We start from the raw sequence: 56024 nt of genomic DNA, 5'->3' as shown, positions 1-56024 counted from the left end.
CCATCATCTTTACGTCCAGTTTTGTCGGCACCAGCGTGGGTCTGCCCGGCATGGCAACCTATGGCACCTCGAAAGCCGCTCTCATGGGTTTGGTTAAAGGCATCACGGCAGACTATGCTAATCAAGGAATTAGAGCCAACGCCCTGTTGCCCGGCGGTACGGAAACAGCAATGGCCGGTGACTCTAGCCAGAAGGAATGGGCTGCCGGGCTGCACGCCATGAAACGCATCGCCCAACCCGAAGAAATCGCCTCTGCTGCGCTCTTTCTAGCCAGTTCAATGTCGAGTTTTGTTACCGGGGCGGCGCTGTTTTCTGATGGTGGTAATTCGGCAGTAAAATGAAAAATGGGTGTGCAGCCATGTCGCAGCTCTAGCGAGTAAGAAATGGTTTCGCCAACAGTCACTTGTGCAATTCATCAAGCACTTGAATCTATCGAAAAAGCGATGTCCAACTTTCAATAAGCGGTGTTCCGGAATGAAAAAGGCTTCTCAGGCTACCTCGGTGAGGAGGCCTGGGAGAACAACGAAACCGGCCACGTTTCCAATGTGTACTACTGGGAGTCCATGGAGGCGTTGCAGGCGCTCATGGAGCACCCATCGCACATCCAGGCCAAGCAGCGCCAGTCTCGCTGGCTCAATGGCTATCAGGTTGTCATTGCCCAAGTGATCGGCACCTACGGCGACGGTGGAATCACTCATCCCTTGCCCATCATTTGAGCAGCACCCCGCCGGCAAGGCGCTTGGGCCGCACTGTGCTCATCAGAAAGGAAACATGATGTCTTCAGCAGCAGATGAAATCATTGGTTTATACGAACGCCATGCTCCGGCCTGGGATCGCGCTCGATCCGCCGACCTTGTGATCGAACGCGCGTGGATGGAGCGTTTTGTTGCGCGGCTGCCTTCGGGGGGGGCGATATTGGATCTCGGGTGCGGATCGGGGCAACCGATCGCCCGCTATCTCCTGGCGCGTGGGTTTACGGTTGTTGGCGTCGATGCGTCGCCAACCCTGATTGCGCAGTGTCGGAGCCGCTTTCCGGAGGCGGAATGGGTGCTGGCTGATATGCGCACGCTGTCGATGGGTCGTCAGTTTGACGGGGTGATTGCTTGGGACAGCTTCTTTCATCTTTCGCACGCGGACCAAAGGGCCATGTTTGCCATCTTCCGTGAGCATGCTTCACCTGATGCGCCCTTGCTATTCACGACGGGCCCGGGGCACGGTGAAGCAATTGGCATGTTCGAGGGTGAGGCGCTATATCATGCAAGCCTTGCGCCTGAAGAGTACGGCACTCTCCTTGCTGCACAGGGTTTCAAGGTGTTGGATCATATGGCCGAGGATCCAGACTGTGGGCGTCACACTGTGTGGCTTGCGCAGTACGTGCAACCTGAAGCGATGCCGCAGGAGACGGCCTTTGCGCGGCCTGTAAGCCGCAGTGCCAGGCCTACAGGGGAAACGCGTGATTGATCTCCAAGTCACGGATGTTCGAGCATTTCTGCCATCGCAGGATTTCGAACTTTCCAAGCAGTTTTACACCGAACTGGGCTGCAAGCTGGAGTGGTCCGACGACAATCTGGCGTTGTTCAATCTTGCCGGATACCGGTTTTACCTGCAGCGCTACTACACCAAGGAATGGGCAGAGAACAGCATGCTGCATATCTCGGTGCAGGATGCCGCCGACTGCCATGCGGCGATTGCGGATCTACTCAAATCCGGGCGATTCCCCGGGGCACGTGTGGCGCAGCCCAAGCTGGAACCCTACGGTGCACTGGTGACGTATGTCTGGGATCCGGTAGGTGTTCTGCTTCATCTCGCACAATGGAATCCGGCATGAGCTGGGCGTGGGGTAGGGCGGCGAATTGCTCGTGTGCAATGCCAATTTGATGTGAAATCGATCAAACGGCTGTCTTCGAGTTTGCCACGGCTTGATGTATCGGGCAGTCTGCCCGGACATCGTCACATCTGGAGTCAAACCGTCATGTTGAAGCAGGTATGGATTGCGCTGGCGATCGCCGGTATGCCCTTGGTGGCGGGGGCGCAGCAGAACGCCGAGATTGCCGCGCTGGGGCAGTGCCTGGGGGACAACACCACGGGTAAGGAGCGCAAGGATCTGTCCAAATGGATGTTCCTGTCCATGGCCGCGCATCCCGAGATCAAGCCGTTGGCCAAGGCGAGTACGGCCGAGTTCGAGCAGGCGTCGCGTTCGACGGCGGCGATCTTCACCCGCCTGATTGCCGAATCCTGCGCGACCGAGGTGCGTGCGGCAATGAAGACGGGCGGTTCGGTGGCCTTGCAGCTGGGGTTTCAGGTGTTGGGACAACTTGCCATGCAGGAGTTGATGACCAACACGGCGGTACAGGGCGCGATCAGCGGATTCGAACAATATGTGGATCGCGGCAAGGTCAATACGGCCATTGGCAATCCGTAACATCGGCAACGGGACTGGTTCGCCAGGCGGGTATCGGTCACGGAACGGGAGGATGCGCGATGCATGAGCAGGTGCTGGCTTTCTGGTTTGAGGAGATCGAGCCCAGGCAGTGGTGGGTGGCCGATCCGGCCTTCGATGCGCAGGTGCGCGAACGTTTTCTGCCGACGCTGGAGGCCGCCTCGCGGGGTGAGCTTTACGCCTGGCGGACGACGCCTGCGGGGCGGGTGGCCGAGGTGATCGTACTCGACCAGTTCTCGCGCAATCTCTATCGCGGTACGCCACAAGCGTTTGCGCAAGACCCGATGGCCCTGGCGCTGGCGCAGGAGGCGGTTGCGCTGGGGGTGCTCGACGAGCTGTCGCCGATGCAGCGTACCTTCTTGCTGATGCCCTACATGCACAGCGAGTCGGCGCTGATCCACGTCCAGGCCGAGCGTCTGTTCAAGGCCTGGGCACCGCCAGACAACTACCGCTACGAGCTGCAGCACAAGGCCATCGTCGACCGTTTCGGCCGCTATCCGCACCGTAACGCGATTCTTGGGCGGGCCTCGAGTGCAGAAGAAATCGCCTTTCTGAAGTTGCCTGGGTCCAGCTTCTAGTCCTGATACCTTGGGACTGGCCGCGCCTGGCCGTGGCGGGCTGACCCCGCCGCGTGCTGGCGGAGCTCAGCGTCTGAAGCGGTTCAGTGCGTCCCGCAGGGTGCTGGCGACGTCGCGCAACTGGGTGACGTCCTGTGCGTTGCGGGATGCGATGGCGGTGGTTTCCTCGGCCATCTGGGCAATGCGCTCCACCGCACGGGCGATTTCCTGGCTGGCGGCGCTTTGTTCCTGGGTGCTGGCGGCGATGTCGCGCACGACATCCACGGCGCGCGTGCTGCGTTCGTCGATGACCTCCAGTGCGGTGCTGGCCTGGCGGGCCAGTTCCACACCGTTGCCGACACGGTCGCGGACGCTTTCCATGCGGTTGGCGGCGCCTTGTGTGTCATTGACGATGGCCGACACGGTGCCGGCAATTTCGCGGGTCGAGGTGGCGGTGCGTTCGGCCAGTTTGCGGACTTCGTCAGCGACGACCGCAAAGCCACGGCCTTGCTCGCCGGCGCGGGCGGCTTCGATAGCGGCGTTCAGCGCAAGCAGGTTGGTCTGCTCGGCAATTTCGCGGATGACCTGCACGACCGACGAAATCTGTTTGGACTGTTCGCCAAGGGCAAGCACCGTGTCTGCGCTATGGCGGATGTCGGTGGCGATGGATTCCATCTCCTGCGTGGTGCGGCCCACCGCCTGATGGCCGTCGTGGCTGCCGGCCAGGGCCTCTTCGCCCATGCGAGTGGCTTCGCGGGAGTTGTCGGCGACATGGGTGATGCTGACCGACAGTTCTTCGATCGAGGCGGCCATGCTGGATGCGGCCTGCGACTGGTTGCTGGCGCTGTCGAGCAGGCCGGTGGAGCCCCGGTCCAGCCGCTGTGCCGAGCCGCCGACCTCGTCGACTGCACGACCGATCTCATCGACCAGGATGCGCATCTGGTCGACCGCCGTGTTCAGCGCGTGGCCCAGCCGCGTCAGTTCGTTGTGGCTGTGGGCGCTGGCATTGCGCACCTGAACACGCAGGTCGCCGTTGCCGAGGGCGACCACGGCATCGACCACGCCCCCCAGCGGTGCCAGGCGATTGCGCACCAGCCAGCCGATGACCAGCGCGATCAGCACCAGACCGACCAGGCTGATGGTGGCCAGCGTCCAGCGCAAGCGCTGGCTTTCAGCCAGAAACTCATCCGTCCAGCTGCTGGCGCTGATCTGGAAGTTCCAGCTGTGCGACCATGCCGATACGCTCAGCCGTTCGCGCATGGTGTCGCCATCGGGCCAGGGATAGCGGCGCACGCCATCGGTGGCTGCCATGTTCCGGATTGCGGATTCGCGCGCGTCGCCCTGCAGGATGTCGCCCATGATCTTGCCGGCGAAACGCGGGTGCACGATGAACTCGCCAATGGTGTCGGGGTTGCCGGTGGGGCGGGCGATGACGATGTAGCCGGTTTCGCCGACCACCACGCTGCCGTAGAGTTTGCGGATGCGTTCGATCTCGCTGTCCAGGTTGATCTGCACCGACAGGGCGCCGGCGGGCTGCCCGCTCATGTCGAGAATGGGTTTGACGGTGTTCAGGCTGTATCGGCCGTCATGCACCTCCAGCCCCTGGAAGAGCTCGCCGCGCAGGATGGCCTTTGTCGCGGGGGCGTCGTCCGGCAGGGGTTTGCCCAGCATCAGTCCGCCCTCACCGATGAGCAGGGTGGCGGCGCGGTAGACCTTGCCCTGGTGGACGACCAGCACGGTGGGGTCCTCTCCGGTCAGGTTGACGAATTGCTGCATCAGCATCACGTTGCCGTTGAGGGCGACGCCATTGACACTGATCTCCGGCAGATCGATATCACCGGTCGGGACGAGTTGCCCGGTCATGACCGGCGTGCCGCCGACATACTGCTCCAGAAAGTGCAGCTGCCGCTGGCCGCGCGACTTGGCGCCTTCGTATTCGCTGTCGAGCGCACCGATGATGACCTTGGCCTGATTGCCGAGGTCGATTTCGGCGCGAGTCAGCGCGGATTGTTCCGCCATCTGGCTGCTTAGGCCGATCATCAGGGCGAATACGATCAGCAAGGTTGCGATCGCCGGCAGCAGGATCTGCTTGCCGATGGAGAAGTCTTGAAAACGCATGGGCTGGGGTTCCTGAACGGTTGGCGGTCGCCCTGATGGGAGACTTCTTGTATGGATCGCTAACGGTGTTGCAGTGCGATACTTTAGAAGTAAATCAACTGCCCGAAAAGAATTTTCGATGTCCAGCGTGGTGGCCGGCCCGACGGTGCGGTGGCCGGGGGGATGCAGGTGGAGCGAGGGTGTGGGGCGGGCGCGCGAACGGCACCTGCCGATGGGGCGTGGCAGTGGGGCGGCCGCCCGCGACCGCGTAGGCGCAGGGCGGCCGGGGAGGCGGGGTCAGGCCGTGGTCCCGGCGGGCCTGGCGGGGGCGCTGGAGGATGCGGCTTGCTCGCTCAAGGCTCTGGAGGCTTTGGGGTCGCGGAAGATCAGGGGACGCGCGGCCAGTGCGCCGGGCTGGTTGGCCCGTGCGACGGCATCCTGCACAAGATGGTGAGCGGGTGATTTGTCGCACACCGGATCGGGGGCGCTGGGGTCGCCGGCCAGCATCCAGGCCTGGCAGCGACAGCCGCCCAGATCCTTTTCGCGGTCGGGACAGGTCTTGCAGCTGTCGTGCATCCAGTCGGTGCCACGGTAGCGGTTGAAGCCCTCGGATTCGTACCAGATCGCCTGCACGCTGTGATCGCGGACATTCGGAAAGTCCAGGCCGGGCAGCATGCGTGCCGTGTGGCAGGGCAGCGCGGTGCCGTCGGGGGTGACGGTCAGGAAGACATTGCCCCAGCCATTCATGCATTTCTTGGGGCGGATCTCGTAATAGTCGGGAACGACGAAGAAGATGCGCAGCCGGTCGCCCAGCTTCTGGCGGTATTCTTTGGTGATGCGTTCGGCACGCTCGAGTTGTGCGCGTGAGGGCATCAACTGGTCGCGGTTGAGCAGTGCCCAGGCGTAGTACTGGCTGTTGGCCAGTTCGAGGTATTCGGCGCCCAGGGCAAGCGCCATCTCGATGATCTTGTCGATGTGGTCGATGTTCAGGCGGTGGATGACGCAGTTCATCACCATCGGCCAGCCCATTTCCTTGATGCTGCCGGCCACCTGCTGTTTGAGATCGAAGGTGCGGGTATGCGACAGAAAGTCGTTGAGCTCGCGCGTGGTGTCCTGAAAGGAGAGCTGGATGTGATCGAGTCCGGCGGCCTTCAGCGCCTCGGCGCGTGCCGGGCTGAGGCCGACGCCGGAGGTGAGCAGGTTGGTGTAGTAGCCCAGCTTGTGCGCTTCGGCGACGAGGATCTCCAGGTCGTCGCGCATCAGCGGCTCGCCGCCGGAAAAGCCGCACTGCACGCTGCCCAGGGCGCGGGCCTGATGCAGCACGCGCAGCCAGCCGTCGGTGTCGAGTTCGTCTGCGGGGGTGGTGCGGGCGAAGTCGGTCGGGTTGTAGCAGAAGGCGCAGTGCAGCGGGCAGCGGTAGGTGACTTCGGCAAGCAGCCACAGGGGCGGGCCAGGCCGGTTCGCCGGATCTGCTTGTGCCGTTGGCGGTGACGATGTGGCAGTCATGAGAGGGTGATCCAGCGTTGCGTGCCGGCCATGTCGAGAAAGGCGCGTACGTCGTGGTCCAGCCCGCGGGTGTCGAACAGGGCTTCCAGTTCGGCGACGATGGCGGGAATGTCGCGGCTGCCGTCGCAGCGTCGCAGGATTTCGCCGGCACTGGGGTTGAGCCGGATCATGCCTTCCGGATACAGCAGCACCCAGGCATCCTGCGCGGTCTCGAACTGCAGGCGGAAGTGGCCGTTCAGGCGGGGGCAGGCTGTTGGCGGGGCAGAGGTGGCCGGGGTCATGCCTTGGGCCCCTTGATTTCGATTTCGCAGGTCTGCAGCATGATTGCGTCGGCCAGCGCCCACAGCACATCGAGCTTGAACTGCAGGATGTCCAGCGCACGCATCTGCAGGGCGCGGCTTTGGCCAAAGTAGTCCAGGGTAAAGCGCAGGCCGTGGGCAACGTCGCGCCGTGCCTGGGTGAGACGGTTGCGGAAGTACTGCAGGCCCTCGCTGCGAATCCAGGGGTAGTGGTCTGGCCAGGTGTCCAGGCGCTGCTGGTGGATGTGGGGGGCGAACAGTTCGGTGAGGCTGGAGGCCACGGCGTCCTGCCACGGGCGGTTGCGCGCGAAGGTCACGTAGGCGTCCACCGCAAAGCGGGCGGCCGGTGCCACCAGGCGCTCGGAGACGATGTCCTCGCGGCTCAGGCCGACGGCTTCGCCCAGCCGGATCCACGCTTCGATGCCACCCTCGTCGCGTTCGCCTTCCGTGCTGCGGCCGTCGTGGTCGAGGATGCGCTGGATCCACTCGCGGCGGATCTCGCGGTCGGGGCAGTTGGCCAGGATGTTGGCGTCCTTGACCGGGATCGCGACCTGGTACAGGTAACGGTTGGCGACCCAGCGTTGCAGCTGGCCCTGAGTCAGGCGACCCTCGGCCATCATCGTGTGGATGGGGTGGTGGATGTGGTAGCTGGTGCCCTTTTCGCGCAGCCGGGCTTCGAAATCCTCGCGGCTGAGTGGCGGCTCGGCGGCATGGTCCAGGGCGAGGTGCTGGGTGGGGAGGTCGTCCGGTTTCATGGGGTGTCCTTGGCCGTGAGGTTCAAACCACGATGCTCATGCCGTCGTAGGCGACTTCGATGCCGTGGCGGGCGAGTTCTGCGTGCTGCGGGCTGGCTTCGTCGAGGATGGGGTTGGTGTTGTTGATGTGGATCAGGATCTTGCGGGTGGTGGCTGGCAGTTTGTCCAGCCATTCGATCATGCCGTCAGGGCCGCTTTGCGGCAGATGGCCCATGGCCCGCGAGGTTTTCTGCGAGGCGCCAAGGCGGATCATTTCGTCATCGGTCCACAGCGTGCCGTCCACCAGCACCACGTCCGCAGCCTGCATTGCGGCCCACACCGAGGCTTCCATCCGGCCCAGCCCGGGGGCGTAGAACACGCGCCGGGTGCTGGCCGCATCGATCAGCGTGACGCCGATGTTGTCGCCGGGTTCGGGGCGGTCGCGGTGTGGTGAATAGGGTGGGGCATTGCTGAGCAGCGGTAAGGCCTCGAAGCGCAAGCCGGGTACGGTGTCGATGGAAAAGCGGTCGCCCAGTGGCAGCGTGTGCCAGTCCACGCCGCAGTAATGCTCGAGCAGCGGCAGGATGGGGTTGCCACGGGTCAGGTCTTCGCGGACCTGCGGGGTGCACCACAGCGGATGGCGGCGAGTATGTTCGCGCAGCATGTAGAGCCCGGTGGTGTGGTCGATCTGGGCGTCGATCAGCACGATGGCGGCAATGCCGGTATCGCGCAGGCCACGGCCGGGTTGCAGCGCGGGAAACTCGCGGATCTGCTGCAGGATGTCGGGTGATGCGTTGAACAGGGCCCAATGGGTGTCGTCGGCGCTGGCGGCAATCGAAGACTGGGTGCGGGGGCGGGCCTGGATGCGCCCTGTGCGCACGCCGTCGCAGTTGGGGCAGTTGCAGTTCCACTGCGGAAAACCGCCGCCGGCGGCGGCGCCGAGGACATGGATCTTCATGATCGATTGGGCTCGCTGGGAAGGCTGGACGGTGCGGGTTGCATGCCGCCGGTCCGGACCGGGGAGGGGCCGGACCGGCGGCCTGGGCGTCAGCGTGCGGCGACGTACATGGTGATTTCGAAACCGAAGCGGAAATCAACAGCGGTCGGGGTTTCCCATTTCATGGCAAGTCTCCTGTATCGATTCTGATGGATGCCTGTCGGGGCAAAGCGGGCCGCCGCTCAGGTGTGTTCAGGATGCCGTTCCGGGGCGAGGGTGACGTCCACCGAATCTGTAAAGCAGGATCATGAAAATCATGAGATGTGCGGCGTCGTGTCCCGCGTACCATCTGGCGCATGATTGACGACGCGCCCCTTTCCCCTGTCTGGCAGACGGACGCGCTGCCCGTGGGGGATGGGCATGTCCTGCATGTCGAGCAGTCTGGCCACCCGCAGGGCCTGCCGGTGTTGTGCCTGCACGGCGGACCGGCCAGCGGCTTGTCGCCAGCGCATCGACGCTTCTTTGATCCGGCACGCTACCGCATCATCCAGTTCGACCAACGGGGTTGCGGACGCAGCACGCCACGTGGCGCGACCGCGCACAACACCACTGCCGATCTGCTGGCCGATGTCGAGTGTTTGCGCGCACATCTGTGTATCGAGCGCTGGCTGGTGTTCGGTGGGTCGTGGGGGGCGACGCTGGGGTTGGCCTACGCCGCGGCGCAGCCACAAGCCTGCCTGGGCTTGATGCTGCGCGGCGTGTTTCTGGCCAGCCGTGCCGAAGTTGCGGCTTTTTTCGATGGCTTTGAGCTGGCGGATGCCACGGCGGATGGGCGCACGCCGGGCGCTGCCGGCGTGTTCGAGCGCATGCTGGGCGGTGACCGACCGATGCAGGCCCGATTGTCGGCTGCCTGGCAGGCATGGGAGTCCAGCAAGGATGGCATCGCGCTGGCAGCACAAGGGGCCGAAGAGGATGTCGCGGATGCTGCAGTGGCGGCCCGCATCGACAAATACCGTGTGCAGGCGCATTACCTGGCGAATGACGGCTTCCTGCCGCCCGGCTGGTGGCGGCGCGCGGCGGCGGCCCTGGGGGATCTGCCAGTGGCCATCGTCCATGGGACTGACGACCGAATCTGCCCGCTGGAAAACAGTCGTCGGCTTCAGTACGTCTGTGCCAACAGCGTGCTGGTGGCGGTGGCCGGTGGGCGGCACAATCCGTTTGCGCCGGACATGCTGGCGGCGATCCGTTGGCTGACGGATCGCTACGCCGCACAGGGACGCTTCAAGGATTGACGGCCGGCCCCGGGTGGCTGTGCTCAGGCAGCGGCACGTCTTTGCTGCAGGTTGCGCGCCGCTACACCGATGCCGACCAGGCCGGCCGAGGCCACGCCCAGTGTCAGGGCCGCCGCGGAACCGTAGAACAGGCCTGAATTCATGCCCGCATCGAGCATGGCGCCAAACACCGGGGCGGCGATGCAGAAGCCCAGGTCGAGACCGGAATACACCGTACCGTACACCCGTCCGGTGGCGCCCGGTGGCGCAGCACGCTTGATCAGCATGTCGCGCGAGGGGCCGGCAACACCGGTACCGAAACCGGCGAGCGCGGCAAGGGCAAGTGCTGCGGTGCCTGGCAGCCAGCCGGTACCGACCACGATCAGCAGGGCGGCCGCGGCCAGCATGCTGATGCTGATGATGATCTCCAGGCGCTGCACCCTGCCGGCCAGGAAGCCGCCCGCCACCATGCCGGCGGCACCCGACAGCATGTAGCCGGTGACCACCATCGAGGTGACCGCCAGCGGCAGGTTGTAAAGTGCGTGCATGGCCGGGCTGGCGAAGCTCTGGATCATGCTCAGCGCGCAGGTGGTCCAGAAAAAGAACGAGAAACACAGCCACACCGACGGCAGGCGCATGAAGGCCAAGGGGTGTTCGACTGCAGTGGCGCCGTGGCGGGTGGCTGCAGCCTTGCGGTGACGGTGACCGTCGTCGAGCGCATCGCGATTCCACACCATGATGGCCAGCACGATGGCAGCCAGCATCCCGCCGCACAGGCAGGCCAGTCGCCATGAGCCGGTTGCGGTGGCCACGCCCGCCATCACCAACGGGGCGGCGGCCCAGCCCAGGTTGCCCGAAATGCCATGTACCGAGAACCCATGGCCCAGGCGTGCCGGTGATACGCGCTTGTTGAGGATGGTGAAGTCCACCGGATGAAACGGGGCGTTGCCCAGTCCGGCCAGGGCTGCGGCGACCATCAGTCCGGCGTAGCCCGAGGCCGTACTGGCCACCAGTCCGGCTGCGGCAAAGCTCGACAGCGCGAAGAACAGCACCGGGCGCGCGCCAACGCGATCCACGATGAAGCCCGACAGCGCCTGACCCACCCCTGAGATGACGAAGAACACCGAGACCAGCAGGCCGAGTTCGGAATAGCCGAAGCCGAAGTCCGCGATCAGGAAGGGAAACAGCGGCGGCAGCAGCATGTGGAAGAAGTGCGAGGCGCCGTGGGCGAGACCGATCAGGCCGATCGTGCGCGCGTCCTGGCGTAAGGTGGCGTTGGGGCTGTCTTGGGTATCCATGTCAAGGATCATAGGCAGCCCGGTGGCGACCGATATACGATAGTGGGACAAAAACTGTCGTGATCATGCCAAGGTCTCCTCATGCCCCAACCCTTGCTGACCCTGCCCGATGAAGATGCGCGCCGTCCTCAACGCCGTGCGGCCCGGCCACCGGACGTGGTCGCCGCGATCACGCCGCATCTGTATGTGCCCAGCCGCGAACGGCCGGTGCGCTCCAAGCTCCGTCATCTGCGCGCAGACACCCGGGTGCTGCCGCACAGTCATCCGTGGGCCCAGGTGGCGATCTCCACCACCGGCGTCATCCGCATGACGGTCGAGCGCGGGACCTACATCGTGCCCCCCTCGCGTGCGCTATGGATTCCGCCGGGCATGGAGCATGCCGTGACCATGGTCGAGGATGCCGAACTCCGCACCCTGTATTTCTACCAGGCGCCAGGGCGTTGCGGTCCGGCGGTGGCCGCGCAGGACGAAGCGCCATGGCGTCAATGCAGGGTGTTGCAGGTGTCGGAACTGTTGCGCGCCCTGGTGCGCGAGATGCCCTGTGTGCCGGACGACGGCCCCGCGCTCGATGCGGCGGCGCTGCGTCGTGAGAGCCTGTTGAGTGCCTTGATCCTGGAGGAATTGCGCAACGCCACCGCGGTGCGGCTGGGGGTCGATCTGCCGCGGGACAAGCGCCTGCGTCACCTGTGTGAAGCGGTGCTGGCCGATCCCACGCGGCACGACACCCTGGCCGACTGGGCCCGGGACACCGGCGCCAGCCCGCGCACGGTGGCCCGGCTGTTCAAGCAGGAGCTGGGGCATACCTTCACCGACTGGCGCCAGCAGGTCATCCTGGCCAAGGCCGTGGCACTGGCCGCCGGACGCCTGCCAATCAACCAGATTGCCGCCGAACTGGGCTACAACAGCCCGAGCGCGTTCAGTGCCATGGTGCGGCGTACGGTGGGCATGTCACCGGCACGTTTTCTGGGGGCGCAGCAGGATGACCTCGGCCGGGACCATCGCGGCGGCAGTTGAGGTTCAGCGCCAGTGCTGGCCGCGTGCCCGTACCACCAGATATACCTCGCGAAGGAAGAGTGTGAGCGAGACGATCATTGCCGTCATCGCCAGCACGAAGAATGCGGCAACGCCGGGGCCGGCGTTGAAGCTCACCATGGCAGCGAGAAAGGCGGTGGCGACCACCAGGCAGACCAGCAGGGCGCCCAGCACCGAGAAGAACATCGCGTAGTAGATCAGTTTGCCACGCCGCTCGAGCAGTGCCAGCTCTTCGATGTCGTCGGTGACCAATGTGCTGTCGCGGGCCTCGGCGACACGGCCATTGAGCACCCGCCGACGATCGACGACGCGGGACAAGCGGCCACTCAGCACGTTGATGACGGTGGCGATGGCGGTCAGCAGGAAGACCGGCGCTACCGCAAGCTGGATGGCGTGGGTGATGTCGGCGATCTGGAACTGCATGGCGTGGACGATGCAAGGATGACCGCCCTACTGTACTTCATTCCGATGCCGGGGAGGATGCTTGTGCGTGCAGTGCGACCTGCGCTCGCGGATGCAGTGGCAGCCAGACCCGGAACACGCTGCCCTTGCCCGGCGTGCTGCTGACGTCGATGCGCCCCCCGTGCTTGCGGACGATGTCATAGGACACCGACAGGCCGAGTCCGGTCCCCTTGCCGACCGCCTTGGTGGTGTAGAAGGGCTCGAAGATGTGCTGCATGACCTCCGGCGTCATGCCCTTGCCGGTGTCTTCGATCTCGATCCAGGCAAAGCCCGGGTCGGCGCCGGTACGGAGGGTGATGGTGCCGTGCTGGTCGATGGCGTGGGCTGCGTTGACCAGCAGGTTCATCACCACCTGGTTGATCTGCGCCAGGATGCAGGGCACTGGTGGGAGGGAGGTGTATTCGCGCACCACGTCTGCCTTGTACTTGAGTTCGTTCCACACCACATTGAGCGTGCTTTCGATACCGGCGTTCAGGTCTGCATCCGTCCACTCGGCCTGATCGATGCGGGAAAAGTCCTTCAGGTCGGCGACGATCTTGCGCACACGGTCGATGCCGCCGCGTGACTCGTGCAACAGCTCGCCGATATCCTGCTGCAGATAGTCGAAGTCTGCAGCGTCGAAATCGGCTTGCGTGGCCTGACCGCGACGGGCGCGTTCGAGTAGTTCAAGCAACTGCTTGCAGTAGCTGTCGAGGGTGCCAAGGTTGGAATTGACGTAGCCGATCGGGTTGTTGATCTCGTGCGCCACGCCAGCGGCCAGCTGGCCGATGGAGGCAAGTTTTTCCGATTGCAGCAGCTGTCCCTGGGTGTCTTCCAGGCGTCGCGCATGCTCGGCCAGCTCGAACCAGCGCCGGCGCAGTTGCTCGAGCAGCAGCCAGCCCAGGGCGCTGAACAGCAGGAAGGTGGCAAGTGCGATCGGCCCGACTTCGAAGGCCTGGGCCCGTACGACGCGCGCGATCGGGGCATAGGGCTGAGAGACACTGATGCCGCCGCGTACGTCGTCGAGCTGGTATCCCTGCTTTTCGTGACACTGCAGGCAGCTTTCCTTCACATACAGCGGTGCCATGTAGCGCAGCAGGGTCTGGCCGCCCCGTTGCTCGATCGAGAAGGCTTCTTTCTGGCCACGGTCGAAGCTGGACAGGACTTTTGCCTCCCAGGCGTCGGGCAGGTTGGCGGGGCGCAGCGGGTTGAGGCTGGTCAGGCGGAACACCGCACCGCTGTCGGATTCGATCATCTCACCGATCAGTCGGGTCATGTAAGCCGGGTTGACCATGGTCAGCGCCATGCCGTCAGTGGTGGTGATGTCGCGACGCGGGTGATCCAGATAAGGGTTGGGCTGGATGCGGGGCGTGACCGGTACGTACACCCCGCCGTGGCTGGCGTTCCAGTTTCGGGTCAGGACGACCATGCGGAACATGTTGCGCGCGCCTTCCAGTGCCACCTCGGTGGTGTGGGCGCGCAGCTGGACCAGATGGTTGCTGACGTAGGCGGTGACACCCACGGCCCACAGCAGCAGGGGCAGCAGCCACCAGCGACGGTCGCGGATGAAGCGTGGAATGCTGCGGCCGGCGGTAAGGGGCTGGGCTTGCATGGCTGTCGCAACCATGGGTCTGAAGTCGATTGATGGGGGCGAGGATACTGCAAATGGCCCGCATGCTGCGCGTCAGGCGTGCGGGTTCTGACCGTCATCCAGGATGCTGCGCCGCGGGAAAAATGCCAGAATGGGCGCCCGCCGGTTTCCGGTTCTTCAGCCTTCTCGTCGTGATCGTCCGTCCGCGTCCCCACTGGATCCGTCTGCTGTTCGTGCGCCGTGGTTCCCTGATCCACCGCATCTTCTGGCAGCAGATGTTCGTCATCCTGCTGTCCTGTACCGTGGTGGTCCTGCATGGGCAGTTGTTTGACTGGAAGGTGACGCTCAATGCCTCGCCGTTTTCGCTGATGGGCGTCGCGCTGGCGATTTTCCTTGGTTTTCGCATCAACGCGAGCTACGACCGTTACTGGGAGGCGCGCAAGCTGTGGGGCGGCGTGCTGGTGGCCAGCCGCAATCTGGCGCGGCAGGGGCAGACCCTGATCGATGGCAGTCCGGATGTGCGCCCTTTTGTGCTGGGCTTGATCGGCTTTGCTGCGGCAATGCGCAATCAGCTGCGCGGACGGGCGCGCAATGATGGGCTGGAGGCCTGGTTGCCGCCCGCGCTGTGCGCGGAACTGGGTGCAGCCCGTTCGGCGCCGACCCGCATCCTGGCGTGGCTGGGGGCATGGCTGGCCGAACATCGGCGCGCCGGTCGCCTGCATCCGGTTTCGGCGCAGCATATGGAGTCGGGGCTGGATGAGCTGTCGGCGATGGTGGGAGGCTGCGAGCGCATTGCCAATACGCCGCTGCCTTTCACCTATTCGGTGATCCTGCATCGCAGCGCGTATTTCTATTGCATGCTGCTGCCTTTTGGCCTGGTGGATTCGATTGGCTGGATGACGCCGCTGGTGGTGGCTTTCGTGTCCTACACCTTCTTCGCGCTTGAGGCGCTCAGTGACGAGATCGAGGATCCCTTCGGCACCATGCCCAACGACCTGGCGCTGGATGCGATCGTCGCCGGTATCGATGCCAGCCTGCGGGAGCTGCTCGGCGAGGTGCCGCCGCCTGCCCCGATGCCGGACGAGAATTTCATTCTGCGTTGAACGCGCTCAGACTGGCTGACCGGGGGCTGTGCGTCATGGCGCCAGGCGGCAAGCCTGCTGCGCTGCGGCATGTCATGTTGTAAGCTGGGCGCTCAACCCCTATTGGAGCCCCAGCATGGCCACTGTTGAGCTGACTGCCGACAATTTCAACGAGACGCTCGCCAACAACGAGATCGTCTTCCTCGACTTCTGGGCGGCGTGGTGCGGGCCGTGCCGCGGGTTTGCGCCGACGTATGAGGCGGCTTCCGAGGCGAATCCGGACATCGTGTTCGGCAAGATCGATACCGAAGCCCAGCAGGAGCTGGCGGCAACCTTTCAGATCCGTTCGATTCCGACCATCGCGGTCGTGCGCGACAACATCATGGTGTTCCGCGAATCCGGCGCCCTGCCGGCCAGCGCCTTGCAGCAGGTGATCGAGGGTGTGCGTACGCTGGACATGGACAAGATCAAGGCCGAAATTGCCGCCGAGCAGGCCAAGGGTCAGGGCTGATCCTTCCGGCCTGCGGCGCGCGTGGTGCACGCGCCGCAGGCCCACGGCGCGGCTTACAGCACTGCGTTGAACAGCTCCAGCTGCGGTGGGCCAAGATAGATCTCGCGCGGGCTCTTGCCGGCATTGGCGTGGGCCTTCATGAAGGCCTCCGACTGTGTCCAGTCGGCAAAAGCCTGCTCGGACGCCCATTCGGTGTGCGACGCGAACAGCGTGTACTCCTCGGTCTGCGGCCCTTGCAGCAGGTTGAAGCGGACAAAGCCGGGCACCTGCTCCAGATAGCTTTCGCGCTGGCGCCAGTGATCGACGAAGGTCTGTTCGTGGCCGCGCTTGATCTTGAAGCGGTTCATTGCGATGAACATCGGTTTCTCCTGAATGGGCGGGGGATCACTCGAACAGCGCGCCGACGCTCTCGCCGCTGTGGATGCGCTCGATGGCCGAGGCAAACAGCGGCGCAACGGTCAGCACGGTGAGTTTGTCCAGGCGCTTGGCCGGGGCCACATGGACGGTGTTGGTGACCACGATGGAGTCGATCGGTGCGTCGCGCAGGCGCTCGATCGCCGGGCCGCACAGCACGCCATGCACGGCGCCGGCATGCACTGTCCGGGCGCCGGCCGCGCGCAGGGTTTCGATGGTGGAGATCAGCGTGCCGCCGGTCGAGATCTCGTCCTCGAAGATGACCGCGTCGCGCCCTGCAACATTGCCCACCACCTCGCCCTGCTTGACGTCGGTGTCGCTGACCCGGCGCTTGTCGATGATCGCCATCGGGATGCCCAGCCGTTCGGAGAAGCGGCCAACACGCTTGGCGCCACCCGCATCGGTGGCGACTGCGACCGCGTTCGACAGGTCCAGGCGCTGGCGGAAGTGCTCGGCGATGGTGGGAATGGCGGTCAGGTGATCGACCGGAACATCGAAAAATCCATGCACCTGGTCGGCGTGCAGATCCATGGTCAGCACCCGGTTGGCGCCGGCGGTGACCAGCATGTCGGCGATCAGACGGCCGGTGATCGAGATCCGCGGTTTGTCCTTCTTGTCCGAACGGGCGTAAGAGTAGTACGGGATGATCGCAGTGATGCGCTGGGCCGAGGCGCTGCGCAGTGCGTCAATGGTGATCAGCAGCTCCATGATGTGGTCGCTGACCGGTTCGGTGAAGGACTGCACCACGAAGACGTCACGTTCGCGCACGTTCTCCTGGATCTGGACGTGCAGGTTGTCGTTGGAGAAGCGTGAGATCTCCAGCTGGCTGGGGCGTACCCCAAGGCGGTTGCAGATCTCGGTGGCAAGGCCATCGTTGGAGTTGCAGGCGAAGATCTTGAGGGCGTGTTTCATCGCGTGGGCTCCGGGCAGGAAGGGCGAGGGTCAGGGATAGAGCAGGAAAGGTGCGCGTGTTTCGTGCCAGGCGGATTCGTCGGGCGTGGCCAGGGCATCGAGATCAGGCGCGGTTGCCGCCGGATCGTCCACCCATTCGCGCAGCAGCGGACTGCCGTTGATCAGGTCGATCGCCAGGCGGTCGTGTTCGTATTCGTAGGCGAAGTCGCGCCACAGCGCATAGTCGGGTTGCAGGCGACGCAGGGCCTTGAACGCCAGCGCCTGCAGGCGCCAGGGGCGGAAGGCGTGGTGCGCGTAGTGGGCCGGATCCTCGACATGGATCTGCACGCCGCTGCACAGCTTGCCGGCATGCTTGTGGAAAGTGGGCTCGAACCAGCATTCGCGCAGCACACAGCCGTGCAGCCAGTGTGGTGCCAGGCTGCGCATCTCGGCAATCAGCGCACGGGCGTCGATGTCGGGCGCGCCGAACAGCTCCAGCGGCCGGGTGGTGCCGCGTCCCTCGGATAGTGTGGTGCCCTCCAGCATCACGGTGCCGGCATAGGCGCGTGCCATCGACAGGTTGGGTGCGTTGGGGCTGGGGTTCACCCAGCTGCGTTCGCCCAGCGGCCAGCCGTAGCCAGGGGCTGCGTCCGCTTGCCAGCCCTCCATGCGGATGACCTGGCAATCCACGTCAAGCTGCAGCGTGGCGATGAACCACTGCGCCAGTTCGCCCATGGTCAGGCCGTGGCGCATCGGCAGGGCGCCGGCACCGACAAAGCTCTCCCAGCCCGGTCGCAGCAGCGTGCCCTCAACCGGCCGTCCGGCGGGGTTGGGGCGGTCGAGCACCCAGACCGATTTGCCGTGACGGGCGGCTTCTTCGAGGATGTAGCGCAGCGTGGTGATGAAGGTATAGATGCGGCAGCCGAGGTCCTGCAGGTCCACCAGCAAGACGTCGAAGCTGTCCATCATGGCCGCAGTGGGGCGGCGGACTTCGCCATACAGGCTGAACACCGGGATCCGGTGCAGTGGGTCGACGAAGTCGGGCGACTCCACCATGTTGTCCTGCTTGTCGCCGCGCAGGCCATGCTGGGGCCCGAAGGCGGCGCTCAGCCTGAGGTCGGGCAGTGCGGCCAGCGCATCCAGTGCGTGGGTGAGGTCGCGGGTGACTGATGCCGGATGGGCAAGCAGGCCAATCCGGCGGCCGGCGAGTGGGCGGCGCAGTTGGGCGTCGGCGAGCAGGCGATCCAGGCCGAAACGGATGGTCGCGCTCATGCGCTGATCATCCGTGGGTCGAAGCTCAGTACCCATCCGTCACGGTGGTGAAAATCGGGTTGTGCGGCCGGGTGGTGTACCGCCCAGTAATCCAGGCTGCCGTCCGCCAGTTCGATCACCGCGGCCAGGCCGACCTGAAGGCTGATGCCGGCGGCCACGGATGGCAGGGCGCTGGCAGGCAGTTCGACCTCCAGCATCAGGTGCCCGGCGTCGACGCGGCACTGCATGCGTGGCGTGAAGCTGGGGTCGGCGACGGTATTGCGTTCGCGATAGCGGCTGAAGGCATAGCCGGCCCACTGCCCCGAAGGCGAGAAGTTGAACTCGCGATAGGCCTCCTCGCCGGGTGTTGCGATGAAGGCTTCGAAACAGGTGTGCTGCCACAGCCCATCGGCCTTGCCCGGTTCCGCCGCGGCGGGAATGCGCAGACGGGCGGGGTCGCCGTTGACGTCAAACACGATACGCATGCCGCCATCGGGCAAGGCGTGCAGCGTGCCGAGCAGCATGGCAACGGCTGCTGGCGGGGTGTCTTCGGTGATGGGGGCGGGAAGCGTATGGGGACGCAGGCCGACGGTGATGGTCGGAATCTTGGCGTAGGACGGATCGGGTTGGGTCACGGGGCGATCGACGGTGTGGGTCGGATGACGGATGCCGCGGCGGACCGCGGCGCAGCCGCAATGTTACCCGTTCCCGTTCGTGTCGGCTTCAGCGGCGAGCGATCCACCCGGCAACCGCAATCGGGTGGGGCGCGTAATCACCGAAGCCGCGACCGCGATCGACGGACGGGAGCCCGGTGTTCGTCTGGCTGAAGGGTCGGCAGCAGGCGGCCAACTGCGGTTTTCCGGTTGAAAGCGTCCGTCAGGGGCTTAGCTCGCCTTGCTCGGATGGATGTCCATCTGCGGATACGGAATGGTCAGGCCGTTGTCGTCGAAGGCCAGCTTGATCTTCTCGCGCAGGTCGCACATGGTCGCGAAGTAGTCCGATGTGTTCACCCAGGGCCGGACGTGCAGGTCCACGCTGTGTGCAGCGAGGTCCGCCACACCGATGAAGGGTGCTGGATCGGCCAGCAAGCGCGGTTCCGCCGCAAGCACCGATTCGATCACGCTGCGAGCCTTGCGGATGTCGTCGTCGTAGCTGATGCTGAACACCAGGTCGATGCGGCGGGTGCCGCGTGCCGAGTAGTTGGTGATCACGCCGGAGTAGATCGAGCCATTGGGAACGATGATCTCGCGGTTGTCCGGGGTGCGGAAGGTCGAGCTGAAGATGTTGATCTTCTCCACCACGCCCTGGGTTCCGCCGGCTTCGACGAAGTCACCGGCCTTGAACGGGCGGAACACGATCAACATGACCCCGGCGGCAAAGTTTTTCAGCGAGTCCTGCAGCGCCAGGCCGATTGCCAGGCCGGCGGCACCGATCAGTGCGACCAGTGAGGTGGTGTCCACGCCCAGCCGGTCGAGGGCGGCGATGATGACCACCAGCAGCAGGATGCCGCTCAGGATCGAGATGATGAAATTCACCAGGATGTCGTCGAGGCGGGCCCGCAGCAGCACACGACGGACGATGGCGATGATGCCGCGGGCGATCCATCGCCCGCCGATGAAGATGCCAAGCGCAAACAGCAGGTTGATGCTCCACGGCAGGGCGTATTGCTCGATCCAGTTGGCCGATAGCAGTGAGTCGAACATGTAGTCTCCGGTAATCAGGGGCTCAGGCGGCCGGCTGGTCCACCAGCTTCAGGTGGCTGGCCGGCGCCGGGTTGGCGTCGGGTGCCGGGGCCTGGACTGCATCAAGAAATTCCTGCCCCCAGCGTGCGATGTCATTGTGACGGACCACGTCAAAAAGCTCACGCAGGCGTGATTCTGCCTCGGCGCGGTTCATTGCGATGCCGAAATAGAGTTTGGCGGTCAGGTCGTGGATATCGTGCGGATTGGTCAGCACCGCGCCATGCAACTCGGCCGCGGCGCCGGCAAACTCGGACAGTACCAAAACGCCATGGCCGCCGGTCAGGCCCTGGGTGGCGGCGTATTCCTTGGCCACCAGATTGAGACCGTCGCGCAGCGGGGTGATCCACATCACGTCGGCCATGGCGTACCAGGCGACGACCTCTTCGAACGGCAGCGGACGGAAGAAGAACTGCACCGGTGTCCAGCCGACGCGGGCAAAGCGGCCGTTGACCCGACCGACCGCCTGCTCGATACGGGTCTGCAGTTCGTCGTAAACGGTCATTTCCTTCGCCGCGGGGACGCAGACGGTGAGCAGCGAGATCTTGCCAATGAGCTCGGGGTGTTCGTCGAGCAAGCGTTCGAAGGCGTGGATCTTCTCCAGCGTGCCCTTGGTGTAGTCCAGGCGCTCGACCGACAGGATGACGCGGGTGCCGGCCAGCTCGCGACGCAGGCTGGTCATGCGGGTGGCGGTTTCAGGTGCGGCCAGTACCGCCTCGATGCGGCCGACGTCCAGCCCCACCGGATGGGCACCCAGGCCGATGCGACGGCCGTGCACCTCGATTGCGGTGGTGACTTCATCCAGCCCGACCGCGCAGCCGTAGGTCAGGTAGCGCGGTGCGCAGGCTTTGGTCTCGAGGACTTTCAGCGGTGCCACGCCGCGGGCGACATCGACGAAGTTCTCGGCCTGACGCGGGATGTGGAAGCCGATGTAGTCGCACTGCAGCAGGCTGCCGATGATGTCGCGCCGCCATGGCAGCACGTTGAACACGTCGGCCGATGGGAAGTAGGTGTGGTGGAAGAAGGCGATCTTCAGGTCCGGTCGCAGTTCGCGCAGCGTCGCGGGCACCATCCACAGATTGTAGTCGTGGATCCAGACCACGGCGCCCTCTGCGGCTTCCGCCGCAGTGCGTTCGGCGAACAGCCGGTTCACCCGAACGAAGACTTCCCAGTCCTCTTCGCGGAACACTGCACGCTCCCAGAAGGTGTGCAGCGTGGGCCAGAAGGCTTCCTTGGAGAAACGTTTGTAGAAGGTGTCGACCTCGTCCTTGCTGAGCGCGACACGGGCGGCGACCAGGCCGGGGTAGCGCTCGCGGTCCACCTCGGTATGGGTTTCGAACGGGACGGCGCGCTTGGGGTCGTGAATCGACCAGGCCACCCAGGAGCCACGGCGTTCGTTGCCGAAGAAGGACAGCAGCGTGGGCAGGATACCGTTGGGCGAGGTCGGCTTGCGCCGGATCAGTTGGCCCTGCTCCAGAACCTCTTCGTAGGGCAAGCGGTGATAGACCATCACCAGATCGGACTTGCCTGGCGCGTCCATGGCGCGGACCTCGGCCTCGATGCCGCCCGGGCCGAGAAAGCCGAAGTGGGCCATGGCTTCGAGAATGCCGCCGCAACCGGTATGCCGCGCATGCAGCACACGGGCACGGTCGCGGGTGGCGTCAAGGAGTGCTTGTTCGGATTCGCCGACGCAGACACCGATGAAGCCGGCTTCGTACATCGACAGGTCGTTGAGGGTGTCGCCGGCCACCAGCACGTCGTCGTGGTCCAGGCCAAGGTGGCGGACCAGCGCGGCCAGCGTGCTGCCCTTATTGACGCCGCGCGGCAGGATGTCCAGATAGCGGTCAGCCGAGTACAGCACCTCGCACCCGAGCTGGGCGGCGACACGCTCGATGTCCGGCGTGACCGCATCGGCTTCGCAGAAGTAGGAGCAGCGTCGCTGCTGAGGGACTTCCTGGCGTTCCAGCGCTTCGAAGGTGGCCATCGCTTCGGCCACCGCGCGTTCGCCCGGCCAGCGTGCGTCGATGTCGGACTGCAGGGGTTGAACGGCCTGACGGTTGCGGCCATCGACGACGGTGCCGCCGACATCGCAGATGATGTAGTCCGGCACCGGTACGGTGGGGTCGGACAGGATGGGCAGCACCACTTCCAGACCGCGGCCGGTGACGAAGGCGAGCTTGATCTCCGGGTGGGCGCTGATCAGTTGGTAGAGACGCTGGCGGTTTTCCGGATGGCCTGCGAGAAAGGTGCCATCGAGATCGGTTGCGAGCAGCATGTGCGGTTCTCCTTGAGGGTGAACGCCGACACGAATGCCGACTGGTTTGTCGTGGGTCAATCAGGTGCCCGGCTGCGGTCCGGGTCAGATGCGGCGGGGGATTCGGCGGTGGGTGGCGCGGCGGGTTCTGCCGCGGCGACCTCGGCGGCGCTTGTGGGTAGCTCGCCCGGTGTCATCATTTCCAGCACGGTCGGCGAGGTGCGCAGCATGGGCATGAAGTGCGCCGCCTCCTCGACGATTTCGTCCGCACCGCGGCGGGCATGCCACAGCGCAAATGCGCTCAAGGGTGCCAGCATCAGTGCGAAGTGCAGGGGCAGCGCAATCGGGCCGAGCCAGCCCATCAGGCTTCCGGCCACGGCCGGGCCGACTGCAGCACCGGCGCCATGCAGCAGCAACAGGCCGGCATTGCCGGAAAGGATGTCTTCATGTGCGAGGTGGTCGATCAGATGGGCGACCACGATCGGGTACAGGGCGAAGGCGGCCGCACCGAACAGGGCGCCGGCAATCAGCACCGCTTCGCCGGTGCTGCCCAGCACGGCCCATAGCAATGCGGCAAGACAGGCGGCACCCGCGACCAGACCCAGTGCGCGGCGACGGTCGGTACGGTCGGAGAAGCGCCCGATCGGCCACTGTCCGAGTGCGCCGCCGAGGATGGATAGTGTGACCAGCAAGGCGACACCGTTATCGTCCAGTCCGATGCGGCCGCCATACACCGCACTCATGCCCCAGAACGCGCCCATCGCCAGGCCCGACAGCACTGAGCCGGCGCAGGCCACGGGGGCCGCCTTCCACAAGGCGTGCAGGCTCAGCCGTGGTGTGTGCGTCAGTGTGGGTGGGGGGAGCAAGGTTGCAGTGACCGGCATCACCGCGAGGCAGACAAAAATGGCCGCAATCGCGAACAGACCAAATTCTGCCGGGGTGCCGAGGCGGAGCAACTGTTGCGCCAGCGCCAGCGCGCCCAGGTTGACCGCCATGTAGATGGCGAACACCTGCCCGCGGCGTTCCGTTGGCGCCTGGCTGTTGAGCCAGCTTTCGATGACGGTGTACAGCCCCACCAGGGCAATGCCGGTGACGATGCGCAGGCCGAACCACACCGGCGCAGACACCAGCAAGGCGTGCAACAGCACGCAACCGGCAGTGGCCGCGGCAAAAAAGGCGAAGGCGCGGACGTGGCCCATACGACGGATCAGCGGTGGCGCGACAAAGGTGCCGGCGAAGAAGCCGATGAAGTAGGCCGAACCAATCAGGCCCAGCGTGGCGTCGCTGTAGCCTTCGAGGCTGCCGCGCAACGCGAGGACGGTATTTAGCAGTCCGGTGCCGAGCAGGAGCAGCGCGATCCCGGCGAGCAGGGCACCGATCGGGAGCAGATGTGGAAGCATGGCAGTGGGCGGTAGCGTCGCCGTTCTGCGCGGGTGGCGCGAAGGCTCGTGAGTGGGTGGGGGGTGGCAACCACTTCCGCCAAATTTAATTTGGACAAATATTGTAACCCGCCATGTCGATATCTCCAAACTCGCCTGTCAATGTGCCTACCAATGTCGTATTTCGTTACGCCTGCTTACGGCGAACATCCGGCGTGAGCGCTAGTCTGAATATCAAGGCAATGACCTTGGAGGCCGTCATGTCGGATATGTCTTCTCAAACAGGGCGGAATGCCCGATTGCTGTCTTGTGTTGGCGTGGCTTTTGCACTGTTGCTGCCGCTGGGAACCCAGGCTGCCGAGCGCTCCACCAGCGAGTCGGTCGGCCATGCTGTCGGTTCTACCTTGCGTGATATCGGCACCGGCGCGGGTGAGGTTGGGCGCGAGATTGGCCAGGAGGCTGCGGAGTTCGGGCGTACGGTAGGTGGTGTGGCCAAGGGGGCATACCACGCGGTGGGCGATGGTGCCCGTGCCGTCGGGCATGCCGCCAGGGACGGCAGCCGGGGACTGGTGCGCGGTATCCGCGGCGAAGCATCTGCAGACGCCGAAGGCGGCGCACGTTGAGGGTATTTTCCGCAGCATCGCGATGCGCGATTGGCGGGGCCGGGTGTGCGGCCCTGTCGTTCTGGCGCGGATTGCGTGGTGGCCTGATAAACTTCCGGCCTTTGACTTGCTGGACCGCATCATGGCCGCCCAACGCATCCTTACCGGTATCAAACCTTCCGGCACGCCCCATCTTGGAAACTATGCCGGTGCCATTCGCCCCGCAGTCGAGGCCAGCCGGCGCGCCGATGCGGAGAGCTTCTACTTTCTTGCCGACTACCATGCGTTGATCAGCACCACCGATCCGGTGCGGGTGCAGCGTTCCACGCTGGAAATCGCGGCGACCTGGCTGGCGGCCGGGCTGGATGCCGATCGGGTGTGGTTCTACCGTCAGTCCGACATCCCGGAGATTCCTGAGCTGACCTGGTTGCTGACCTGTGTGGCGGGCAAGGGGCTGCTCAACCGCGCCCATGCCTACAAGGCTGCGGTGGACAAGAACAATGCCGATGGCGAGGATCCCGATGCCGGGGTCAATATGGGCCTGTTCATGTACCCGGTGCTGATGGCGGCTGACATCCTGATGTTCAAGGCGCATTCGGTGCCGGTGGGGCGCGACCAGATTCAGCATATCGAGATGGCGCGTGACATCGCTGCCCGCTTCAACCACTTGTACGGCGAGCATTTCGTGTTGCCCGAGGCGGCAATCGATGAGGCAGTGGCGACTCTGCCCGGACTCGACGGCCGCAAGATGAGCAAGTCCTACGACAATGTGATTCCGCTGTTTGCCAAACCGGCAGAGTTGAAGAAGCTGGTGTTCTCCATCCTCACCGACTCCCGCCTGCCGGGTGAGCCGAAGGAAACCGAAGGCTCCGCGCTGTTCCAGCTGTATCAGGCTTTTGCATCCGCCGATGAAACCGAAGCCATGCGTACGGCCTTTGCCGAAGGCATCGCCTGGGGTGAGGCCAAGCAGGCCGTGTTCGAGTATATCGAGCGCGCGGTGGCGCCGATGCGCGAACGTTACGAGGCCCTGATCGCACAGCCAGCCCAGATCGAACAGAAGTTGCTCGAAGGCGCGGAGAAGGCGCGGGCGATCGCGACGCCTTTCCTGGCTGATCTGCGTCACGCAGTCGGGCTGCGCCGACTCGACGCCCTGGTCACGCCGACCGTCCAGGCACGGCCCAAGTCCCAGGCCCTGCCGCAGTTCAAGCAGTACCGCGAGGCCGACGGCCGGTTCTACTTCAAGCTGGTGGATGGCGAGGGTCGCCTGCTGTTGCAGAGCCGTGGCTTCGACTCGCCGAAGGAGGCGGGGCAATCTGTTGCCAGGATCAAGCAGGGAGAGACGATCGAAGGCCTGGCCGAGTTGGGCGAAGGCGTCGACATCGCGCAACTGGGTGAGGCACTGGCGGCTTTTGCTGCCGAGTGATACGTTTTCGCGTAGCCCTTCGCGGAGCGCAGCATGCAAGGTGTACTCGACATCCTGAGCTCGGGCGTCCATGACGCCAAGAATCAGCTCTTTCTCGCCGAAACCCTGCTGGTGCAGGCCGAGGCCGAGCACGGCATTTCTCTGGACGAGGCGCGCTTCGCCATCGAACTGGCCGCGCTGCGGCTCAGCCGGGTGCTGACGGCGTACAAGCTGCAGCGTGGCTTGGAGACCTTGTCGATCAGCATGCAGCCGGTGGGTGAGTTGCTCGAAGAGGCGGTGCTGATCAACCGCAAGCATTGCGAGCGCCTGGGCCTGTCCCTGACGGTGGCGCATCAGCGGCCAGTGCTGTGGCCGCTGGACCGGGAGCTGAGTCTCGACATCCTGTCCAACGCACTGCAGAACGCCAGTCGTTTTGCCCGCAGCCGCATCGTGCTGAGTGCAGAAGAGCGCGAGGGTTTCCTGCGGCTGGCCGTCGAAGATGATGGCGCCGGCTTCGATCCGCCACCGCACACGGCCGCGCCGCGGCTGGGCGTTGGCCTGTTCGTTGCGCGCGAAATCGCTGCACAGCATCAGCGTGGGGGGCGGCAAGGGCGTTTGAGCTTGTCCAACGGCGGCGCGCTGGGCGGCGCGGTATTCGAGCTATGGCTGCCCTGACTGAACTGGGGCCGGACTTCTATCGCGCGTTGCGCTTCCTTGTCGTCGACGACCAGCCGGCTGCCCGCCAGGGGTTGCGGATCTGCGCGCAGACCATGGGGGCCTTCCTGGTCGAGTTCTCGGCCGGCTATCAGGATGCGATTGCGCGCATCCGCCGGGCGCCACCCGACGTCATCCTGTGCGACTACCAGCTGGGCGGCGAGCGCTCGGGGCAGCAATTGCTTGAAGAATTGCGTCGTTTCGACATGCTGGCCGACGAGGCGGTGTTCATCATGGTGACCGCCGAGCAGGCTTATGAGCAGGTGGTTGCCGTGGTGGAGTTGGCGCCGGACGACTACATCATCAAACCGTTTTCACCCGAACGCCTCAAGCTGCGGCTGGACCGGGTGTTGCGGCGCAAGCGCTTCTTTCAACCCTTGTACGTCGCCAAACGCGCGGCGGACTTTCCGGCGGCAGAGCGTTTTCTGGATGAGTCGCGTGACACCGACGAGGGCCAGTTGCACCGCTTCGAACTGATGCGTCAGCAGGCCGAGGTGCAGATCCTGAAGGGTGATGCCGAGGCGGCCGAGCGCGTGTTTGACGAAATCCTGGCTGCGCATGCCTTCCCCTGGGCGCGGGCGGGCAAGGCCCGCGCGCTGGTCGGGCAGAATCGTTTGCAGGAGGCGCGGGAGATCATGGATCAGGTGGTGATCGATGCGCCGATGTACTTTGGCGGACATGACCTGAAAACACAGATCTGCATGGATATGGGTGACCATGCCGAGGCGCAGCGCACGGTAGAGGAGGCCTCGCGCAAGACCGAGCGCAACTACGTGCGCAAGCGTCTGCTGGCTGACGCTGCACTGCTTAATGGCGATACGGAGACGGCGATCGAGGCCATGGCCGATGTGGTGCGTAACGACTCCACCCCTGGTGCAGTGACGGTTGCTGACCGACTGATGCTGGTGCGTAGTCTGGTCGAGGCCGGCACCCTGGTGGAGGCGGAGCGCGCGCTCGACGAGATCACCCCGCAGCGGCTGGAGACGGCGGGGCTGGACGAGCGCGCGTCCTGGCAAGCCTTGCGAGCGCTGATGAAGCCCGATGCCGAGCGCGCACGGGTGGCGGGTTTGCGCAATGCGTGGATGGCGACTCCGTTTGACGCCCAGACCCGGCTGGACATTGTCAGGGCCGCGATGGCCCTGGGCGACCGGGAACTGGCAACAGCGATGACGCATGCCTTGTTCGCCAGCGACGAGATCCGTCGGGTGTTCAAGGTCGTGCGTGACCTGTTCGAGGCGCAGGGCATGAGCCCGGTGTTTCGCGAGCTGCAGCGCCGGGCTGCACTGCAGAAGATCAGTCATGGTGACGATGTGCCGCCGGAGGCGCCGCTGCAGGGCGTTTGACGAGGGCTTGCTGCCCGGCGTGCTTGTACTTGCAGGGTGCGCGTGTCAGCATGTCAGCGGACTTGGCCGCAGCCGTCTCGGGGCGTGGTGATGTCCATCCGCAATCCCGGAGTGTGAGCCGTCATGACGCGACAGTCCCTTCATCCGTTTCCCTTGCGGGTCCATATCTCGTCCCTGTTTGTCCTGCTGGTGCTGGCCGTTGGCTTGCTGATCGGCTGGCTTGGCTACAGTTTCAGCCGTGATCAGCTCGAGACGCAGGCCGTTGCCCTGACTGAACGTATTGCCCGCGAAACCCTGATCGAGTTGAGGCTTGCGACTGCACCGGCCGAGGCGGCTGCCAGCCTGTTGCGCCATGCACCGCTGGCGCAGACGGTCTCCCACGATGAGCGCATGCGTGCGCTGCCCGTGCTGGTCGAGGCCCTTGCCGGGTCGGGATTGTTGTCATCAATCTATATGGGCTTTGCGGACGGCGACTTCTTTTTCGTCCGCCGTCTGCAGGGCACGGCGGACGAGGCTGCCTTGTTCGATGCACCACCGGGAAGTCGCTATCTGGTTCAAAGCATCGATCATGACGCGGGTGGAAGTCGCGGCCGGTTCGTGCATCTGGATGCCGGGTTGGTGGTGCTGCGCAGCGATGAGCGCCCCGACTATCCCGCAGCCTACGACCCGCGCGAGCGGGCCTGGTTTCGTGCTGCCCTTGGCGCGACGGGCCGTGTCATCACCTCGCCATATGTGTTCTTCTCCAACCGTCAGGTCGGCACCACCATTGCCGTCCAGGCGGCAAGTGGCGGTGGTGTGATCGGGGCGGATATCCTGCTGGCTTCGCTCGATGCCTCGCTTGCACGACAGAAGGTCACCCCCGGTACAGAACTGGTGCTGATCGATGCCGAGGGGGGTGTTGTGGCTTACGACCGCATGGGGCGGCTGGTTCGCAGCGTGGATGACCCGCTGCAGGTGGTGAAGCTGAACAGGCTCATGGAGCTCGGCGTACCGGTGTTGCAGCAACTTGCCGGGTACCTGCCTGTCGCTGACGCGGGCGGCAGTCTTGTCCTGCAAGCGGCGGATCGGCAATGGCGGGTCAGCATCGAGCCGCTGACGCTGTCGGGTGCCAACCCCTTGTTTCTGGTGGTGGCGATACCGGAGGACGAGTTGTTCGCCGATGCCCTGCGCTTGCGCGATCAGGCGGTATGGATGACGCTGATGGTCATCCTGGTTGCGGTGCCCATCACCTGGTCGATGGCGCGTGGCATCGCCCGTCCGCTGCAGACCTTGGCGACCGAGGCGGAGGCGATCCGCCGCTTCGATTTTTCCAGCCCGCTGCAGGTCAATTCGATGGTGAGCGAGGTCAATGCGCTGGCCGTGACCATGGATGGCATGAAGCGCAGTATCCGCCGCTTTCTCGACATCAGCCTGGCGGTGGCCGGCGAGCGGCGATTCGAGGATCTGTTGCCACGCCTGCTCGGTGAAACCATCTCTGCCGCCGACGCCACCGGCGGTGTGCTCTACCTGTACGAGGATGAGCAACTGGTGCCGGCGGCGGCGCTGTCGGCCGACGGTCAGGCCTTGCCGGGCACGCCGAGGTCGCTGTCCGCAGACGATGAACACGATCTGCCGGCCAGGGCGCTGCACGAGGGCAGGCCGCTTGCGCAGTCCTGCGATGCGGCGACGTTTGCCCGGCTGGGTTTGAGCGAGGCGGTCGGCGCAAACGAGGCAAGGCATGCGATTGCGGTACCGCTGCTCAACCGCCAGGCGCAGCCGGTGGGGGCAATGCTGCTGTTGCGGCGTGAGCCCAGCGACGCTGCACGGCTGTCGTTCATTGCCGCCTTGTCGGGTTCGACCGCGGTGTCGCTGGAGAACAAGTCCCTGATCCAGGCGCAAAAGGTACTGTTCGAGGCTTTCATCCAGTTGATCGCGGCTGCAATCGACGCCAAGAGCCCCTATACCGGCGGGCATTGCGCGCGCGTCCCCGAGCTGACCAAGATGCTGGCCCGTGCCGCCTGCGACACGCAGGATGGCCCCTACCGGGATTTCCGGCTGGACGATGACGCCTGGGAGGCGGTGCATGTGGCGTCATGGTTGCATGACTGCGGCAAGGTGACGACGCCGGAATACGTGGTGGACAAGGCGACCAAGCTGGAGACCCTGTACAACCGCATCCATGAAGTGAGAATGCGGTTCGAAGTGCTCAAACGCGATGCCGAGATTGCCTGCCTGGAGGCCGAAGCAGCGGGGACGCCCCGTGTGCAGGCGCGAGCCCGACTGGCACAGGCGTGGGCAGAACTGGATGCCGATTTTGCATTTGTTGCCCGCTGCAATGAAGGCGGGGAGTTCATGGCGCAGCTGGATCTCGAACGTTTGCGTGCGATTGCCGCCCGTACCTGGTTGCGTACGCTGGATGATCGTCTGGGCTTGTCGCGCGACGAACTCGAGCGCATGGATACGCGAGCCCCGGCCGTGCTGCCAGTGCGCGAGCCGCTGCTGGCCGACCGGCCCGAGCACTGTATTCCACGCGGCGAGAACGACCGGATCCGTCCGGATCATCCACTCGGTTTCCGCATGGAGGTGCCGACCCTGTTGTACAACCGCGGCGAGCTGTACAACCTGTCGGTGGCGCGGGGCACGCTCTCGGCGGAGGAGCGGTACAAGATCAACGAGCACATCGTGCAGACCCTGGTCATGTTGTCTGCGCTGCCGTTCCCGCGTCATCTGCGCGAAGTGCCGGAGATCGCCGGCGGGCATCACGAGAAGATGGACGGTACCGGTTATCCGCGTCGGCTGACGCAGGCGCAGATGAGCCCGCTGGCACGGATGATGGCGATCGCCGATATTTTCGAGGCACTGACTGCGGTAGACCGGCCGTACAAGCCGGGCAAGACGCTGTCCGAGGCGATCGCGATCATGGTGCGGATGCGCGACGAGGGGCATGTCGATCCGGACCTGTTTGCACTGTTCCTGAATAGCGGGGTGTATCTGCGTTATGCCCAGCGTTTCATGCGCCCGGAACAGATCGATCAGGTGGATGTCGCGGCTTGTCTGCAGACCAGGACGGTGTGAGTGTGCCCGGGGCGGCGGCCCCTGTTGTGTCCGGGTATGTGGATGGCTTGCCCGGTCTCGCGGAATTTGCCATGATTGGACCGATTCCATCCGATGCGGGGACGGCCCCGTGTGCTTCGTGCAATCGGTGTGTGCCGGGACGACCCGGTGTTTGCCCGGAGTGCATCATGTCGTGGATTTATCTGTTGCTGGCTGGCCTGCTCGAAATCGGCTGGGCGGTGGGCCTCAAATACACCGAAGGTTTCACCCGTTTCTGGCCGTCGGCCTTCACGCTGGCATCCATCGCCGCCAGCATTGCCCTGTTGGGTCTGGCGGCGCGTGAGTTGCCGCTGGGTACCGCCTATGCTGTCTGGTCCGGCATTGGTGCGGTGGGTACGGTGGCGCTTGGCATCGTGCTGTTCGGCGAGCCGGCAACGGCCATCCGGCTGGCCTGCGTGGGCTTGATTGTTGCAGGCATCCTGGGCTTGAAACTGTTCGCATGAGTCGATGATGTTGCCTCGTGGATGCCAAAGGCCTGCACAGTCCAGTGCGTTGCGCTGAGTTCGCGTTGACGGACTTTACGGCAGCGCCCGGTGTGGCGGCGTTCGCATCCCGTAACGACTGCCGGTTGCAATGTCGCAGCCGGCGGCCTATCTTCCCCGCCTTCCTTTGTCATTGCCGTTTCCGTGTCCACCCATTCACCCAAGCTTCGTTCCCTGCGCGACCGCCTGCGCCAGATCGTGTTGTTCGAGATCGGTGGTCTGGTGCTGATTACGCCACCCTTCGCCTGGGCCAGCGGTGTGCCGCTGACCGAGTCGATCGGGCTGCTCGCCTTGCTCGCGCTCATTGCCGCGATCTGGAATGGTTGTTTCAACACGGGTTTTGACTGGATCGAGGGGCGCCTGACTGGCCGCACTGCGGACCGCCGGCCATACCGGCTGCGCTGCGTGCATGCGGTGTTGTTCGAGAGCGGTTTGTTCACGTTGACGCTGCCGGTCATCGTCTTGTGGACCGGCATGGGCTGGATGGAGGCGATCGTTGCCGATATTGCGTTGGCGCTGACTTATACCCTTTATGCCTTCCTGTTCAATCTGGCATACGACCGCATGTTTCCGATCGAAGCACCTGCGCCCGCCCACGAGCCCAGCCGATGAGTTCTGCCGAAGCGTTGCCCGAATGCGTTCCTGATGCCGACCTGTCGGCGCTGAACACCTTTCGCCTGCCGGCGCGTGCGTCGATCCTGTTGCGCATCCGTAGCGAGGATGAACTGCTCCGCCTGATCGCGGTGGGGCATCTCAAAGGACGGCCGCATTTTGTGCTCGGAGGGGGCAGCAATCTGGTGTTGGCAGGCGATTTCGACGGCATCGTACTGAAGGTCGAGATCGATGGGCGTCGCCTGGTGACGGAAGGTGAGGCTGGCTGGCTGGTGGAGGCCGGCGCCGGCGAGGCTTGGCACGACTTTGTGCGATGGACTGTGGCACAGGGCTGGCCAGGTCTGGAGAACCTGTCGTTGATTCCCGGTACGGTCGGCGCCGCGCCGATCCAGAATATCGGTGCCTATGGCGTGGAGATGGCCGATCGTTTTGCCGGTCTGGATGCGGTTGACCTCGAAACCGGTGAGCGGCGGGTGTTTTCGGCGGAGGATTGCCGCTTCGGCTATCGTGACAGCGTGTTCAAGCACGAGGCGGGACGCTGGCTGGTCACGCGGGTGCGCTTTCTGCTGCCGCGCGCCTGGGCGCCGGATGTGCGCTATGGCGAAGTTGGCGCTGAACTGGCTGCCCGCGGCATCGAATCGCCGACCGCCCTGCAGGTGTCGGATGCGGTGATTGCGATCCGTCGGCGCAAGCTGCCCGACCCAGCCGAGATTGGCAATGCTGGCAGTTTCTTCAAGAATCCGCTGGTCGATGCGGGGCTTGCCGGGCAGTTGCGGGCGGCCCATCCGGCCTTGCCGCAATATCCGCAGGCGGATGGCCGGGTCAAACTGGCGGCGGGCTGGTTGATCGAACACGCGGGCTGGAAAGGCCGCGACCTTGGCGCGGTGGGCTGCTACGAGCGCCAGGCCCTGGTGCTGGTCAACCGTGGCGGCGCGCGTGGTGAGGACGTCTGCCGCATGGCCGGGCGGATCTGCGACGATGTCCGGGCGCGCTTCGGCGTGGTGCTCGAGCCCGAGCCGGTGTTCATCGGCACGCCGGACTGAGCCGACTGAGCATCCGCCGCCTGTGCCAAGTTCTTGCGCTCAATCCACTCACGCGGTCCCTGAATACCGTGTCCCTGTTTGATCCGGACCTGAACAGCCCTTCGACTCCGCTCAGGACAGGCCCTTCGACTCCCAGGCCCTTCGACTCCGCTCAGGGCGCGGCAGGACTCCGCTCAGGGCGCGGAGTCCGAGGGGCGGGGGCGTCGTTGATCATCGGCGTGCCACCGGGCTGACACACCCGGGCAACACAGCGTCGCTATAACGCCATTGCGGTCGTCCCAGCCTGGGCGTCCGGGTGGCCGGCGGCACATGCTGGCTGGTTGGTGATGCTGCGTTGCAGGTGTCCGTGCTGTCTACGTGTCCGACTCGATCTCCTGCCGTGCCGCGCGATGCCTACGGTGTCAGCAGCCTTGTCGTGCTGCTGGGTGTGCTGACACTGCTGCGGGCGGCGACCGTAGTGCATCTGGGCCTCGATCCCTATGTGGACGAGGCTTATTACTGGGGTTGGGCGCAGGCGCTGGACTGGGGTTACTACTCCAAGCCACCCTTGTTGCCGGTGCTGATCGCCGCGTCACAGGCCGCGTTTGGCGATGGCTTGCTCGCACTCAAGTTGCCTGCCTTGTTGCTTTATCCAGTGACGGCGCTGGTGTTGCGTCAATTGGGGGCCGAGCTGTTCGACAGCAGGGTCGGCTGGTGGGCTGCGCTGGCCTTCATCACCTTGCCGTTGGTATCGGGTCTGGGATTGTTCGTCAGCACCGACGCGCCCTTGCTGCTGCTGTGGGCGCTTGCAATGTTGCTGGCGTGGCGTTTGCGCGAAGGGGGGGGCTGGCCACAATGGGCAATACTTGGGGGCGTCATCGGCCTGGGGCTGATGGCCAAGTACACGATGGCGGCCTTTTGGGGCTGCGGGGTGTTGTGGCTGCTCTCCATGGAAGGTGGCCTGGATCGTCTGCGTCGTAGCGGGCCGTGGCTGGCGCTGGGTGTCGCCTTGGCCGTGCTGGCGCCCAATCTGTGGTGGAACGCTCAGCATGGCTTCCCGACCCTGGTCCATACCGCCGAGATCACCCGGATGTCGGCACGTGGGTGGGCGCCGGACGAGCTATGGGAGTTCCTGCTTGCTCAGTTGGCGGCCTTGGGACCGGTACTGGCAGTGTCGGTGCTGATGGTGTTGTTCAGCGTGCGTCGCCACCTGGCGGACCCCCGGCACGCCTTCCTGCTGTGCTTCTCCCTGCCCTTGCTGATCCTGGTGGCGCTGCAGGCGTTGACTGGACGGGCGAACGGCAACTGGGCTGCACCGGCGGTGCTGGGGCTGAGCGTACTGGCCGTGGCGGTCCTGCTGGGTCTGCAGCGTCGGCGGGTGCTGGTGTGGGCGGTGGGCTGCAATGTGGCGATCGCCACGCTGCTCTACAGTTGGCCAATACTGGTGCAGTCCCTTGGTGTCGAGTTGCACGCCGGCAATGACCCCTACAAGCGTGCACGCGGCTGGTCGGCCCTGGCGGAGGCCGTGGCGCCGAAACTGACTGCGTATCCCGGCCTGACGCTGCTGAGTGACGATCGCGAGGTTCTGGCGCAACTGGTTTATGCGCTGCGTCCCGAACGTCATGCGCGCTGGCAGGCCGACGGACATGTCGTTGATCACTACGGTCTGACGGTGCCCTATGGGGGGCATATCAGCGGTGCGGTGTTGTATCTGTCGCAACGGCACGACCCTGAACGCGTGCTGGACCGCTTTGCCCAGGTGACTGACCTGGGCGAGATCTCGGTTGCGGTGCACCGCAACTTCCACCGCCGTCTCCACGCATGGCGGCTCGACGGCTTCCTGGGGTATCCGGCAGATGGTGAGTGATGCACTTGCGACCCCGGGGCGTCGTCTGCGCGCCTGGCTGGACATGCATCTGGTGGATCACGGGTGCGTGCGTGCGTTGTACAGCAACTTTCATGACCTGGGCGGCGGCATGTATCGCAGCAGTCAGCCGAGCCCGGCGCAGATCGAGCGCTACCACCGCCGCCATGGCGTACGCAGCATCATCAACCTGCGCGGGGTACATGACTATGGCTCCTACTTCTTCGAAGAGGAGGCCTGCGCACGCCTGGGCGTCACCTTGCACAGCGTGAAGCTGTACTCGCGTACGCCGCCGTCGGTGGAGGAGATCCTGCGCATGGATGCACTGTTCTCAAGCATCGCTTATCCGGCTTTGCTGCATTGCAAGTCGGGTGCGGATCGTGCGGGCCTGGCCGCAGTGTTGTACCGGGTGCTGCGTCTGGGGCATCCGGTTGCCGAGGCGAGACGCGAACTGGACTGGCGGTACGGACACTCACGCCATGCCCGTACCGGGGTGCTGGATTGTTTCTTCGACAGCTACCTGACGGCCAATGCACGTACCCCGATTGCTTTCCTGGACTGGGTCCGCACCGTTTACGACGAGGACGCGCTGAAGGCCGAGTTTCGTGCCGGGCGCTGGCATAACATGCTGATCGACCGCATCCTGGCGCGCGAATGAAGGCGTCTCTCACGCTCTATTTGCGCTTGCTGGCGACGCTGAGGCCGTACCGTGCCATGGTCGGCCTGTCGGTGCTGGCCATGCTGGCGGCGGCTGCGCTCGAGCCGGCTTTGCCCGCCCTGCTCAAGCCCTTGGTGGACGAGAGCATGATTGCCGGCGACCGTACGGCACAGTGGCAAGTACCGTTGTTGTTGCTGACAGCCTTTGTGTTCAAGGGAATCGCCGACTATCTGTCGACGGTCTCGAGTCAGTGGATTGCGCACAAGGCCGTCACCGACTTGCGCTGCCGGCTCATCCACCATCAGTTACATCTACCGCTGGCTGCGCATCAGGCTGCGCCGGGTGGGCGGATGCTGTCACGGGTGTTGTACGACGTGCCGCAGGTGGGCGCGGCCTTGTCCACCGCGTGGGTTGTACTGGTGCGCGATAGTCTGATGGTGCTGGGTCTGCTGGCTTATCTGTTCTATGTGGCCTGGGAGCTGGCCTTGCTGATGATGACGGTGGCGCCGGTGGTTGCCTGGTTGTTGCGAGTGGCCGGACGCAAGCTGCGTGGTACCCATCGTGCGCTGCAGGAGACCACGGCGCGCTTTACCGGCTTGCTCGGCTCGGTGCTCAACGGGCTGCGCGAGATCAAGCTCTATGCTGCGCAAGATGCTGCAGAGGCAGGGCTGGGGGCGCTTGCCGAGCGACAGCGTCGTCAGACCATGCGCACGGTGCGGGTGTCGGCCGCCAATGCGCCGCTGGTTCAGGTGGTCGCAGCGACGGCAGTGTGCGGGGTGATCTGGGTGGCGACCCTGCTGTCGGCAGACAATCGGCTGACGCCGGGCGAGTTTGTCGCCTTCGTGGCAGCAATGGCGATGTTGTTCGAGCCGATTCGGCGGCTGAGCAACGTCAATGCGGTGATCCAGCGCGGGTTGGCGGGTGCGCAGAGTGTTTTCGAGCTACTGGACATGCAACTGGAGCCGGCGGCGACGGGCGTGCCGGAGGGTTCTGCGTTCCGCCAGCAGCGAGCGCGTGGCGAGCTGGTGTTCGAGCGCGTCGAGTTCGCCTATCCGGGGCAGCAGGAGGCCGCGCTACGGCAGGTGGATCTGCATGTCGAAGCGGGCGAGACCGTGGCGGTGCTTGGCGCTTCGGGCAGTGGAAAGAGTACCCTGCTCAGTCTGATCGCGGGCTTCCAGACGGTACAGGGTGGACGCATCCTGCTCGATGGTGCGCCGCTGGACAGCGTGCCGCTCGACTGGCTGCGCAGCCAGGTCGCGTGGGTCGGGCAGCCGGTGGTGCTGTTCGACGATACGGTGGCAGCGAACATCGCCTTGGGTCGTCCGGAGGCAAGCCTCGAAGACATCGAGCGTGCCGCGCGCGCCGCGCAGGCCTGGGACTTCATCCTGACGTTGCCGCACGGGTTGGAAACCGTGATTGGACCGGATGGCAGCCTGCTTTCGGGCGGGCAGCGCCAGCGCATAGCGATTGCCCGGGCCTTTCTGAAGGACGCGCCCATCCTGCTGCTCGACGAGGCGACCTCGGCCCTCGATGCGGTGTCGGAGCAGGCGATTGGTTCCGCGTTGCGGACCTTGTGTCGCAACCGTACGGTGGTGATGGTGGCGCATCGCCTGACCAGTATTCGCGATGCTGATCGCATCGTGGTGATGGCGGCCGGACGCGTCGTGCAGAGTGGTCGGCATGCGGTACTGGCGGGGGTGCCAGGGCCGTATGCGGCGTTGTTGGCGGCGCCCTCGGTTTGCGCGGAAGAGGGTAGTGAGGGCGTTCGGCCGCAGATGGTTGTCGAGGGGGCGGCATGAGTCGGACGGTGGCAGTGTACTTCGTCGCCTCGCCGCTTCAATACCTTGCCGCGCGGGCGGTTGCGGCCGAATTCGAGCGTGGCAGCCGCCAGGTGCTGGTCTGGTACAAGCGCAGCGTCGGCGCCTTGGTGCAGACCCAGGACTGGGATATCGCAGCCTATATGCCGTGGCCGCGCTGGGAGCCACTGCCCGGGGTCTGGGGGCGATTGCGCCGGCTGCGTGCGAACATTGATGCGGTAGCCGCGTTGGTGGGCCCATGCGAACGCTTGCATCTGCATAGCGCGGTGTATGACACCGAAGCAATCAACTACTTCCTGCGTGCGTTGCCACCTCGCGTGGGGGCGCACACGATGAGGGCGCGCATCCTGCCCGATGGCCTGATCAGCACCCGACGTTACCCGTTGTCGCGGCTGCGGCGTGTGCTGCAGTATCCGCGCAAATTGCGTCGGCTGGTGGCGCCAGAGCTGGATTACTGGTGTTTCGGCGGCGACCGCATCGGCTCGGATGCCGATTTCTGCGACCGCATCTATGTACTGTCGGGACTGCCGTATGCGTATCCGGCACACAAGGTGCAGGTGTTGCCCGGATTGGCCCGGGCTTCCGCACCTGCAGCAGCGGCACCTCGCCGTGCGCTGGTGATCGGCCAGCCGCTCAGTGGTTTCGCGCTGATGAGTGCGGCCGACGTGCAGGCGGTGACGATGGAGGTGCATGCTGCCCTTGTTGCGGCCGGTTTTGAGCACATCGACTACAAGCCGCACCCCAAGGATCGCCTGCAGGAGCTGGCCCATGCCGACTATCGGCAGATTGCGCCGGCCCAGGCGCTTGAAAGTCATCTGGCGACCGAGGCCTATGCCTTGATCGTCGGTGTGCGCTCGTCCGCCTTGTTGCTGGCCCGTCAGATCTGTTCGCCCGACACGCGGGTGGAGGCCTTTGGCTGGTCGCGGATCCGCTTCAAGTCCGAGGCCGAGCGGCAGGGCTTCGAGCAGACTTTCCGCGACGCCGGCGTGGTGCTGCATCCATGAGGATCATGCATGTGTTGCGCCGTCCGGCGATGGCATTGCCGGATGCTGGCGCGGTGGGGCAAGCCCGCATGCAGGCGTGGTGCTGTGGTGTGCTGGTGTTTGTCGCCTATGCAGGCTTGCTGACCCAGCGCGGCTGGGTGGGGCCCGGTACCTTGCTGGCGGTGATGGCCTTGATTGGCTTCGGACTGTTCTTGCGGTGCCGGGATCTGGACAGGGACGAAGCCGTGTTGATGTTGTCCTTTGCGGTCCTGCCGGTCTACTACCTGTTCAACCTGATGGTGACCGGCTGGGACAGCACTCAGCTCGACAAGCCACTACGCATGTTGCTTGCGATACCGGTGGTGTATCTGATCAGCCGCTGGGGACTATCGAGTGTCTGGCTGGTGCTAGGGGTGGTGTGCGGTGCGGTGACAGCGGCCGCGCTGGCTGCTCATCAGGTCTGGATACTTGGCATTGGACGCGCCGATGGGGTGATGAACGCCATTCCGTTTGGCAGTTTCGCTTTGCTGCTTGCAAGTTTCGCCGCAGCTGGCTGGGTTTGTCTGCCAGGGGCACGCACCGCGGCGATGGCGGTCGGAACCCTCGTTGCCATCCTTGCCGGTTTGACGGCGGCCGTACTGTCTGGCACCCGGGGCGTCTGGTTGGCTGCACCGGTGTTGCTTGGCCTGCTGGCATGGGCTGGAGGCTTGCCCGCCCGGGAGATCTTTCGCGTGGCGGGCCTTTGTTCCCTGGTCGCGCTGGTGGTGGTGGGCTTGCATCCGCGTTCGCGCGAAGAGATCGATGGTGTGCTTGCGCTGCTCGGGCTCGGGTTGGAGGATCAGGCGGGGATGGTCTTGAGCTCGACCGGGGTCCGTCTGCATCTGTACCGGGTCGCGCTGGAGGCCTTTGCCAGTCAGCCGGTGTTGGGGATCGGTCTGGCTGGGCTGCCGACCTATCTCCAGGCGGGGGTGGAGGCCGGCTGGATCAATCCCGCGGTCACCGAATTCACCCATCTGCACTCGGCCCCGCTGGACATGCTGGCGCGCGGTGGGCTGCTGGGGCTGATTGCCCTCGGGCTGTTGCTGTGGGGGCTGGGAGCGCATTTCGCTCGGGGAGTGAGGCAGGCGGCAGATGATCCGCAGATGCGTTACTTCGCGCTGTGTGGCTTGATGGCGACGGTGGGCGCCCTGCTGTTTGCGCTGACCAATGTGTTCTTTCCTGCCATTGTCGGTACCCATGTCCTGGTGCTGAGCCTTGCGGTGCCCGCGGGGGGCATGCGGTGGCGCCAGCGCGCGCGCAGGACGGCCCAGGAGGCGGTCGATGGTGGGGCGTGAGGATATGTCCGCGCTGCAGGCGCGGGTCGCAGGGTGCAAGGTGGTGGTGGTGGGCAACAGCGATGCTTTGCTCCGGCAGCGCTTGGGGGCACGTATCGACGCCTTCGATGTGGTGGTGCGGATGAATCTGGGACGTGTGCGCGACCCCCTGCACCAGGGGCAGCGGTGCACGGTGCTGTTCACCTCGACGGATAAGCTGGATGCACGGCAGATCGAAACCGCTTTTGCCCCTGAGTGGGTGGTGTGGGCGACGCCCAAGCGCGAGCAGATGCCGGATCTGACCGCCTTGGGCGATCGCCTGCTGTTGCATCCGGTGTCGATCTGGGACGAGCTGAGCCGGGCCTGCGCGCCGGCACGTCCGTCCACCGGGCTGATCACACTCAGCTTCCTGTATCGCCATTGTCGTTGTGCGGATCTGGCGTTTGCCGGTTTTGACTTCTTTGCCAGCGGCACCTTCTATCACCGCCGCCTGTTGGGACTGCTTAAACCCAGGCGCCTGTCCTCGACTGCGCATGATGGCGCGCGCGAGCAGGCGGTCGTAGCACGCATGATCGCCGCAGGCGGTCTGCGCAACCTTGCCGAAGAACGCTGAATGAGCTTGCCCCTGCGCCGCGTTGCGGTATTCAACGACACCCGCCGCACGTCCCATTACGGTTGCGAGATCGTCATGGAGCGCCTGATCGCGCAGTTGCGGCAGCGGGCGATCGAGCCGGTGTTCTTCTGGCCGATGGGTGTTGACTGGCGCGGGCAGTCCGGCGTTGATGCGGTGCTGCGTAGCGTTGATGGGGTGGTGGTCAATGGCGAGGGCTCGATCCATCACAGTGATCGCCGGCCACGCGCTCACTATCTGGCCGAAATCGCCGCTCACGCACGACAGGTCGCCGGTATTCCGTCGTTCCTGATCAATACCTCGCTGCATGCGATCGATCAGGCGGTGATCGACAAACTGGCGGCCTATCAGGGCATCTATCTGCGCGAGAGCCGCTCGATGGTGGTGCTCGAGGGGAGTGGTCTTGCCGCCGAGCGGGTACCTGATCTGACCCTCGGGATAGCGGTTCCGCACGTTGAGTTCCGCCAGGGCGTGTTGTGTACCGATTCGGTCAATGCTGCGCTTGCTGACCGCCTGCGTCGTCTGGCGCGGCGGCGTGGCTGGCATCATTGCCGGCTGACCCATGCTGCCCGGCCTCGCCTTGCAGAGTATGGGCCAGGTCGCGAGTATCTGCGTCGGCACGGAAAGTGGCTGCATGCGTTGTTGACCGGGCGCAATACCCGCCATCGACGCCATTTCGTTCCCTTCCTGGGCGGCCACGCGCTGCTGTGTACCGGCCGCTTTCATGCGGTCACCCTGGCACTGGCTACTGCCACGCCCTTTGTCGCGGTGGAGTCGAACACGCCGAAGATCTCGGGCTTGCTGGAGGATGTGTTCGGAAGCTCCCGCCGTGTGCTGACCCTCGACGACATCGAGCAGGTGGCGGACGCGCAGGACTACGACTGGCTGCCATCTGAGCGCAACGCGCTGGCCATGTTCCTGCAATCGGCCGATGTGAGCATGCACCGCATGTTCGATCGGATACGAAAGCACCTGGATGAATGCGCCTGAGGCCTCGGTAACGGATGCTGCAGCGGGCGGCATGTCACGCATCCTGCTGGTGCGGACGTCAGCGATCGGTGATGTGGTGTTCGCATCGCCATTTGCTGAGGCCCTGCGTCACCGCTACCCCGGTGCCTTCATCGCCTGGCTGGTGGAGCCCGGTATCGAGGGCTTGTTACGGGGAAGCGCCGCAGTCGATGCCTTGATCGTCTGGCCTAAGCAGGAGTGGCTGGGCCTGCTGCGGGCGCGACGCTACCGAGAATTGCTGGGTCGGGTGCGTGCATTTTCACGCGAGCTGAAGGCCTATCGCTTCGACACCGCGATCGATCTGCAGAGTCTGCTCAAAAGCGGGGTGTTGACCTGGCTGTCGGGTGCGCGTCGGCGCATTGGCCTGGCCTCGCGTGAGGGTAGCCGCTGGCTGATGACCGAGGTCGTGCCAGCCGGTGGCCAGCCTGGGCAGATCAGCTCGGAATACCGGCATCTGGCCTTGCGTCTGGGCTTGAGTGATGTGGATTTCCTGCCGCGTCTGAGCCTGGAGGCGGATGTCCGCGCGCGAGTGCGCGACCGCCTGCACAGGATGGGCTTGCGGCCAGGTGGATATGCGGTGTTCGCGCCCTTTACCACCCGGCCGCAGAAGCACTGGCCGGAGGCGTCGTGGCAGCGTCTGGCGCTTGCAGTCAGGCATGAGTTGCGTCTGGTGCCGGTGATTCTCGGCGGCGCGGCCGAGCGCGCTGCGGGGGAGCGCCTCGCTGAAAGCGGGGTGGCTTTCAGTCTTGCTGGAGAAACCGGGCTGGTGGAGGCCGCGGCGCTGGTTGCCGACGCTGGACTGGTGATTGGGGTCGATACCGGGCTGACCCATATGGGCGTCGCCTTTGCGCGGCCGACGGTCGCGTTGTTCGGTTCGACCCGCCCTTATCTGGATGTGGGGCGGGCGAATGCGAGCGTGATCTGGTTGGGGGTGGCGTGTTCGCCTTGCCGGCGGCAGCCGACGTGCGATGGGGTGTTTGCTTGCCTCTCCGGGATCGAGCCGGAGCGGGTGGTCGATGAGGCGAAGCGGGTACTGCAATGGGAGCGTGCATGATGAAGGTGCTGCATATCGAATCCGGTCGTCATCTGTACGGTGGGGCGAAGCAGGTGTTGCACATCATGGAGGGCTTGTCGCGCCGGGGCGTGGACAACTTGCTGGCCTGTCCGCGCGGGGCAGAGATCGCGGCTCCGGCTCGACAGCATGGCGAGGTGGTCGAGATGCGCATGGCGGGTGATGCCGATGCGGGCCTGGCGTTGCGGGTGCTCAGGCTGGTGGCGCAGCATCGGCCCGACATCGTGCATGTGCATAGTCGACGCGGTGCCGACCTGTGGGGTGGTATCGGTGCGAGACTGGCGCGGGTGCCGGTCGTGTTGTCGCGTCGGGTGGACAATCGCGAGCCACGCTGGCTGGCTGGAATCAAGTATCCGCTTTACGACCACGTGATTGCGATCTCGGAGGGCATCCGCGCTGTATTGATCGAGGCTGGCCTGCGCCCTGCCCAACTCAGCTGTGTGCGCAGTGCGGTTGATGCCAGTCCTTTCCTGCGCGAATACGACAAGGCGGCCTATCGTGCCGCGCATGGTCTGGCCGCGGATACGCCGATGGTGGGGATGGTGGCACAGCTGATCCGGCGCAAGGGGCATCGGCATCTGATTGGTGCTTTGAATACGGTGCTGGCAGCGCTTCCCCGGCTGCAGGTGCAGATATTTGGTCGCGGCCCACTCGAAGCAGAGATCAGACAGTGGATTGAGGCGCATGGACTTACGAATAATGTGCACTTGATGGGTTTCGTTGACGATTTGCCCGCACGTCTGGGTTGTCTGGATGTGGTGGTGCACCCGGCGGACATGGAGGGGTTGGGGGTTTCGCTGCTGCAGGCCGCAGCTGCCGGTGTGCCCTTGCTGGCGTGTCGTTCAGGTGGTATTCCCGAGGTGGTGCGTCATGAGCACAATGGCCTGCTGGTCGACGCGGGGGATGTTTCGGCCTTGTCGGCGGGGTTGATCCGCCTGCTTGGTGATGCCGGGCTGCGCGAGCGACTGGGGCGCGCCGGGCGTGAGCTGATGGTGCGGGAGTTTTCCATCGAGGCCATGTGTGAGGGCAATCTTGCGGTGTATCGCCAGTTGCTGACGCCGGATGGTCTTGCCCTGCCTGTCAGCCTGCCGGCCTGATGAAGACCCTGCACCTGATCGGCAGCAAGGAGATGGGCGGCGCCGAGCGCTGGTTCGTCCGTTTCCTCAATGCGATGCAGCGGCGCTCGCAACGGGTGGAGGCGGTGGTCCGTCGTGACTCCGCACTGGCCAGACGTCATCTTGCGGGCATTCCATTCTATGAGCTGCCCTTGCGGACGGTATGGGATCCGTTGTCGCGGGTCGAGGTCGCGAGCGTCATCGCGCGCAGCGATGCAGAGGTGGTGCAGACTTACATGGGGCGGGCCACTCGTCTGACTCACGTTCGCCCGGGGCGGGGCAAGGTGCATGTCGCTCGCCTGGGAGGCTATTACCGGCTCGAACCCTTGCGTCACGCCCATGCCTGGATCGGCAATACCCTTGGTCTGTGCGACTGGATGGTGAAGGGGGGCTTGCCTGCGTCAAGGGTGTTTCACATCACCAATTTCGCCGAGCCAGTGCAAGCCTTGAGCGATGAGGCAAGGCGGGCCTTGCGCCGCAGTGCGGGTATCGCCGACGACGAATGCATGCTGATGACTGCGGGCAGGATGACCGAGGTCAAGGGCCAGTGCCATCTGGTGGACGCGTTCTCGCGTCTGCCGGAGACGTTTGCGGGGCGTCGTCTCCGTCTGGTGATGCTGGGTGATGGCGAGCTGCTGCCACAGTTGCAAGCGCAGGCGCGTCAGCTTGGCGTTGATCAACGCATTGTGTGGGCAGGCTGGCAGCACGAGCCGGCGGGTTGGTTCGATGCCGCTGACGTGGTGGTGTTTCCGTCGCGTGATGAAGAGACGCTGGGTAACGTCATCCTCGAGGCCTGGAGTCATGGCCGTCCACTGGTAACCACCGCGTTCCGCGGTGCTCGAGAGATTGCGCGTCATGGTGAGGATGCCTGGGTGGTGCCTTGTGACGACGCACAGGCACTGGCGCGCGGTATTGAGGCAGTGTTGAGCGACTCGTCCTTGCAGGCCAACCTAAGCGACAAGGGGCGCAAGCGGATAGACGAGGAGTTTGCCGAAGCGGTCGTCATCGAGCGATATTGCAGTCTGTATGCGGGGCTGGCTGGAGGCGGATGAGGACGGTCGGCGGCATCAACATCCTGATGTATCACCAGGTCGGCGAGTTTGCACGGGTTGCAAACCATCGCTCGACCTATTGCGACCATCGCCGCTTTGCGACCCAGATGGCGTTGTTGGCAAGTGGCGGATACCGGGTGTTGTCGATGGATCAGGCACTGGCCTGTCTGCGTGGCGAGGCGCCGATCTCGTCGCGTGACGTGGTGCTGACTTTCGATGATGGTTACGAGAGCTTCTGCCGCTATGTCTTGCCGGTGCTGCAGCGTCATGGCTTTCCTGCGATGGTGTATCTGATCGCCGGGTTGCTGGGGCGCAGGGCGGAGTGGTTTGCACGTGACGGACGGGAGACTCCGATGCTGTTGAGCGCTGCTGAGGTGAGGGGGTTGCAGCGCGAAGGCATCGACTTCGGTTCGCATTCACTCAGCCATCTGAAGCTCGCCCATCAGGACGACGCCACCTTGCGTGCGGAGGTCGGCGGATCGCGGCGCATGCTGGAGGATGTCCTGGGGACTGAGGTGCGCCATTTTTGCTATCCCTATGGCAGCCATGATCTGCGTACCATCGATGCGGTTGCCCAGGCTGGCTATGCCACTGCCACGACCTGCATGCGAGCGCCGGCAAGGCCTGGGCAGGATCTGCTGGCGCTGCCGCGCAAGGCGATCTCCCAGGGCGATAATCTGCTGGGTTTCTGGTGGCGGCTGCATGTCAAGAACCAGCCCCGGCGACCGTTGCTGGCGAGGCCGTACTGCGGCGCATGAGTGTGATCCGGCTCGGCCGGGGCAGGGTGCGTGTAGATCTTGTCTCATTTCTGTCATCCGTCTCGGCTAAACTCGCGAGTTAATCTAAATTTTGCAAATGCCGGTCAATGGCCCACTATGCAATAGGTGATATTCAAGGTTGCTACGACGCATTGCAGCGTCTGCTCGAGAAAATTGCCTTCGATCCCGCGCAAGACCGCCTGTCGGTCGTAGGTGACCTGGTCAATCGTGGACCTGAGTCGCTGAAGGTGCTGCGTGCCTTGCGCGCGCTCGGCAATTCGGCGACCGTGGTACTGGGTAATCACGATCTCTACCTGTTGATGGTGGCGGCCGGGTTCAAGCGCCGGGACAAGGACGACACCCTGTTCCAGGTGCTGGAGGCGCCCGATCGCGAGGAGTTGCTCGGCTGGCTGGCGCGGCGCCCGCTCATTCATGTCGAGGGCGATCATGTGCTGGTGCATGCCGGCCTGCTGCCAGGCTGGACGGTGAGCAAGGCGGTCGAACTGGCCGCTGAGGTCAGTGCGGCGCTGGTCGGGCCGGATGCGCGCAAGTTCCTTCTGCATCTGGCCGGTGATCATCCGGATCAGTGGCGTGAAGACCTGCAGGGCTGGGACCGCTTGCGTGTGATCGTCAATGCATTGACCCGGATGCGCTTCTGCACGCGTGACGGGCGCATGGCGATGCGCGCAAAAGGGCCGCCACACAAGGCGCCGCGCGGTATGTTGCCGTGGTTTGCGGTACCGGATCGTTTCAATCGCACGCACACCATTGTCTGTGGGCACTGGTCGGCACTGGGCTTCTATCGCAGCGAGGGTTTGATCGCGCTGGATTCGGGCTGCGTCTGGGGCGGTAAGCTGACTGCGGTCCGCCTTGATGACGGCGAGGTCTTCCAGGTGGAGGGCTGAACGGCCTCTTCAGTAGCTCGGTTCCGCCTCGCGCATGGGCTCGGGCTGAGGTGCCGGATGTGCTGATGCGCAGCCGATGCGGTGCACGATGGATTCGTGCAGTTGGCGGGCGAGTTCGCGTCGATGCACGCCGTCGGTGGTGGCCAGCGGCGCAGCTGCACTGACCCGGGCGATCAGGCGGCGGTGAGCGATGACGTTGGACAGGCATTCTCCCAGGCTGATGTCGCCATCGTAGGCCGGGGCGCGGCTGGGTGAGCCGTCGGTCTGGTGATAGCTGATGGCAAGCGCCTGCAGCGGGTGGGCTGCCTCGATCGCGGGTTGCAGCAGGGCAGCATGAAAGGCCAGTACATGGCTGCCGTCAGTGGTGGTGCCTTCCGGAAACACGCCGACGTTGCGTCCGGCGTCGAGCAGGCCGGCAATCTCGGCATTGACGATGCGGGCGTGCCCCCGGCTGCCGCGGCGCAGGAACACGGTTTCGTTCTTTGCCGCCAGCCAGCCTATGACCGGCCATTGCCGGACTTCGGCCTTGGAGATGAAGGCGGTGGGCGCGAGTGCGTTGATCACGAAGATATCCAGCCAGGAGACATGGTTCGCGACCAGAAGGCAGCCAGGTGAGACTGCGTGCCCCCCGGCCTCGATCTGCATGCCGACGATGGCGAGCAGTTGGCGAGACCAGCGCTGGCGCAGACTCAGGCGGCGTGCCGGTGCGACGAAGGGGTAGAGCAGGATCACCGTCAGCACGCCCTGCAGGATGTGGACGGCGACGCGCAAGAAACGCCAGCCGCGCAACAGGGCGGGGCTGGCGTCGGAGGCCGCGGGGCTGCGCGGCGCGGAAGTGATGATGGTATTCAGTCCTTGCGTCCCAGAAAATGTTTGGCGTATTTGTCCGAAACCTTGCTCATCGGCAGCAGGATGGGCAGATCGGCGGTGTTGAAATCGGGATCCCACGCCGGTTCGCCGCAGATCCAGGCACCTGCGCGCAGATAACCCTTGATCAGCGGCGGGGTTTCGGCGGCCAGATCCTGGCGCAGGTTGTCCAGCGGTAGCGGGCAGCGCGGGAACATATGGTATTCCAGCGGCGCCAGATGCGAGTCCTTGAGCTGATTATACAAGCTGGCTGCAGTGTGGCCGCCGTCGCCCATGCTGATCGAGGCGCAGCCGATCAGGTAGTCGTAGCCGTTCTCCATCATGTAGCGGGCCAGGCCTGACCACAGCAGGGCGATGACTGCCCCGCTGCGGTACTCGGCATCGATGCAGGAACGGCCGATCTCGACGATCTGGTTGCGCAGGTGATGAAGGCGGGTGAGGTCGAACTCGTTTTCCGAGTAATAGCCGCCCACCTTTCGTGCGGCTGAAGGCGACAGGATGCGGTAGGTGCCGACGATACGGCCGGCATCCTCGTCGCGGACGATCAGGTGTTCGCAGTAGGGGTCGTAGATGTCGCGATCGACGCCGGGCACACGAGTGGAGAGGCGGGCGCCCATCTCTTCGGCAAACACGCGATAGCGCAGCTTCTGTGCTTCGAGGATTTCGGTCTCGCAGGTGGCGAGGCCGACGTGGAGATTGCGCCCGGGGCGGGCGGCGGTCTGCTGGCCGGTCTGGAGCATGACGTGCATCCTTGTCCTTGTTCGATGACGTCATTCTGGAAAACGCGCGTTTCCGCACGGTGACGTGCGCGTTACGAAGCGATGACGTCACAAACCCCTGTGCGGGCATGGCTTTTCCCGACGTGGCGAATGTACATCGGCGTCTACCAATCGGCCCGCGGGGGATTACAATCACAGGCTTTCCTGCAGATTTTCCCGGAGCGCAGCCATGCCCCAGTATCGTTCCCGTACTTCCACTGCCGGTCGCAACATGGCAGGTGCCCGCGCCCTGTGGCGTGCCACCGGCATGAAGGACGGCGACTTCGAAAAGCCGATCATTGCGATTGCCAACAGCTTCACCCAGTTTGTGCCGGGTCATGTGCATCTGAAGGATCTGGGGCAGCTCGTTGCGCGCGAAATCGAAGCGGCCGGCGGCGTGGCCAAGGAGTTCAACACCATTGCGGTGGACGATGGCATCGCCATGGGCCACGGTGGCATGTTGTACTCGCTGCCGTCGCGCGACCTGATCGCCGACAGCGTCGAGTACATGTGCAATGCGCACACGGCCGATGCGCTGGTGTGCATCTCGAACTGCGACAAGATCACCCCGGGCATGCTGATGGCCGCGCTGCGCCTCAACATCCCCGCCATCTTCGTGTCCGGCGGGCCGATGGAGGCGGGCAAGGTCAAGTGGGAAGCCAAGGTGATCTCGCTCGACCTGGTCGATGCCATGGTCAAGGCGGCAGACAAGAACTGCTCGGACGAGGAAGTCGACGCCATCGAGCGTTCCGCCTGCCCGACCTGCGGCTCCTGTTCCGGCATGTTTACTGCAAACTCGATGAACTGCCTGACCGAAGCGCTTGGTCTGTCGCTGCCCGGCAATGGCACCACGCTGGCGACGCACGCGGATCGCGAGCGCCTGTTCAAGGAGGCGGGTCACCGCATCGTCGAGCTGGCCCGGCGTTACTACGAAAAGGACGATGCCTCGGTGCTGCCGCGCTCGATCGCCAGTTTCCAGGCCTTCGAGAATGCGATCAGTCTCGACGTCGCCATGGGCGGCTCGACCAACACCGTGCTGCACCTGCTGGCCGCCGCCAAGGAAGCCGGGGTCGATTTCACCATGAAGGACATCGACCGCATCAGCCGTCGCGTGCCCTGCCTGTGCAAGGTGGCGCCGGCGGTGGCCGATGTGCACATCGAAGACGTGCATCGTGCTGGTGGCATCATGGGCATCCTTGGTGAGCTCGATCGCGCCGGTCTGCTTCATCGTGACTTGCCGACCGTGCATAGCAAGACCCTGGGCGAGGCGCTGTCGCGCTGGGACATCATGCAGGCGCATGACAAGGCGGTGTTCGACTTTTTCCTCGCTGCGCCAGGAGGCGTGCCCACCCAGGTGGCGTTCAGCCAGAACCGGCGCTGGAACGAGCTCGACATGGACCGTGCCAAGGGTGTGATCCGCAACAAGGCCAATGCCTTCAGTCAGGACGGCGGGCTGGCAGTGCTTTACGGCAACATCGCCGAGAAGGGCTGCATCGTCAAGACGGCCGGGGTGGATGAGTCGATCTGGCAGTTCACCGGCAAGGCCCGGGTGTTCGAAAGCCAGGAGGACGCGGTCGACGGCATCCTTGGCGAAAAGGTGCAGGCCGGCGATGTGGTCATCATCCGTTACGAAGGCCCCAAGGGCGGTCCTGGCATGCAGGAGATGCTCTACCCCACCTCCTACCTGAAGAGCCGTGGCCTGGGCAAGGATTGTGCGCTGCTCACCGATGGCCGTTTCTCCGGCGGTACGTCCGGGCTGTCGATCGGTCACGCTTCGCCCGAGGCGGCCTGCGGTGGCGCGATTGCACTGGTCGAGGAGGGGGACACGATCGAGATCGACATCCCTAACCGCAGCATCCGGCTGGCGGTTAGCGATGACGAACTGGCCCGCCGACGTGCCGCGATGGAGGCTCGAGGTGCCGCGGCATGGAAGCCGGTGGCGCGCGAACGCGTGGTGTCGGCGGCGCTGCAGGCCTATGCGGCACTGACCACCTCGGCTGACACTGGCGCAGTGCGCGACGTCACCCAGGTGCAACGCTGAGACCGGGCGGCGAGGTGCGCCTGTCGCGACCCTCGCCGCAGCTTACCCGGATTGATTGACCCCCTCATTCACCCACCGCTACCATCGACGCCATGGACGCAGAACTGACCCACCTCGAAGCACAGCTCGAGCAGCTGATCAGCCAGTACGACCGGCTCAAGGGCGAGAACCGCGAGTTGCGTACCCGCGTGGCCCGGCTCGATGCCGAGCGCCATCAGTTGTCGGCCAAGGTCGAGCTTGCCACAGGCAAGCTCGAAGCCCTGCTGGCCAAGTTGCCCGAAGCCTGAGGAGCCACAAATGGAATCCCTGGACATCATGTTGCTGGGCAAGGAGTACCGCGTCTCCTGCACCCCGGAAAACAAGGAAGGCCTGCTGGCCGCCGTGGCGCTGGTGGATGCCAAGCTCAACGAGCTTGCGAGCAAGACGCAGTCATCGGGCGAAAAGCTGGCTGTCATGACCGCGCTCAATATTGCCCACGAATTTTTGCAGCATCAACGTGGAAACGGGTTTGACATGCCCGCCGTGAAGCGTAGAATCGGACTCATGCAAGCACGTCTCGACGGGGTTCTGGCACAGCAGGACAAGCTGTTCTGAAATCTTGAAAAGACGTTTAAGATCAATCCCCTGCAGTGTTCGTTGAAGTCGTAGATTCCTTGAACCAATAGTCGAGAGACTCGGTTGCTGACCCAATATGCCGCTGGTGTGCACGCCCCTTGCCGGGTGAGCCTGAAGCGGAAGGAAAGTGACCTCCCTGAACCCTAGGTTCAGGATGCCCGGCGGAAACGGCACAGGCGGGGGGCCAAACAAAAAAGCGCAGCTTCGGCTGCGCTTTTTTGCTATATGCAGCCTGTCCATGGCCGCAGTCATTTGTTTGCTGCGCTGCAAGATCTTTACACCATCTTTATGTGCGGATCCTTAGCATGCCGCTTCCCTGGTAACTGACGCCGGCCACGATCCGTAGCCGGCGGGTGCGAATGCGCAGCTATTTTCCGGTGGTCGGTGCCCTCGGCCTGGTATTGATGTTGTTTGGCTTGGTCATGGTGTTTCCGCTCGGGGTGTCGTTCTTTCTTGAGGATGGCGCGACCGAAGCCTATGACCTTGCGATTATCGCGACTTTTGCTTGCGGGCTGTTCGCCTGGGGGATGACGCGCGGGCATAGACGTGATCTGCGTATCCATGACGGCTTTCTGCTGGTGGCCGCGACCTGGGTTGTCGTGCCGGTGTTCGGCGCCTTGCCGATGATGCTCTACCTGCCCGAACTCTCCTTCACTGATGCCTACTTTGAGGCCGCTTCGGGGCTGACCACCACCGGGGCGACGGTGCTGACCGGCCTGGATGCGTTGCCGGTGTCGATCAACCTGTGGCGTACCTTCATGCATTGGGTTGGCGGCATGGGGGTCATCGTATTGATGGTCGCGGTCCTGCCTTTGCTGGGTATCGGCGGACGCCAGGTATTCAGGGCCGAGACGCCGGGGCCGATGAAGGAGTCGAGCCTGACGCCCCGCATTGCCGAAACGGCGAAGGGCTTGTGGACTGTCTATGTCGCACTCACCGTTGCCTGTGGTGGTGCCCTCTGGTGGGCGGGGATGCCGCCCTGGGAGGCCGTGATCCATGCGTTCAGTGTGATGGGGCTTGGCGGCTTCTCCACCAAGGATGCCAGTCTCGGGTACTTCAATAGCGTGCCGATCGAGATGGTGACGATGGGGTTCGCATTGTTGGCGGGCTTGAACTATGCAACCCATTACCTTGCTCTGGTGCGGCGTAGTTGGCGAGCCTATGTGAATGACCCGGAGATTCCGTGGTTCTTCCTCGTGCTCGTTGTCACCATCCTGTTCCTCACGCTTTACCTGATGCGTTTCTCCGCGCACGAGGATGCGTTGACGACTCTGCGTTACGTGGCTTTTCATGCGGTGTCGCTGGCGACCTCGCTTGGTCTGGCGACGTACGACTACACGGCGTGGCCGATGTTTGCCCAGATCACGATCCTGTTTCTCGGCAGCTTTGCGGCGTGTTCCGGGTCGACCGGAGGTGGCATCAAGATGATGCGGGCGATCATCCTGTACAAGCAGGTTTATCGCGAAGTCGCACGCTCCTTGCACCCGAACGCGGTATTGCCCTTGCGCCTGGGGAAGCAGGCGGTGTCCGAGGGGGTGCTGCATGCAGTATTGGCGTTCAGTTTCATGTACATGGTTTGTCTGGTGTCGCTGACGCTGGTGTTGTCAGCCAGTGGGCTCGACTTGATCACCGCGTTCTCCGCAGTCGTTGCCTGCGTAAACAACACCGGGCCGGGGCTGGGTGCAGTAGGCCCTGCGGGCAACTACCAGGGCTTGAGCGACTTTCAGACCTGGGTGCTCAGCTTTGGCATGATTCTCGGTCGGCTGGAAATCTTCACGCTGCTGGTCGTGCTCACTCCGGCGTTCTGGCGTCGCTGAGTCCGGTGTGCGGCGATTGGCTGACGAGTCGGTAGCCGACACCGGACTCGGTCAGGATGTGGACGGGATAGCCCGGATTGTGCTCGAGCTTGCGTCGCAAGCCACCCATATAGACGCGCAGGTAGTGATGGTGCTCGACATGATTCGGCCCCCAGACGGCGGTCAGCAACTGGCGATGGGTCACGACTTTGCCGATATGGGCGATCAGGTGGGTCAGCAGTTTGAACTCGATCGGGGTGAGGTGCACCGGCTCGCCGGCACGGGTCACGCAGCGTTCGGCAAGGTCAACCTCAATGTCGCCAAAACGAATGATGGCCGGACCATCGGTCGGGCGAATGGCCCGGCGCAGCAGGGCGCGTACGCGTGCGAGCAGTTCAGGGATGCCGAAGGGCTTGGTCAGGTAGTCGTCGGCGCCGGCATCCAGCGCGGCAACCTTGTCCTGCTCGTCGGCGCGAGCGGATAGCACCAGTACCGGGGTGCCGGACCAGACGCGTAAGGCTTGCAGGATGTTCAGTCCGTCATCGTCCGGCAAGCCGAGGTCGAGTATCAGCAGATCCGGTTTGCGTGATGCCATCTCAATGCGGGCGCGCTCAGCGGTGGCGGCCTCGGCCACCATGCAGCCTGACGACTCGAGTGCTGTACGCACGAAGTGTCGGATACCCGGCTCGTCGTCAATGACCAGAATCATCGGGGCGGGGCCACGGGTCTCGTTCATGAACAGTCCTCAGGCAAGGTGGGGGCTGGTGTGAGCGGCAGGTGTACGGTGAAACGCGCACCGCCATCTGCCGGGCTATCTGCACTCAGGGTTCCGCCATGTGCGGCAAGGATCGATCTGACCAGGGAAAGCCCCAGCCCTGCGCCTGAAGGTGAGCGGCCTTCTGGTGGCAGCCCCGGGCCGCTATCGCTGATGACGAGCTTGAGTTCGGTCGATGTTGCCGAGGCGCTCAGCGCGATCAGCCCGCCAGCGGGGGTATGGCGGGCGGCGTTGTCAAGAAGGTTGCACAGGACCCGCTCCATCAGTACTGGATCCAGCTCGACCATGGGAAGATCCTCAGGCAGTCCGACATCGAGCCGGTGTCCGCTCAGTTGGCCGGCGCTTGCCTGCAAGGCCGCGCCAACGACCTCCTCGACAGGTAGCCATGCCCGACGCAGGGTGATGCTGCCTGACTGCAGGCGGGCGAGATCCAGCAGGTCACGTGCGAGCGCATGGGTACGAAGGGCTTCGGTCCGGATTGCGTCTGCGATCTCCGCTTGTCTGGCAGGCAAGGGGGGGCCGGCCAGCGGTAATGACTCGGCCAGCCCCGCCAGGGCCGTCAGCGGTGTTCGCAGGTCGTGCGACAGGGTGGCGAGCACGGCACTACGCAGGCGTTCGGCTTCGGCTTCCACCCTGCTGCGCTCTGCGTCTGCAAGATAGCGGACCCGTTCGTTTGCGGTGGCGAACAGGGTGAAGTACGTATCACGCAAGGTGTCCGGGCGGGCGTCATCAGCTTCGTCCATCAGTGTGGCCAGCGTGCGCCGACGTATTTCGTCGATCTGCTGAGTGCTGGCGGCAGCCGAAAGAGCCCGGGCGGTTTGGTATAGCCTCTGCGCCTGATGTTCGCCGTGCGCCGCCACATCGCGCTGGTGGCGCAGGCGGGCCGCCAGTTCGGCGGTCGTGAGTGCGACCGCAAGCAGCACGGAGAAGGTCAGCAGATACTGGAGGTCACTGACCGCGAAAGTGAAGTGCGGATGCACGAAGAAGAAATCGAACAGCGCAACCGAGAGAAAGGCCGACAGCACCGCCGGGCCCCGGCCGAAGCGTACGGCATTGAACATCACCACCAGTGGAAACAGCATGGCGATGTTTGCCAGGTCGAACGCGCCAAGCAGCGGTGCGCCGATGGCCGCAATCGCACCGACGCCCGTAGATGCCAGCAGGTAGTCGCGCAGCCGGGGGGGCGAGAGAGGCATTGTCGGGTTCATGGGGCGAACTCTAACGCTGGAGGGCTCGCATGGCGAAGCGATTGTGTTGAGGCATGTCCGCTTCGATGGAGGATGAGGCTGCCTCCGGCAGTGTCCCGGCGCTTGCACTATGGGAGGGAACTGGCCACCATGCGGCCCTTGCCGCGCCGGATGCCGGCGGACTCGAAAGGAATGTGCCATACATGGAATTTGATATCTGGTGGCTGACCTACCCCCTCCTGGGATTGGTGGTCGGCTTCTTTGCCGGGCTGCTCGGTGTTGGCGGTGGAGGCATCATGGTGCCGATGCTGACCACCTTGTTCCTTGCGCAGGGTTTCGGTCTGGAGCAGGTGGTGCATATGGCGCTGGGGACGTCGATGGCGACCATCATGCTGACTTCGGTGTCCAGTTTGCGGGCGCATCACGCGAAGGGGGCGGTACGCTGGGACATCGTCCGGGCGATCACGCCGGGCGTGCTGCTGGGGACCTTTGGCGGCAGCTTCATCGCGGCGCGCGTCGATACCGTGCCGCTGGCAATCTTCTTTGCCATCTTCATGGCCTATGTGTCGGCGCAGATGCTGCTCAACGTCAAACCCAGACCGTCGCGAGAGTTGCCCGGCCCCGTCGGGATGAGCGCCACCGGGCTTGGCATCGGCGGGGTGTCCGCGCTGGTGGCGATCGGTGGCGGGTCCCTGTCGGTTCCGTTCATGACCTGGTGTAACGTCAAGGTCCAGCACGCGATCGGGACTTCGGCTGCGATCGGCTTGCCGATCGCGGTGGCCGGTACGGTGGGTTATCTGGTCAACGGCTGGAATGCGTCAGGGACACCGCCGCTGACCCTGGGGTTCATCTATCTGCCGGCCCTGGTGCTGGTCGGCGTGGTGAGCGTGTTCGTTGCGCCTTACGGCGCCAGCCTCGCCCACCGGTTGCCCGTGGCCACGTTGAAGAAAATCTTTGCCGGTGTGCTGGTGTTGTTGTGTGTGAAGATGTTGTACAACATCTTTGCGTAGCAGGGGGGCTGCTGCTTGCGGACGGGGTCCCGTCCGCGTCGCAAGCTTCAGTCGGCCGGCGTGCCTGCGGCCTTCGGTTTTCGATAGCTCCACCACGGCAGCACCTTGCTCATGGCCAGCACTTCGCCAGATTGCGAGGGTTGATAGCCGGGTAGCGTGCCGAGTTGGCGCTGCCACCTGGGTGTGTGCAGCAGGGCGAGCAGTGCCTGTATGGCAGGAAGGTCGAGTGCAGATTTCAGGCAGGCCAGGTGATAGTGTTCCTCCACCAGGGGTACGAAATCCAGGCCCCGGGACAGTGCGGTGGCCTTGATGCCAAGCCCGGCATCGGCCTGGCCTGAGGCGATCGCCTGAGCGACTGCCGCATGCGAGGGTTCGGTGCGGTCGTAGCCGTGAATCGCGGTAGTGGGGATGCCGGCTTGATCCATCAGTTCATCCAGCAGTACCCGGGTGCCGGTGCCGAGTGCCCGATTGGCGAAGCGGACATGTCCGCGCTGCAGGTCGTCCAGCCGCTTCAGCCCCAGCGGATTGCCGCGGGCCACCATCAAGCCCTGACTGCGGCGGGCAAAACCGATCAGTTTGTGCTTGCCCGGCTGCAATAGCGGTTTGTAGTTGCGCTGGGTCAGGCTGCCGCTGGCCGTGCCATGCAGGGTGTGAAAGCCGGCAAGCAGGCAGCGCCCCTCGTTGAGCGCGCGAATCGCGTCGACGCTGCCGCCGTAACGGATGTCCAGATGCAGGCGGTGTGCGGGCTGGCGCGCGTGCTCCTGCAGCGCAGCCAGCCCTTCGTCGTGGCTGGCGTACAGGGTCA

56 protein-coding genes and 1 other RNA gene (2 of these 57 only partly in view) are annotated in these 56024 nt (G+C 64.5%); 36 read left to right on the top strand and 21 right to left on the bottom strand.

Annotation, left to right across the window (positions count from 1 at the left end; all coding sequences use genetic code 11):
- From DNK49_RS07065 to DNK49_RS07040, 6 genes are all read left to right on the top strand, one after another.
- Nucleotides 1–341, top strand: partial view of an SDR family oxidoreductase gene (locus DNK49_RS07065; RefSeq protein WP_110523612.1) — the final stretch only. Its footprint begins 409 nt before the window's first position; only the last 341 of its 750 coding nucleotides appear in the window; its start codon lies off the left edge, out of view; its stop codon occupies nt 339–341.
- 123 nt (nt 342–464) lie between these two features.
- Complete coding sequence (locus DNK49_RS07060) at nt 465–716, top strand: antibiotic biosynthesis monooxygenase family protein (RefSeq protein WP_207806903.1); 252 nt, start codon at nt 465–467, stop codon at nt 714–716.
- 55 nt (nt 717–771) lie between these two features.
- Nucleotides 772–1461 carry a class I SAM-dependent DNA methyltransferase gene (locus tag DNK49_RS07055; protein ID WP_207806902.1) on the top strand — a complete coding sequence of 230 codons (690 nt, stop codon included), beginning with the start codon at nt 772–774 and terminating at the stop codon, nt 1459–1461.
- Entirely contained in the window at nt 1454–1828 is a 375-nt protein-coding gene (locus DNK49_RS07050) for a VOC family protein (RefSeq protein WP_110523610.1), read from the top strand. Before DNK49_RS07055 ends, DNK49_RS07050 begins: the two co-directional genes overlap by 8 nt.
- Before the next feature lie 144 nt (nt 1829–1972).
- Complete coding sequence (locus tag DNK49_RS07045; RefSeq protein WP_110523609.1) at nt 1973–2422, top strand: hypothetical protein; 450 nt, start codon at nt 1973–1975, stop codon at nt 2420–2422.
- A gap of 59 nt (nt 2423–2481) precedes the next feature.
- Nucleotides 2482–3018, top strand: coding sequence for a DUF924 family protein (locus tag DNK49_RS07040; protein ID WP_110523608.1), 537 nt, complete (start codon nt 2482–2484; stop codon nt 3016–3018).
- A 66-nt stretch (nt 3019–3084) separates the two neighbouring features.
- Here DNK49_RS07040 and DNK49_RS07035 read toward each other — a convergent pair whose 3' ends face one another.
- From DNK49_RS07035 to pqqA, 6 genes are all read right to left on the bottom strand, one after another.
- Entirely contained in the window at nt 3085–5115 is a 2031-nt protein-coding gene (locus DNK49_RS07035; RefSeq protein ID WP_110523607.1) for a methyl-accepting chemotaxis protein, read from the bottom strand.
- Between the two features lie 276 nt (nt 5116–5391).
- Nucleotides 5392–6600 (bottom strand): pyrroloquinoline quinone biosynthesis protein PqqE, encoded by a 1209-nt coding sequence (pqqE, locus tag DNK49_RS07030; protein ID WP_110523606.1) that lies wholly within the window; start codon nt 6598–6600, stop codon nt 5392–5394.
- Complete coding sequence (pqqD, locus tag DNK49_RS07025; RefSeq protein ID WP_110523605.1) at nt 6597–6881, bottom strand: pyrroloquinoline quinone biosynthesis peptide chaperone PqqD; 285 nt, start codon at nt 6879–6881, stop codon at nt 6597–6599. Before pqqD ends, pqqE begins: the two co-directional genes overlap by 4 nt.
- Complete coding sequence (pqqC, locus tag DNK49_RS07020) at nt 6878–7654, bottom strand: pyrroloquinoline-quinone synthase PqqC (RefSeq protein ID WP_110523604.1); 777 nt, start codon at nt 7652–7654, stop codon at nt 6878–6880. Before pqqC ends, pqqD begins: the two co-directional genes overlap by 4 nt.
- A 22-nt stretch (nt 7655–7676) precedes the next feature.
- A complete protein-coding gene (gene pqqB, locus DNK49_RS07015; protein ID WP_110523603.1) occupies nt 7677–8591 on the bottom strand; it encodes a pyrroloquinoline quinone biosynthesis protein PqqB in 915 nt (304 codons plus the stop codon).
- 89 nt (nt 8592–8680) lie between these two features.
- On the bottom strand, nt 8681–8755 hold the full coding sequence (pqqA, locus tag DNK49_RS07010) for a pyrroloquinoline quinone precursor peptide PqqA (RefSeq protein WP_110523651.1): 75 nt from the start codon (nt 8753–8755) through the stop codon (nt 8681–8683).
- A 171-nt stretch (nt 8756–8926) separates the two neighbouring features.
- Here pqqA and DNK49_RS07005 point away from each other — a divergent pair, with 171 nt between their 5' ends.
- Nucleotides 8927–9862 (top strand): alpha/beta fold hydrolase, encoded by a 936-nt coding sequence (locus DNK49_RS07005; RefSeq protein ID WP_110523602.1) that lies wholly within the window; start codon nt 8927–8929, stop codon nt 9860–9862.
- 23 nt (nt 9863–9885) lie between these two features.
- Here DNK49_RS07005 and DNK49_RS07000 read toward each other — a convergent pair whose 3' ends face one another.
- Nucleotides 9886–11139 carry an MFS transporter gene (locus DNK49_RS07000; protein ID WP_110523601.1) on the bottom strand — a complete coding sequence of 418 codons (1254 nt, stop codon included), beginning with the start codon at nt 11137–11139 and terminating at the stop codon, nt 9886–9888.
- Nucleotides 11140–11220: 81 nt separating this feature from the next.
- Between DNK49_RS07000 and DNK49_RS06995 the strand changes: the two genes are divergently transcribed.
- Nucleotides 11221–12153, top strand: coding sequence for an AraC family transcriptional regulator (locus DNK49_RS06995; protein ID WP_110523600.1), 933 nt, complete (start codon nt 11221–11223; stop codon nt 12151–12153).
- Between the two features lie 3 nt (nt 12154–12156).
- Here DNK49_RS06995 and DNK49_RS06990 read toward each other — a convergent pair whose 3' ends face one another.
- Nucleotides 12157–12594: a DUF2721 domain-containing protein gene (locus tag DNK49_RS06990; RefSeq protein ID WP_110523599.1), complete on the bottom strand. Its 438-nt coding sequence runs from the start codon at nt 12592–12594 to the stop codon at nt 12157–12159.
- Nucleotides 12595–12631: 37 nt separating this feature from the next.
- Entirely contained in the window at nt 12632–14224 is a 1593-nt protein-coding gene (locus tag DNK49_RS24945; protein WP_279386408.1) for an ATP-binding protein, read from the bottom strand.
- Nucleotides 14225–14277: 53 nt separating this feature from the next.
- Between DNK49_RS24945 and DNK49_RS06980 the strand changes: the two genes are divergently transcribed.
- Both DNK49_RS06980 and DNK49_RS06975 read left to right on the top strand, forming a co-directional pair.
- Nucleotides 14278–15306, top strand: a complete 1029-nt coding sequence (locus tag DNK49_RS06980) for a bestrophin family protein (protein ID WP_279386407.1) — start codon at nt 14278–14280, stop codon at nt 15304–15306.
- Nucleotides 15307–15421: 115 nt separating this feature from the next.
- Nucleotides 15422–15796, top strand: coding sequence for a thioredoxin family protein (locus DNK49_RS06975; RefSeq protein WP_110523597.1), 375 nt, complete (start codon nt 15422–15424; stop codon nt 15794–15796).
- Between the two features lie 53 nt (nt 15797–15849).
- Here the strand turns inward: DNK49_RS06975 and hmuQ are convergent, their stop codons facing one another.
- From hmuQ to DNK49_RS06940, 7 genes are all read right to left on the bottom strand, one after another.
- Entirely contained in the window at nt 15850–16155 is a 306-nt protein-coding gene (hmuQ, locus tag DNK49_RS06970) for a heme-degrading protein HmuQ (protein ID WP_110523596.1), read from the bottom strand.
- Between the two features lie 25 nt (nt 16156–16180).
- Entirely contained in the window at nt 16181–17122 is a 942-nt protein-coding gene (locus tag DNK49_RS06965) for a ribose-phosphate diphosphokinase (RefSeq protein ID WP_110523595.1), read from the bottom strand.
- Nucleotides 17123–17152: 30 nt separating this feature from the next.
- Nucleotides 17153–18373 carry an exo-beta-N-acetylmuramidase NamZ family protein gene (locus DNK49_RS06960; protein ID WP_110523594.1) on the bottom strand — a complete coding sequence of 407 codons (1221 nt, stop codon included), beginning with the start codon at nt 18371–18373 and terminating at the stop codon, nt 17153–17155.
- The gene (locus DNK49_RS06955; protein WP_243632261.1) at nt 18370–18987 is read right to left on the bottom strand and encodes a DOMON-like domain-containing protein; all 618 of its coding nucleotides are present in this window, start codon (nt 18985–18987) and stop codon (nt 18370–18372) included. Before DNK49_RS06955 ends, DNK49_RS06960 begins: the two co-directional genes overlap by 4 nt.
- 249 nt (nt 18988–19236) lie before the next feature.
- Complete coding sequence (locus tag DNK49_RS06950) at nt 19237–20055, bottom strand: mechanosensitive ion channel family protein (RefSeq protein WP_110523593.1); 819 nt, start codon at nt 20053–20055, stop codon at nt 19237–19239.
- Nucleotides 20056–20077: 22 nt separating this feature from the next.
- Nucleotides 20078–22366 (bottom strand): glucosylglycerol-phosphate synthase, encoded by a 2289-nt coding sequence (gene ggpS / locus DNK49_RS06945; RefSeq protein ID WP_110523592.1) that lies wholly within the window; start codon nt 22364–22366, stop codon nt 20078–20080.
- 56 nt (nt 22367–22422) lie between these two features.
- Nucleotides 22423–23745, bottom strand: coding sequence for an MFS transporter (locus DNK49_RS06940; protein ID WP_110523591.1), 1323 nt, complete (start codon nt 23743–23745; stop codon nt 22423–22425).
- A gap of 239 nt (nt 23746–23984) precedes the next feature.
- Here DNK49_RS06940 and DNK49_RS06935 point away from each other — a divergent pair, with 239 nt between their 5' ends.
- From DNK49_RS06935 to DNK49_RS06840, 20 genes are all read left to right on the top strand, one after another.
- Nucleotides 23985–24347, top strand: coding sequence for a hypothetical protein (locus DNK49_RS06935; protein WP_133255093.1), 363 nt, complete (start codon nt 23985–23987; stop codon nt 24345–24347).
- Between the two features lie 121 nt (nt 24348–24468).
- Complete coding sequence (locus DNK49_RS06930) at nt 24469–25749, top strand: tryptophan--tRNA ligase (protein ID WP_110523648.1); 1281 nt, start codon at nt 24469–24471, stop codon at nt 25747–25749.
- Between the two features lie 33 nt (nt 25750–25782).
- On the top strand, nt 25783–26403 hold the full coding sequence (locus tag DNK49_RS06925; RefSeq protein WP_110523589.1) for a sensor histidine kinase: 621 nt from the start codon (nt 25783–25785) through the stop codon (nt 26401–26403).
- The gene (locus tag DNK49_RS06920; RefSeq protein WP_110523588.1) at nt 26391–27785 is read left to right on the top strand and encodes a response regulator; all 1395 of its coding nucleotides are present in this window, start codon (nt 26391–26393) and stop codon (nt 27783–27785) included. The genes DNK49_RS06925 and DNK49_RS06920 overlap by 13 nt, the downstream gene beginning before the upstream one ends.
- 123 nt (nt 27786–27908) lie before the next feature.
- Nucleotides 27909–30839, top strand: a complete 2931-nt coding sequence (locus DNK49_RS06915; RefSeq protein ID WP_110523587.1) for an HD domain-containing phosphohydrolase — start codon at nt 27909–27911, stop codon at nt 30837–30839.
- Between the two features lie 167 nt (nt 30840–31006).
- A complete protein-coding gene (gene sugE, locus DNK49_RS06910; protein ID WP_110523586.1) occupies nt 31007–31321 on the top strand; it encodes a quaternary ammonium compound efflux SMR transporter SugE in 315 nt (104 codons plus the stop codon).
- Nucleotides 31322–31504: 183 nt separating this feature from the next.
- Complete coding sequence (locus tag DNK49_RS06905; protein WP_120719289.1) at nt 31505–31972, top strand: PACE efflux transporter; 468 nt, start codon at nt 31505–31507, stop codon at nt 31970–31972.
- Nucleotides 31969–33015: a UDP-N-acetylmuramate dehydrogenase gene (gene murB, locus DNK49_RS06900; RefSeq protein WP_110523585.1), complete on the top strand. Its 1047-nt coding sequence runs from the start codon at nt 31969–31971 to the stop codon at nt 33013–33015. Before DNK49_RS06905 ends, murB begins: the two co-directional genes overlap by 4 nt.
- Nucleotides 33016–33394: 379 nt before the next feature.
- Nucleotides 33395–34861 carry an ArnT family glycosyltransferase gene (locus DNK49_RS06895; RefSeq protein ID WP_165843281.1) on the top strand — a complete coding sequence of 489 codons (1467 nt, stop codon included), beginning with the start codon at nt 33395–33397 and terminating at the stop codon, nt 34859–34861.
- Nucleotides 34851–35516: a protein-tyrosine phosphatase family protein gene (locus DNK49_RS06890; RefSeq protein WP_110523583.1), complete on the top strand. Its 666-nt coding sequence runs from the start codon at nt 34851–34853 to the stop codon at nt 35514–35516. Before DNK49_RS06895 ends, DNK49_RS06890 begins: the two co-directional genes overlap by 11 nt.
- Nucleotides 35513–37315, top strand: a complete 1803-nt coding sequence (locus DNK49_RS06885; RefSeq protein ID WP_110523582.1) for an ABC transporter ATP-binding protein — start codon at nt 35513–35515, stop codon at nt 37313–37315. The genes DNK49_RS06890 and DNK49_RS06885 overlap by 4 nt, the downstream gene beginning before the upstream one ends.
- Nucleotides 37312–38337 carry a polysialyltransferase family glycosyltransferase gene (locus DNK49_RS06880; protein ID WP_110523581.1) on the top strand — a complete coding sequence of 342 codons (1026 nt, stop codon included), beginning with the start codon at nt 37312–37314 and terminating at the stop codon, nt 38335–38337. Before DNK49_RS06885 ends, DNK49_RS06880 begins: the two co-directional genes overlap by 4 nt.
- Nucleotides 38334–39650, top strand: a complete 1317-nt coding sequence (locus tag DNK49_RS06875; RefSeq protein WP_110523580.1) for an O-antigen ligase family protein — start codon at nt 38334–38336, stop codon at nt 39648–39650. Before DNK49_RS06880 ends, DNK49_RS06875 begins: the two co-directional genes overlap by 4 nt.
- Entirely contained in the window at nt 39637–40242 is a 606-nt protein-coding gene (locus DNK49_RS06870; RefSeq protein WP_110523579.1) for a glycosyltransferase family 29 protein, read from the top strand. The genes DNK49_RS06875 and DNK49_RS06870 overlap by 14 nt, the downstream gene beginning before the upstream one ends.
- Nucleotides 40243–41250, top strand: coding sequence for a polysaccharide pyruvyl transferase family protein (locus DNK49_RS06865; protein WP_110523578.1), 1008 nt, complete (start codon nt 40243–40245; stop codon nt 41248–41250).
- The gene (locus DNK49_RS06860; RefSeq protein ID WP_243632260.1) at nt 41237–42322 is read left to right on the top strand and encodes a glycosyltransferase family 9 protein; all 1086 of its coding nucleotides are present in this window, start codon (nt 41237–41239) and stop codon (nt 42320–42322) included. The genes DNK49_RS06865 and DNK49_RS06860 overlap by 14 nt, the downstream gene beginning before the upstream one ends.
- The gene (locus tag DNK49_RS06855; protein ID WP_243632259.1) at nt 42319–43437 is read left to right on the top strand and encodes a glycosyltransferase family 4 protein; all 1119 of its coding nucleotides are present in this window, start codon (nt 42319–42321) and stop codon (nt 43435–43437) included. Before DNK49_RS06860 ends, DNK49_RS06855 begins: the two co-directional genes overlap by 4 nt.
- The gene (locus DNK49_RS06850) at nt 43437–44507 is read left to right on the top strand and encodes a glycosyltransferase (protein ID WP_110523576.1); all 1071 of its coding nucleotides are present in this window, start codon (nt 43437–43439) and stop codon (nt 44505–44507) included. The genes DNK49_RS06855 and DNK49_RS06850 overlap by 1 nt, the downstream gene beginning before the upstream one ends.
- Complete coding sequence (locus DNK49_RS06845) at nt 44504–45265, top strand: polysaccharide deacetylase family protein (protein WP_110523575.1); 762 nt, start codon at nt 44504–44506, stop codon at nt 45263–45265. The genes DNK49_RS06850 and DNK49_RS06845 overlap by 4 nt, the downstream gene beginning before the upstream one ends.
- 107 nt (nt 45266–45372) lie before the next feature.
- Complete coding sequence (locus DNK49_RS06840; protein WP_110523574.1) at nt 45373–46170, top strand: symmetrical bis(5'-nucleosyl)-tetraphosphatase; 798 nt, start codon at nt 45373–45375, stop codon at nt 46168–46170.
- A gap of 9 nt (nt 46171–46179) precedes the next feature.
- Here the strand turns inward: DNK49_RS06840 and DNK49_RS06835 are convergent, their stop codons facing one another.
- Both DNK49_RS06835 and DNK49_RS06830 read right to left on the bottom strand, forming a co-directional pair.
- Nucleotides 46180–46941: a lysophospholipid acyltransferase family protein gene (locus DNK49_RS06835; RefSeq protein ID WP_110523645.1), complete on the bottom strand. Its 762-nt coding sequence runs from the start codon at nt 46939–46941 to the stop codon at nt 46180–46182.
- A 77-nt stretch (nt 46942–47018) separates the two neighbouring features.
- On the bottom strand, nt 47019–47777 hold the full coding sequence (locus DNK49_RS06830) for a GNAT family N-acetyltransferase (RefSeq protein ID WP_110523573.1): 759 nt from the start codon (nt 47775–47777) through the stop codon (nt 47019–47021).
- Nucleotides 47778–47985: 208 nt separating this feature from the next.
- Here DNK49_RS06830 and ilvD point away from each other — a divergent pair, with 208 nt between their 5' ends.
- The 5 genes from ilvD (at nt 47986) to DNK49_RS06805 (ending at nt 52268) form a co-directional block, all read left to right on the top strand.
- A complete protein-coding gene (gene ilvD / locus DNK49_RS06825; RefSeq protein ID WP_110523572.1) occupies nt 47986–49836 on the top strand; it encodes a dihydroxy-acid dehydratase in 1851 nt (616 codons plus the stop codon).
- A gap of 92 nt (nt 49837–49928) precedes the next feature.
- Nucleotides 49929–50123 carry a hypothetical protein gene (locus DNK49_RS06820; RefSeq protein ID WP_110523571.1) on the top strand — a complete coding sequence of 65 codons (195 nt, stop codon included), beginning with the start codon at nt 49929–49931 and terminating at the stop codon, nt 50121–50123.
- Nucleotides 50124–50133: 10 nt separating this feature from the next.
- Nucleotides 50134–50430 (top strand): cell division protein ZapA, encoded by a 297-nt coding sequence (locus DNK49_RS06815; protein ID WP_110523570.1) that lies wholly within the window; start codon nt 50134–50136, stop codon nt 50428–50430.
- Nucleotides 50431–50454: 24 nt separating this feature from the next.
- A non-coding RNA gene (gene ssrS, locus DNK49_RS06810) (6S RNA) lies at nt 50455–50638 on the top strand.
- Nucleotides 50639–50810: 172 nt separating this feature from the next.
- Nucleotides 50811–52268, top strand: coding sequence for a TrkH family potassium uptake protein (locus DNK49_RS06805; protein ID WP_110523569.1), 1458 nt, complete (start codon nt 50811–50813; stop codon nt 52266–52268).
- Here the strand turns inward: DNK49_RS06805 and DNK49_RS06800 are convergent.
- Together DNK49_RS06800 and DNK49_RS06795 are read right to left on the bottom strand one after the other, a co-directional pair.
- Nucleotides 52243–52983 carry a response regulator gene (locus tag DNK49_RS06800; protein WP_110523568.1) on the bottom strand — a complete coding sequence of 247 codons (741 nt, stop codon included), beginning with the start codon at nt 52981–52983 and terminating at the stop codon, nt 52243–52245. The two genes, DNK49_RS06805 and DNK49_RS06800, sit on opposite strands and share 26 nt — an antisense overlap.
- Entirely contained in the window at nt 52980–54230 is a 1251-nt protein-coding gene (locus DNK49_RS06795) for a DUF4118 domain-containing protein (RefSeq protein ID WP_110523567.1), read from the bottom strand. Before DNK49_RS06795 ends, DNK49_RS06800 begins: the two co-directional genes overlap by 4 nt.
- Nucleotides 54231–54412: 182 nt before the next feature.
- On the opposite strand from DNK49_RS06795, the gene DNK49_RS06790 reads away from it, so the two are divergent.
- Nucleotides 54413–55219 carry a sulfite exporter TauE/SafE family protein gene (locus DNK49_RS06790; protein WP_110523644.1) on the top strand — a complete coding sequence of 269 codons (807 nt, stop codon included), beginning with the start codon at nt 54413–54415 and terminating at the stop codon, nt 55217–55219.
- 47 nt (nt 55220–55266) lie between these two features.
- On the opposite strand, the gene DNK49_RS06785 is transcribed toward DNK49_RS06790, so the two are convergent.
- Nucleotides 55267–56024 carry the 3' portion of a substrate-binding domain-containing protein gene (locus DNK49_RS06785; RefSeq protein ID WP_110523566.1) on the bottom strand. Its footprint extends 358 nt past the window's final position, so 758 of the gene's 1116 nt are visible here — the last part of the coding sequence; its start codon lies off the right edge, out of view; its stop codon occupies nt 55267–55269.

The sequence above is a fragment of the Parazoarcus communis SWub3 = DSM 12120 genome (assembly GCF_003226565.1).
Lineage (GTDB): Bacteria > Pseudomonadota > Gammaproteobacteria > Burkholderiales > Rhodocyclaceae > Parazoarcus > Parazoarcus communis.
This window is presented reverse-complemented; position numbering and strand designations above follow the sequence as displayed.

Bases quoted from the DNA above. Each gene is read 5' to 3' on its own strand.
- DNK49_RS06935 (WP_133255093.1), top strand. From the start codon at position 23,985: ATGTCGGATATGTCTTCTCAAACAGGGCGGAATGCCCGATTGCTGTCT.
- DNK49_RS07000 (WP_110523601.1), bottom strand. From the start codon at position 11,139: ATGGATACCCAAGACAGCCCCAACGCCACCTTACGCCAGGACGCGCGC.
- DNK49_RS24945 (WP_279386408.1), bottom strand. From the start codon at position 14,224: ATGCAAGCCCAGCCCCTTACCGCCGGCCGCAGCATTCCACGCTTCATC.
- ggpS (WP_110523592.1), bottom strand. From the start codon at position 22,366: ATGCTGCTCGCAACCGATCTCGATGGCACCTTTCTCGCAGGCCATCCG.
- DNK49_RS06980 (WP_279386407.1), top strand. From the start codon at position 14,278: ATGGCCCGCATGCTGCGCGTCAGGCGTGCGGGTTCTGACCGTCATCCA.
- sugE (WP_110523586.1), top strand. From the start codon at position 31,007: ATGTCGTGGATTTATCTGTTGCTGGCTGGCCTGCTCGAAATCGGCTGG.
- DNK49_RS06975 (WP_110523597.1), top strand. From the start codon at position 15,422: ATGGCCACTGTTGAGCTGACTGCCGACAATTTCAACGAGACGCTCGCC.
- DNK49_RS07055 (WP_207806902.1), top strand. From the start codon at position 772: ATGATGTCTTCAGCAGCAGATGAAATCATTGGTTTATACGAACGCCAT.
- DNK49_RS06800 (WP_110523568.1), bottom strand. From the start codon at position 52,983: ATGAACGAGACCCGTGGCCCCGCCCCGATGATTCTGGTCATTGACGAC.
- DNK49_RS06880 (WP_110523581.1), top strand. From the start codon at position 37,312: ATGAGTCGGACGGTGGCAGTGTACTTCGTCGCCTCGCCGCTTCAATAC.
- DNK49_RS06940 (WP_110523591.1), bottom strand. From the start codon at position 23,745: ATGCTTCCACATCTGCTCCCGATCGGTGCCCTGCTCGCCGGGATCGCG.
- DNK49_RS06830 (WP_110523573.1), bottom strand. From the start codon at position 47,777: ATGCTCCAGACCGGCCAGCAGACCGCCGCCCGCCCCGGGCGCAATCTC.
- DNK49_RS06890 (WP_110523583.1), top strand. From the start codon at position 34,851: ATGGTGAGTGATGCACTTGCGACCCCGGGGCGTCGTCTGCGCGCCTGG.
- DNK49_RS06875 (WP_110523580.1), top strand. From the start codon at position 38,334: ATGAGGATCATGCATGTGTTGCGCCGTCCGGCGATGGCATTGCCGGAT.
- DNK49_RS06995 (WP_110523600.1), top strand. From the start codon at position 11,221: ATGCCCCAACCCTTGCTGACCCTGCCCGATGAAGATGCGCGCCGTCCT.
- DNK49_RS07040 (WP_110523608.1), top strand. From the start codon at position 2,482: ATGCATGAGCAGGTGCTGGCTTTCTGGTTTGAGGAGATCGAGCCCAGG.
- DNK49_RS06925 (WP_110523589.1), top strand. From the start codon at position 25,783: ATGCAAGGTGTACTCGACATCCTGAGCTCGGGCGTCCATGACGCCAAG.
- DNK49_RS06820 (WP_110523571.1), top strand. From the start codon at position 49,929: ATGGACGCAGAACTGACCCACCTCGAAGCACAGCTCGAGCAGCTGATC.
- pqqD (WP_110523605.1), bottom strand. From the start codon at position 6,881: ATGACCCCGGCCACCTCTGCCCCGCCAACAGCCTGCCCCCGCCTGAAC.
- DNK49_RS06850 (WP_110523576.1), top strand. From the start codon at position 43,437: ATGAAGACCCTGCACCTGATCGGCAGCAAGGAGATGGGCGGCGCCGAG.
- pqqE (WP_110523606.1), bottom strand. From the start codon at position 6,600: ATGACTGCCACATCGTCACCGCCAACGGCACAAGCAGATCCGGCGAAC.
- DNK49_RS06950 (WP_110523593.1), bottom strand. From the start codon at position 20,055: ATGTTCGACTCACTGCTATCGGCCAACTGGATCGAGCAATACGCCCTG.
- DNK49_RS06930 (WP_110523648.1), top strand. From the start codon at position 24,469: ATGGCCGCCCAACGCATCCTTACCGGTATCAAACCTTCCGGCACGCCC.
- DNK49_RS06790 (WP_110523644.1), top strand. From the start codon at position 54,413: ATGGAATTTGATATCTGGTGGCTGACCTACCCCCTCCTGGGATTGGTG.
- DNK49_RS06915 (WP_110523587.1), top strand. From the start codon at position 27,909: ATGACGCGACAGTCCCTTCATCCGTTTCCCTTGCGGGTCCATATCTCG.
- DNK49_RS07005 (WP_110523602.1), top strand. From the start codon at position 8,927: ATGATTGACGACGCGCCCCTTTCCCCTGTCTGGCAGACGGACGCGCTG.
- DNK49_RS06960 (WP_110523594.1), bottom strand. From the start codon at position 18,373: ATGAGCGCGACCATCCGTTTCGGCCTGGATCGCCTGCTCGCCGACGCC.
- DNK49_RS07045 (WP_110523609.1), top strand. From the start codon at position 1,973: ATGTTGAAGCAGGTATGGATTGCGCTGGCGATCGCCGGTATGCCCTTG.
- DNK49_RS06855 (WP_243632259.1), top strand. From the start codon at position 42,319: ATGATGAAGGTGCTGCATATCGAATCCGGTCGTCATCTGTACGGTGGG.
- DNK49_RS06965 (WP_110523595.1), bottom strand. From the start codon at position 17,122: ATGAAACACGCCCTCAAGATCTTCGCCTGCAACTCCAACGATGGCCTT.
- DNK49_RS06815 (WP_110523570.1), top strand. From the start codon at position 50,134: ATGGAATCCCTGGACATCATGTTGCTGGGCAAGGAGTACCGCGTCTCC.
- ilvD (WP_110523572.1), top strand. From the start codon at position 47,986: ATGCCCCAGTATCGTTCCCGTACTTCCACTGCCGGTCGCAACATGGCA.
- murB (WP_110523585.1), top strand. From the start codon at position 31,969: ATGAGTTCTGCCGAAGCGTTGCCCGAATGCGTTCCTGATGCCGACCTG.
- DNK49_RS07035 (WP_110523607.1), bottom strand. From the start codon at position 5,115: ATGCGTTTTCAAGACTTCTCCATCGGCAAGCAGATCCTGCTGCCGGCG.
- pqqC (WP_110523604.1), bottom strand. From the start codon at position 7,654: ATGAAACCGGACGACCTCCCCACCCAGCACCTCGCCCTGGACCATGCC.
- DNK49_RS06805 (WP_110523569.1), top strand. From the start codon at position 50,811: ATGCGCAGCTATTTTCCGGTGGTCGGTGCCCTCGGCCTGGTATTGATG.
- DNK49_RS06990 (WP_110523599.1), bottom strand. From the start codon at position 12,594: ATGCAGTTCCAGATCGCCGACATCACCCACGCCATCCAGCTTGCGGTA.
- DNK49_RS06840 (WP_110523574.1), top strand. From the start codon at position 45,373: ATGGCCCACTATGCAATAGGTGATATTCAAGGTTGCTACGACGCATTG.
- DNK49_RS06865 (WP_110523578.1), top strand. From the start codon at position 40,243: ATGAGCTTGCCCCTGCGCCGCGTTGCGGTATTCAACGACACCCGCCGC.
- DNK49_RS06885 (WP_110523582.1), top strand. From the start codon at position 35,513: ATGAAGGCGTCTCTCACGCTCTATTTGCGCTTGCTGGCGACGCTGAGG.
- DNK49_RS06845 (WP_110523575.1), top strand. From the start codon at position 44,504: ATGAGGACGGTCGGCGGCATCAACATCCTGATGTATCACCAGGTCGGC.
- pqqB (WP_110523603.1), bottom strand. From the start codon at position 8,591: ATGAAGATCCATGTCCTCGGCGCCGCCGCCGGCGGCGGTTTTCCGCAG.
- hmuQ (WP_110523596.1), bottom strand. From the start codon at position 16,155: ATGTTCATCGCAATGAACCGCTTCAAGATCAAGCGCGGCCACGAACAG.
- DNK49_RS06860 (WP_243632260.1), top strand. From the start codon at position 41,237: ATGAATGCGCCTGAGGCCTCGGTAACGGATGCTGCAGCGGGCGGCATG.
- DNK49_RS06795 (WP_110523567.1), bottom strand. From the start codon at position 54,230: ATGAACCCGACAATGCCTCTCTCGCCCCCCCGGCTGCGCGACTACCTG.
- DNK49_RS06870 (WP_110523579.1), top strand. From the start codon at position 39,637: ATGGTGGGGCGTGAGGATATGTCCGCGCTGCAGGCGCGGGTCGCAGGG.
- DNK49_RS06920 (WP_110523588.1), top strand. From the start codon at position 26,391: ATGGCTGCCCTGACTGAACTGGGGCCGGACTTCTATCGCGCGTTGCGC.